Raw genomic sequence first — 53,062 nt, 5'->3', positions numbered from 1 at the left:
CACACCGGTGGTTTCCCCAGGGCCCGCACTACGACACCGACGGAACGCTGCTGCTGGCGCGGCAAGAGGTTCTGACGATGTTCGGCGTCCCCGGCAAGCGCTCGACGGCCGCCGTCAGTTACCGGTGGATGGTGCAAGGCATACGAGGCTTCCCAACCGATCCTGACCGGCACCTCATGACTCGCCCTCTGTGGCGCGTGGACAGGCTCACCGCGTGGGCCGACGCGCAGGGCATCGACTACGACCTACCCGCCGACCCTCAAAGGTGACAGCGTGAACCTACTTGGGGTAGAGTAAAACCCAGAACGGGCGCCCACCACCGCCCGCAAAAAAGGAAGACCGGCCCCCACGTGGAAGGCCGGCCATCCGTACCGAAAGAACCCTGAGAGAAACGGTCACCCGAGCCATGACAACTCATGCCACTCGATCCACCACAGAAGAGCAGCCGACCGAGACTCCCGAAAGGAACTCCACGACCCAGCCTACCGGGCCTACGCCCCGAGGATTGAACGCCCTGCAACGGGACTACCTCCTACGCCCACTCGACGCCCGCCGCGTACGGCAAGACGCGAAGGGGTTCAATCACCTCGAAGCCTGGGACATCAGGCGCACACTTCTGCGCTATTTCGGGTTCGGCGGCTGGTCGTACACGAATGACACGCAGCTCGTCCGCGAGATCGAGCACCCGGCGGCCACCACCGACGGCCGCTCGCGCTGGACGGTCATCTACCGCACGAAGCTGCGCCTGGAGATCTTCGATCCGCACGGCAACCGGCTCGCGTTCTTCGAGGAGTACGCGGCCGGGGACGCGGCCAATCAGAAGTCGCTCGGCGACGCGCATGATCAGGCGATCAAGACGTCGGAGTCACAAGCCCTTAAAAGGGCCGCGACGAACCTCGGTGATGGTCTGGGGCTGTCCCTGTACGACGGCGGCGGGCGCCTCCTCGACAACGGGACCGTTCAGCCGGTCGTTCAGGCCACACTGGACGTGCACGGCACCGCTCCGAACGTGCGCGATGAGCCGGTCCGAGGCGAGCAGCAGCAGGAGGCCGCGTGAGCTTCACCGAGGACGCCGCCGCCGCAACCGCGGCGGCGGCCGACCGTGCCGCCGAGGACCGCGAGCAACAGCCCGCGTGGATTCCCGTGAAGTCGGCCGAACTGTCGGCGTTGCTGCGGTCGTTGTCGGCGCAGGCGGATGTGATCGCGGAGCAAGGGCGGAAGCTGGACCGGATCGCGGAGCACCTCGGGGTGGAGGAGTAGGGCCGGGGCCGTGCGGCGGGCCACACCCCCCAAAGGTGACAGCGTGAACCTAATGGTGTAGAGTTCTACTCAGAACGAACGGGGCGCCCACCACCGCCCCGCACGCCGAAAGGAACCCCCGATGTACGACTACGACTACCGCGACGGAATCCGCCGAGGCGACCGCGCCGCAATGTCCTTCAATTACGACCCCCGCCCCATCCTGCGAGGCGAACACGGCGCCGGGACGATGTATACCGACGCCGAGCTGGACGCCATGCGGTGCACCTGCCCGGACGACCTCGCGCCGTTCTGCCTGATCGGCCGCCCCTGCGAGGCGTGAGCCAGGCCCCACCCACGGCGGGGCGCAGTGCACCGACCGGCTCCCGCACCAGGGCAAGCCGCCGCACTGCGCCGCGCACGCGGCCCCGCCGCCCGGTATCGAGGACGGACGGCGGGGCCCGAGACAGGACAACGGAACCGCCGCCGGGTGTGCACCCGCATCGCCACGGCGTTCGCTCGCCTGCCTGTACGACGTACAACCCGGCCCGCGCGAAACGGATGCGCCGGGCCCACATGACCACCCATCCGGGCGGGCGTCCACGCTTCGTTGACGCACAAGACCCCCAGGTCTCAGCGACGGACACACCGTCAAGTCATGCGCCTGTCAAGTATCGAAGTTGACCGAAGGGACCTTCGACCACCCCATTCGGGGCGTTCGCCCCTGACCAACTAAGCCCGCACACACTTACGTTGGGCTTACCGAAAAACCCCTCCACCACCACACCGCAAGGAACCCCCACCATGAACGCCACCACCACCCGCCGCCGCACCCGCATCACCCTCGCCGCGGCCGGCCTCGCCACCGCCGCTCTCGCCCTCACCGCCTGCAACGGCAGCACGGACAGCAGCAGCGCCCCGAAGAAGTCCGCGTCCGAGGAGGTCGCCCCGGCGGCCAAGGCCGCGCCCGCCGAGGAGAAGACCGAGGCCAAGCCCGTCACCCTCTCCGGGCACGGCACGAACAAGACGAAGAAGGTCGACCTCAACGGCGACTACAAGGTCAAGATCACATGGTCCGGGAACACGCTCGGCGGGACCGAGTCGAACATGATCCTCACCCTCCAGGGCGACGACTTCGACATGAACCAGCTGGTCAACAACATCAGCGCCTCGGGCAGCACGACCACGCACGCCTACGACCTCGACGGCGCCTACTACATCGACGCCATGGCCGATGGCGACTGGACCGCCACCTTCACCCCCGCCTAAGCCCCGCCCTCCCCCACCCGAAGGACCCCCCCCGCCATGCCGGTCATGCACGCCAGGGGCGCAGACTGCACCCTCACCTTCGACGGCGCATACGTCGAGATCACCCGCACACGCAGCTTCACTCGCGGACAAGGCGACAAGCGCATCCCCGTAAGCCAGATCACTGCCGTGCGGTGGAAGGACGCGGGCCGCATCATGGGCGGGTTCATCGGCTTCACCATCGCCGGACACGTCGCATCCCGCGCCGAACACCACCGCCTCGGCCTTGCCACCTACGACGCCGTCAACGACGAAAACGCCGTCGTGTTCCCGAAGAAGGAAACCGCCGCGTTCGAGGCGATCCGCAAGGCCGTGGACGACGCCATCGCCGCACACCAGACCCCCACCGCCCCCGCCGCCGCGTCGGGAGCCGGTGAACTCGCGAAGTACGCCGAGCTGCACACAGCCGGTGTCCTGTCCGACGAGGAGTTCGCCACCGCCAAGGCACGCATCCTCGCCACCCTCTAACCCCGCCTGATCAACCCTCCCCGCACAGCGAGGCACGCCACCATGACGATCACGACGGCCCAGACCTGGGGCCCCGCCCGCGAGACCCGCACCGTCTTCGACGGCTTCGGAGAACCGGCAAGCCCGGAGCGGATCGAGCAGGAGATAGAACGGTTCATCGGCCAGCAGGCCGCGCACGGCTGGACCGTGGTCCACCGGCAGACCGGCGCCGCCCTGATTCAGTCCCAGACCGAGAAGAGTGACACCACGGGGAACATGGCCAAGGCCGGAGGCGTAGCTGTGGGCGGGATCGGCGTCCTGTCGATGATCGGCGGCGTGTTCCTCATGCTCCTCGGGGTCCTGCTGTGCCTCACGATCATCGGTGCCGTCTTCGGCATCCCGATGATCATGGCCGCTGTGGCGATGTTCGGCGGCGGCGCCGCAGCCGGTGGGCTGGGAGCCGCGTCCGGAGCGGCCGGGATGGCTTCCGGCGGCCCGAGCACCATCTACCGGCGTGTGTCCGTCTGGGCGGACGAGACCGGACGCCTGTACGCGAAGGACGTCGGCTAGCCCACCCGGTAGCGTGGTACTGCCGTGGTACCATCTCGGTATGGCTCTGAACCTCCGACTCCCCGAGAAGACCGACCGCACGCTTGCCGACCGGGCCGAGCGCGAGGGCCGCAGCAAGCACGACCTCATCCTGGAAGCCATCGACGAGGCCAACGAGCGCGCCGAAATGAGCATCCACACGCTCCTCGACGAACTCATGTTCACGCAGGCCGAGACCCTGGACCGCCTCCAGTGACCGTGCGCTACCTCAAGCTCTACGAGGTACAGGCGGTCGCCGCACGCATCACGGGCAGCGACCACGCCGTCCGTGACGTCGGCCTCCTCGTCTCCGCCATCGAGCGCCCCAAGACCGACGTATTCGGCACCGAGGCCTACCCCACGCTCCACGAGAAGGCCGCCGCGCTCCTGCACTCCCTCGCGCGCAATCACGCGCTCGTCGACGGCAACAAGCGCACCGCGTGGCTGTGCTGCATCGCCTTCCTGCGCTTCAACGGAGCCCCCGCGACGCGCCCCGGCTACCCGGACGCCGACGCCGCCGAGCCGTTCGTTATCGACGTCGCCCAGGGCGGCCTAGAAGTGCCCACGATCGCCAAACAGCTCGCCGTCTGGTTCCCGGCCGCATAACTGCCGCCTCCTCGCTCATCCGCCCTCGCCCCGTCCGCCGGACGAGGGCGATCTGCGTTCAGCGGCGGGTGTTGTCGACGACGAGCCGCAACGCAGGCCGGCCGCGGGCCTCGGCGTCGGTGGCGGGCCGCTCGGGCACGCGCGGAGCGCGTACCGGCTCGTCGTTGAAGATCTCGCCCGTGCACATGGTGCACCCGCATCCCGTCGCCGGATTCACCGCCACCGCGGCCCCCTCTTTGATCGTCTCTGGGCGCCCACTGTAAACGGTCCGAAACCGTGCACCGCCCCCACCTGCGGATGAGGGTTATCTACCCGCTTCGTGGGCTTCGTCGCAGGTCAGAGGCTGGTTAGGCTTCGTGGATCACCACCACGGAGGGGCACCGCGTGATCATCGCCGTCATCAACTACAAAGCCGGGACCGGGAAAACCACCACCGCCGGTTGGCTCGCCAAGGCATTCGCCGAACGCGGCCTCCCGACCGTCGGCGTCGACGCGGACCCCGCGCAGCACTGGCGCGAGTGGGCCGACGACATCGACGGGTTCGGGTTCCCGATCCTGCCCATGGCGTCGACGCAGGCTCACACCGACATTCCCGCCCTCGCCGGGAGCGCGGAGCGGGTGGTGGTCGACTGCCCGCAGCACAAGGACCACCCCGGCTTCACCGGGCCCGTGCTGAAAATCGCCGACGTCGCCCTCGTCCCCCTCATGCCCTCGACGAGCGAGATCCGCCGCACGATGCGCATGGGGGCCGCCCTCGACGCCGTCGACGCCGTGCGCGCCACCCCGCTTCAGCGTCTCGTCCTGCTGAATCGCACGAAGCCGTATGCGAAGTCGACGCGCTATGCCCGCGATGGGTTCCGCGAGCGGGGGTGGCCGGTTGCGAAGGTGACGGTGCCCGATTGGGAGGACTACCGGCTTTCGATCGGTGACGAGATCAGCGCGTCCGGCTCGCACTTCAACGAGCTGATCACCGAGCAGGGGTGGGGCTGATGGCACGCCGAGATCTCTCGAACGCGTTCGGCGACACATCGCCCGAGACCCACCCCGTCGGCACTGGGGCGGAACTCGCCGTCATCGATGCGCAAGTTGTCGAGGGCGAGATCGTCGAGGGTGAGATCGTCGAGCCGCGAGCCGCCCGCCTCGCCACCCTCACCCGCACGATCAACTCGGCCGCAGCTACGAACGACTCCACGGTCCGGGCCGCTAACGAACAGCTCGTCAGGCAGGCCGGCCCCGCCATCAAGGAAGCCCACGACGATGAACTCTGGCGCGAGGGCCCGTGGGAGTCGTTCAAGGAATGGATCAGCGACGAGTTCGGCTACTCCCGCCCGTACGCCTACCAGTTGATGAACTCCGCGACCGTGATTCAAGCGCTCGCCGTGTACGTCAACACGGGCCAGTCGAAAGCCCTCTACCCGGTCCTGCGCAAGCACGGTCCGGATGCCGCCCGACAGCAGTGGGAGACGGCGCAGACGCAGTACGGGGAGGCAACCGAGGCCGCGCTGAAAGATGTCGCCGTGCAGCTCGGTTACCGGAAGCCGCCGAAGCCGAAGGTGTCTGCAATTGCAGACACCACGACGAGCCCGGAAGCGCGGCTGTTGAAGATCATGCGGAGGACGTACAGCGAGATCGCCCCGATCGTTGAGGGGATCCGCGCAGCGGGCGGCGTCAGCGAGGACGGCGAGGCCCAATTGGGGCACGCCGTACGCGTCTCGGACCTGACCGGAACCACGATGCGGCAGGTACTCCCGGCCGCACGGGACCTAGGCTGATCGAGGGGGAGCCGTCCGGTGCCGGTGGGGATCGCGCCGGGCGGCGCTCCCAGCGCTTCCCGGCACCGCTTCCCGGCCGGCTGTTCCGTAAAGTGTGGGCGCCCTGGTCCCCACCAAAAGGAACCCCTCATGCCCACACAGCGAACCCTCGACATCTTGTCCCTGACGGCCCGCCAACTGTCCGGGGCGGCTGACGCGTCGGGGCTCCTCGACAATGCCCTTCGGGGGACGGGCGATCACCCCATGGGCTATGAGCACGCCGCGGAGGTGTGTGAGGCGCGGGTCGTTGACGGCGAGGTTGAGCTGTCGCCGATCCTGGTCGTCGGGTCAACGGCGGTGCAGATCACGGCGGCCCGGATCCGGCGCGCGTACGACGAGCGGATAGGTGAGCCGGTGCCGATGGCTCGTATCCGGGTGTACTCGCGCACCTGAGACTGACTGTTAGCGTGAAGTGGCGCCCCCGGTACCCGATTACCGGGGGCGTCCTCATGCGGCTTTCATGGCGGCGACTTCGCGAGCCCGGTCGGCGAGGTCGCGCACCGGGCGCGCGGTCGCGTAGGGGCGCAGATCGCGGCGCATCGTCGCCATGTGCTCATCGCCGCGCGCCGAGGAGACGTGTTCGTAGTCGTCGAGGAACCTTGACCACGACGAGCAGGCAGCGTCGAGGTGGCCGTGTTCAAGCTGCCGGTTGGCGAGGGTGGCGTACGCGTGGACGCGACCTTGGCGTTCGTGGGCGGGCTGGATCTTGATGGAGTCCTGCATGGCCTTGATGCTGCCGGGCAGGTCCCTCTCCTCATAGAGGACTTTCGACAGGTGGAACAGCCATGCGGTGCGGTCGTATCCGCCGATCGCGTCCCGGCGGTTGTCGGCCTTGCCGAGTGCCGTCTCGGCCTCACGGATCCGGTTGTGGGCCTGGTGGCGGGCGCCGGTCATCGCGGCGGCGGCGGCCTGCTGTCCGCGCAGGAAGGCAACGAGGCGTGGCCCGCTGCTCGGGGCGGCTTCGGCCGCGGAGTCGGCGAGCTGCAAGCCCTTGGTGCCGTGCCCGAGGCTCGTGTATTGGAGGCTCATGCCGCGCAGGACACGGCAGTACGTGACGTGGTCGCCGGCCTCACCGGCGAGCCGCAGCGCGCGCACGTAGCGCGCTTGCGCTTGGGCGTGGTCGTTCTCGTACATCGCCATCCACCCGACGAGGTAGACGAGGTCGGAGGCGGCGGCCCGCATGTCGCGGGCGACTTGTTCGGAGGCGTTGGCGCGCATCCACGGGCCGACGGTGTTGACGAGGTAGGCGCCTGCCATGGGGCGGGCGTGTCCTGCTCCGTCCTCGTCGAGGATGTCGGCGATCCGCTCCGTCATCCTGCGCACCGAGCCCACTTGGGATTCCCCGATGCGGGTGGTGGCCTTGCCGGGGGTGACGGGGACGTCGGCGTGGGCGACGTCGGTGAAGGTGGGGATGGTGAGGGCCGCTGAGAAGACGGCGGTTGCGGCCAACAGGCCGCGCCGGGTGGGGTCCATGTCCTGCCTTGCCAGGTCGATCAATTCCTCGACAGTGTCGACCTGTTCAGCGCTCTGTTCGTCCACCGGCCGCTCTAGGCCGGCCTCGGCGTGCGTGACGGGCCGCCCGAGCTTCATCGACAGTGCTTCGACGATGAGAGGGGTGACCTGGGGTTTCGGTGGTGTTCCGGCGATCCACTGGGACACGGCTTGCCCGGAGTAGGACAGGCGTACGCCGAGCTGTTCGCCGAGGCGGTTTACGTGGCGGGCGAGTTGGACGCGTGTCCATCCCGCTTGTGCGAGTAGTGCTTTGAGCTGCACGTTCGGCGTGCGTGTCGTGCGTGCCATGTTCAACTCCCGATAGTTGAAGCGGCGTTGGAGCGGTGGGCCGTTTACGGCGTTTACGTTTGCCCCTTCCCCCGACGGTACCGGGCCACCCGCTGGGCGGGTTGGCTATCCGCAGAGCACAACGACCAAGCCATGTGGGAGGCGCGGGGTGACCGTCATGAACAAGTCAGCGCAGGGACGCGAAGCGGACGAGGACGTGAGCCCGTACATGCGGCAGTACGTGACGTACGTGCCTGCGGGCGAACAGTGCGTCAGATGCGGGCAGTCGATCGCGACGCTGGAACGGGTCTGGCGCGTCTCCGTCGCCCGCCCCTCCGGACCGCCCGCCATGGGCGGATACCAGCACTACAACCCGTGCACACGGCCCCGCTGATGCGGACCGCCCCTATGCCCCCGGAGTGCGAGGAGAAGCGTCCCCCGCGCGGCAGTCCTTAGCGCTCCGGGTTCTACCGGTGAGCGCCCCCGAAGCGGCGGGCCGGCCATCGCAGCCCCCCGAGTAGGCTCCAGGCGGCGCTGTACCTCCCCGCGCTCCGTGTCATCGTCCGCACCACTCGGCACGGCGTGCCCGCCCCCGACACCGATACGGGGGCGGGTCGAAGAGGGTGAGCTGCACGGTGGGGTGTTCGGGCAGCGGCAGGTCGACGACCCTCCGCAGCCGGTCCGCCACGTAGATCCACGCGGCTGCCCGGCGCCTGCGGCGTCGCCTCACGGGAGGTCGTCCTCGGCGATGAGGCCGGAGGCGGTCAGGCTGTCCAGGAGTTCACTGGCCGCGGCAGCCGTCGTCGCCTGCACGCACCAGGCTTGGACCATGGCGCTGTTGATGAGGGGGTATTGGGTTCCGGTGTCCCTCGATACTTGTGCGGTGAGAGTGATCGCGCTGGTGCCGGTGGAGATCGCCATGCCTCGTGTGACGGCGCCGTAGCGGCGGTTTCCGTTGTAGTCGTAGCCCGAGTAGGCGCTGCCGGAGTTCATCCCGTCGAGCTGGCAGTAGAGGGTGCCGGAGCTGGCGTAGCCGTTCGCGTTGATCTGCCCGATGACGAACCAGATACCGGGTTGCCGTAGCACGAGCTTGTTCGCGGACACCGTGGCGTTCTTGGAGGCGAGGAGGGTGATCGGGACCGTTGCCCATGCGGCGGCCATCGTCTGGGGGGCGGTGAGGTTGCAGAACGCGAACGCGTCGCCGGTCAGGTCCTCTTGGGTCACGACCGTCTGTTCCACCCCCGCGGAGTCCGTGTACTGGAGGCGCTTGCCGTTGTCGTAGATGATCATCGAAGGGGGTCTCCTAGTCCAGCCAGTAGATGGTGTCGAGGCCGATCCAGGTCGTGATGCCGCGCTGGTCAATCACGATGATCGAGCCGTCGGTGATGTTGATGTCGAAACGGACCGTGGCGCCGGACACGGTTCCCGCGCCGCCCTTGGCCGACCCGCCGACCACACCGTCTTTCCACGTGCTCTGTGCGGGCATGATCTCGTCGGGCAGCGTGATCGGATGAGAGTTGTTGACGACCACCCCCGCTTTGGGCATGAGGCTGAAACGGACCGCTGCCTGCCTGTCTCCGATGAGCCGGTACTGCGGTTTCACCGAGGCGATCGTCCAGTTCGCGGTGTCGTACGGCAGATCCGTCCACGGGCCGATCTGAGCCGACTCGCCGCCGGAGTCCGAGTCAGGGACGTAGAGGCCGCCGTCGCTGCCGTAGACGAGAACGTTGCCGTTGTCTGCGGAAAGGTGAGTGGACAGAACGTAGGGGTCGTCGGTGGTGCCCGTGCCGACCTCGGTCAAGCCGTCGCCGACGACGAGGGTGTTGTCACCGATGTTGGTCGGCGCGGCCACGTACAGGCCGCCGTCGTCGTTCAGGAGGAGTTGGTTTCCGGCCGCGGAAGAGATATCGGCCGACACGGTGACGTCGGTCCCGTCCTGCGTCGTCGTCACACCGTGCGTACCGGTCACGGAGGTGATGTCGCCGAGGCTTTCAGCCGTGACGGTGATGACGTACGGGTCGTCGGTGGTGCCCCTGCCGGACACCTCCACGCCGGGGCCGGCCGTCACGGATGTTTCGGAGCCGTCCGCCCGCCGCGAGTAGAGGCCGCCGTCCACGCCGAGTTCAAGATTGTTGCCCTCGTCCGTGGACAGGGACAGCCCGATCACGTACGGGTCGCCTTGTGTCCCGGTGCCGTCGCTGGTGATCGGGTCGCGTACGCGCAACTGTGTGGATCCGGGCGGCCCCGCGTCGCCCTTGTCACCCTTGGGGCCGCGGATGACGACGGTGCCGCAGCAGTCCTGTTCAGCCACGATCGGCACCCCTTTCAGTTACCTCGTCGGAGCACGGTTGGGGCATGAGGGTGGAGATGTCGACGGCGGACGCCGCTTTGGTGGCGGTGTCGGAGGCGGTTGTCGCGGCGTCGGTGCAGGGGATGCGGTCGGGGCCGTCGAGGGGCAGAGCATGTGCGTCGGCGTCGACGACGGTGATGTGCGATGCGCCCGATTCGTTGAAGGTGTGGGGGATGGTGTCGTCCCGGTCGAACACCTCGCGTTCACTGCCATCGCCCCAGTCGACGGTGACGGGGAATGTCGCGGTCACCGGCACCACGAGCCGCACGCTGTAGCCGTCGTCGAGGCACTCGACGGCGGCCGACGGTTCCGGGTCGCGGCCGGTGCAGTCGAGGCGGATGTCGTACTCCTCGATGCAGTCCGAACACTGCAACCGCTCTGTCACGTGGTAGCAGAACCCGGAGGGCGAGAGGTCGTCTTGTTCCGTGCACGGGAGCTGGACGAGGAGACGGCCGAGGTTGTCGAGTTCGGCGGTGATCGAGCCGGACAGGATCACGTGCCCGTAGTTGTCCCGCACCAGGCACGGCGGCGTGAACGTCACCGTGCCTTCGCACGGATCGCCGTCCAGGTCCACGTACCGTCCGGCCAACGTCACCATGTCAATCGCCATAGGGGCCCCCGCCGCTGAGCACGTCAGACAGGTCGAGCTTGCAGATCGGCGTGATGGACACAGAGTCGACGAGCTGGAACCCGCCGGAGCACTGGTAGAGCAGGAACATCAACGGCCGCATGAACGCTGTTGACTCGTGCATTGCGCCGGGCAAGTCCGGGTCCGGGTGCGGGATAAGCCCGTCGTTGCTGTTCGTGGAATGCCCGGTCACGTAGCCGGTGAACGTCGTGTACTGGGCGGAGGGGGTGAGGTCTGAGCGTCGCGCCGCGAGGTAGTGCTGGTTGGTCAGCGAGTCGACGCCGAACGTATTGACCCGGGTCGCACCGTCCGCGGCGATGCCGGTGAGTCCGAGGTAGACGTACGGGACGCCGGCCGTCGGCGCCCGGTCGGTGCGTACCCGGTAGGTCACTTTGTAGAGCAGGTCGGGGTCGTAGGGAATGTTCCGGCCGTACTCGATGGTGCGGTATCCGTTGGCGGCCAGGGCCGCCTGGTCGGATGCGGACGGGTCCGTGTATGGGCCGATGTTGCCTACGGCGGCCGGATCGTAGGTGACGTCGTTCCATGCGTCGATGGACGTCATGTGGTCCACCAGCGACTCAGTCCCGCACGCGGTACTGATCGTGTAGGAGCGGGCGCAGCCGTAGCAGGACGTTTCCTCGGTCACGAAGTAGCAGAAGTCGTAAGGGGCGACGGCGTCTTGGTGTGAGGAGACCAGGCTGGTGGTGAATTCCCCGTTCTGGTCCAGCGTCACCGTCTTGCCGCCCGCGATGATCGTGCCGTCGTCGGCGATGAGGCGGCACACGGACGGCGTGAAGGTGACCGCGCCGACGCACGGGCGGCCGTCCCACTGCGTGTACCGCCCGGACACCGTGGTCGTCGCAACACTCACAGGCAGTGCCATGTCAGAAGTCCGTTTCCGGCGACGGCACCGGCGCAGGAGCGGGTACCAACCCGTCGTCTGCGGGCGGCGCGTCGCCGTCCATGCCGGAGGCGCCGCCGTAGGCCGGGCCCATGCGCTGGATCACGAACTCTGCCCAGTTCAAACGTGCGGTGACGATGTACGTCGACTTGGAGACAGACAGCTTGACGACGGTCGGCGACGTCACGTTGACGGTGGCGTTGATGGCATAGCCGAGGGAGTAGGCGGTGCGGCCGTCCGGGGACACCGGCACGCTCATGCCGCCCCACGACTGGGCGGCGCCCGCCGCGTTCTCGATGTACGCATACACCGCCCCGTATGCGCGGGCCGACGCCTGGAATCGCGGGGTGACGGCGATGACGTAGTAGCCGGGCCGGTTGATCGTCAGGGTGCCGTTGCCGTTGTCCGTGACGTCGCCGTTCGCCAGGACGTTGGTTGTCGCCTTGAGGCCGAGGGGTATAGCGATGCGCCCCATCACGGTCATTTCGACGACGCTCATGTTCTGCGCGACGCCGTAGCTCGCTCCCTCGCCCTGCGACGAGATCACATAGGGGTCGCTCGTGACGCCGCTACCGCTGATGGTGACACCCGGCCCCGCCTCAAGTGCGGTGTCACCGACTTCCGGCGCCGTGTTGATGACATAGGGGTCCTCCGGCGTGCCGTGCCCGGTGACGGTGGTCGCGGTTCCGGCGGTGACCACGCTCGGCGGTGTGTAGACCCCGCCGTCGGACCCGTACTCGGTGAGGTTCCCGGTGTCCGAGGAGATGTCGACATAGATCTCACGACTCCCGTCGTCGAAGGTGAGGCCACCGCCGAGGTTGGAGCCGACACATTGCATGACCTGCGCGCACGATGAGTCGTCACCGCTGCCGAGGTTCAACATCACGACGTATGGCGAGGTCGCTCCGCCGTTTCCGGTGACCGCGATCCCGTCGGCCCCCAGGACCGAGCAAGCACACGACGTATTCCCACACCCGCACCTGGCCAAGTCTATTCACGTCCCTTCTGGTCCAACGGGGCCTCGCCCCTGGTCAGTTCGGATCCGAGTCGGCGGGTGCCGGTCACGGGGTCCTCCCACCATTCATTTCCGGGCTCGTCGTCATCGGTGTTCACGGTCCACTCGGTGCCCGCGTACTCGATGACGACCTCGTCGACCACGACCGGGTCGGTCGGCCGGCGCACGCGGGCGGCGTGGCGCAGGACAGCGCCGAGGCGCCGGATTGGGTCGCCGGTGAGGGCGAGGTGGGGTGGGGTCCCCTGGGGTTCACGCAGCATCAGATGTCGCCGCCTCTTCATTGCCGGTGATGGAAAGTGAGCTGAACGCGGCGGTGATCTTCTCCGTGCCGCTGGTCCACTCCCCGGCGACTTCCGTGAGCCGGAACGTCTGCTGTACGGGGATGCAGAAGTCATCCATGGCGATGTCGAACGTCTCGCCGCACACGAGTTGCTCGACGGTCACCGGGGCCGTCGGCGCGAGTTGCGAGTTCTGCCCGGTGTCGATGACCGTCGGGGCCGGGTAGCGCGAGCCCTTCACGGCCAGAGCTGCGGCCTTGAGTTGCGCGTTCGTCGCGTTCTCGTCGGTGAGGTTCGCGATGCCGTCCAGGCGCCCGTACGGGGTGCCCAGGGTGGAGGCGACGTAGGCTTTGCCGGACCAGACGCTGGTGTCGGGGTTTTGCTGCTGGTTCGTCGCGACACCGTTCGTGCGGGCCCCGAGCCCGTTACGGGTGACGGTGAGTTCGCCGAGGAAGTCCGGGCTGGTCAACCGGGCCTGTGTACGCGCTGCCTGGGTCTTGATGTCGCGCAGGTACAGGGTGCGGCCCACGGTCGTGTACTGGAACCCGTAGGCGCACAAGTCCTCGACGATGTCCAGGACATAGGCGATCCACGTTCCCTTCTTGTAATTCGGCTTCGACCCGCAGTCTTCCCGGACGAGGTACGAGAGCATCGCCGGGTAGTCGGGTGGCGTGGACAGCGCGGCCTGCAAGTTCCGGCTGATGATGTTCCACGCGACATAGGTCGCGTCGTAGCCGGTGTAGTTGATGTTGACGTAGTTCGCGAGCAACGCGAGCCAAGCCGTCACATCGTTCGCGGTGATGGTGATGGTCGTGCGGGTCTCCGCGACTGTCACCACCGGGCCCTGCCACACACACTCATCGCCGCGCCACACCCACAACTCGTGCGCCCACTCGCGGACGTTGGCGAGCTGCCCGCAGCAGTCCGCAGACATGCCTTGCTTCACGATCACCACGGACGCTTCCGAGGTGTCGTTGAGTGAGCGCTGCCACTTCACGCTGGACACCTGGGACAGTTCGGGGAGCATGAACACCTGCCCGAACTGTTCCCCGGCTGTTCCCGACCAGCGGATTTCCGCCCGGTACTCCTGCGCGCACCCCAGCACACCGGTCATGCGGCATCACTGCGGTGAGCCATGAACATCCGTACCTGCGTGGACGGGGTGACGGTGTTGTCGGCGGCGAGGATCTCGATGCACAGGCCCGTTGGGCATTCGAAGACCGGCCACGCGAACGCGGCTCCGCCGGGCCCGTACAGCTGGGGGGAGGCGGCTCCGGTGCGTGTCGCGGTGGAGCAGTCGACGGACGCGAACCGTGTGCGCCCGTCGAGGGTGAACGTCGAGCGGGAGGGCAGGTAGGCGACGTTGACCGACGTACAGGCCGAGCACGGGTCGGCCCCGGCTTGTGAGCAGTCGAGGCCGGCCGGGTTCGGATAGAACCGGATGGTCAACCGGCGCAGGTCTTTCTCGCCGGAGTAGACCTCGATGACGGGCACCATTTCCGCCCACTGCGGCATCAGCGTGGGGTGCACGGTGATCCATGTGCGGCGGAACGTTGCTTTTCCGGTGGGCCAGCATGGGTTGTTCGGCACGGCAACGGACGGCGGCAGCGGAGGCAGGGTGCAGTCCGGGTCGGACGCGCACGAGGCGACCTGCGGGCAATCCGCTGCGATCTGTTCCGGGTCGTAGCCGGTGAGGACGTTGCCGTTTGCGATGCTGGTCCATCGGCCGTCGTCCACGGGCAGCGGTTCGCGGTAGATGTGCGGCATGCCCGCGCTGAGCGTGAACGTCGCCTTCGCGTACTGCGGGGCCGGGTCCTGGTCGCAGCCCTCGCAGCAGCCTTGCGCGGCGTCGCACATGCCGCCACGGGACAGATAGCGGTGTTCCGACTCGGTGAGTCCGTCAGTGAGGCCGACGTCGTACAGGTGCCGCAGACGGAGCATGCCTTCCGGGCGGGTGGTGGGGCAGGACGTCATGACGCACATGTCCGCGCCGCCGCACGTTCCGGCGCAGTCGATGCCGCGCAGGACGGCGGCGAGCCACTCGTAGCCGTAACTCATGGCCTGGTCGTCCAGGGCCAAAAGCATCACCTCGTACACCATGTCGCGTTGTGCACGACGCAGGGCGCCCAACGATGCGCCGTCGCCGATCAGTTCCGTGACGGTGCGGGACACGGGTGAGGCGGAGTAGCCGGTGGCTGACAGGCCGATGACGCCGAGGAACCGCGCCGACTCCGGGCGCGTCTTGTCGAACCACGGCGCCTGGTCGATCTGCGGGTTGCCGGTGTACGGGGGTTCGTCGAGACCGGCCGCCATGCCGTCGCACGGCTCGCACTTCACGGGCAGTCCGTGCGCCATTGCCGCCGCCCATGCGCGCGCATCGTTCACGACCTCATTGCCTGCAAGTTCGAGCCATCCCGCGTACATGAACCCGCTCCTCCTAGATTCCGGCTCGGGCCGCGATGAGGGTGGCCGCACGTCGGGCCACGGCCTCCTCGCTACGGGCGTTCGACGTGACGGTGATGTTCTCGATGACGACCGCGTTGCCGCCGCCGTCGCTCGCACTCGACAGGGCGGCGGGGCCGGACTGGTTGCCGCGCGCCCGCTCGCGGTAGTGGTTGGCGAGAATGAGCCGGTCAAGGCCGGACTTGCTGGCCAGCTCAAGAGCCCGCCTCGGGCGGGTCAGCGGGATGACAGCCTCGGGCCCGGCCTCGCCGATCTGGGCGAGCATCGGGCCCGAGACGATCGCGCCGTCGGCGAGGCCGGGGATGAACTTCCGCAGCGGGCCGGGGATGGATCCCCGGATGGCGCTCATGATCCTTGAGCCGATGTTGCCCATCGCGCGGACGATCGCCCCGCCGAGGCCGGAGAACATTCCGGCGATGCTGCTGATCATGCCGCTCACCACGCCCCGGACGGCGCCGACCGCGTTCCGGAACACTCCGGCGATCCGGGAGCCGATATTCCCGATGGCGCCGATGATCCGGCTCCCCATCGCACGGAAGAACCCGACGATGGAACTCACCGCGCTCGACACGGTGCTGCGGACGCTGCTCATCGCGGACGAGATGGTGGAGCGCACGGCGTTGAAGGCGGACGAGGCGACCGAGCGGACCCGGTTGAACGCGGAACTCACCGCGGACCATACGGCGTTGACGGCGCTTGAGATCGTCGAGCGGATGGCGTTCCACACCGACGAGACGACCGCGCGGATCCCGTTCCACACCGACGACATGAACGCGGCGACGGCCGCGAACGCGGTGCGGATGATCGTGGAGACGAACGTGACGGCGGTGGACACGGCGGTGCGGATGCCGGTCCACACGGTGGTGATGATGATCAGCCAGCCGCGCACGACCGCGGACAGGAACGCCCCGATCACGGAGAAGATCGTTTGGATGATCATCCACACGAAGTTCACGGCGGTCGTGACGGCCGTGACGATCGCGTTCCACACCGTGGTGAAGATGATCACCCAGCCTTGAATGATCGTCATCAGGAACGTACTGACCGCGGTGAAAATCGTCTGGATGAGTGTCCAGATGAAGTTGACCGCGACTGATGTCGCGGTCTTGATCGCGTTCCAGACGGTGTCCCAGTTCTGCCACAGGAGGACGATCGCCGCGATCATGGCGGTGATCGGCGCAAACATGATCGCCAGGACCACGATGATGGCCTTGATCGCGACTTCGACGACCGTCTTGATCGTGTTCCACACGGTGGTGAAGACTGCGACGACGCCGTTCCACACGCCGGTGAAGAACGCGCCGATCGCCCCGAACACCGTCTGGATCACGCCCCACACGGCAGACACCGCGCCAGAGACGGCGGCGTAGATCGCATTCCACGCCGTCACTGCGGTACTGGAGATCCATTCCCATGCGGCGACGACGGCCGCCGACACGGTGTCCCAGTTCTGCCACAGCAGGATCGCCGCGGCGACGATCGCCATGATGACCAGCACCACCGGGTTCGACAGCGCAGCCATCCCCATCGCCCTGAGAGCGATGTTCACCAGCGCGATCGCCTTGGCCACCCCGATCAGAGCCACGATCAGCGGCGCCATTGGCGCAAGGAACGACACCAGCGACGCGGCCAGCGGCAGGATCGCGGCGGCCAGGCCGACGATATCCGCGATGAACGGGGCGAACGCGGACACCAGATCGCCCACCGCCGCGGCGACCTCGGGCAGCGCATCGAGCAGCTTCTGGAAGGCGGGAACGATCTGGTCCAGCGCGCCCGTCAGCGAGGGGCCGAGCGCGTTGACGATCCCGCCGATCGCCGTCACGACCGACGGGATGACCGGCGCGAGCGCCTTGAACACGTTGTTGAGCTGCGTGAACACCGAGACCAGCGCGTCTTGCCCGGCCGCGGAGTTGAGGACCTTGTTCAGCTCGCCGGCCATCTTGCCCAGGACGCCGAGGGAGTCGCCCCCGGCCGTCGACATGGCGGTGAACACGCCCTTGATGACGCCGCCGACGTTCTTGACGAGGTCGCCGAGCGTCTTGAACACCTTCACCGCGTTCTCGACCCATTTGACGGCGTCGCCGCCCTTGATCGCCGCGGCAAGCCACTCGTTGAACTTCTTGAGGAGGCCGCCCAGGGAGTTGCCGAGCTTCGCACCGAACGCGGTCGAGATGACGGCGCCGAGGTTCACCATGTTCTGAACGAGCGGCTTGACCTGCCCACTCATGCCGGAGAACGCGGCCTTGGCGCCGTTGATGATGGTCTTGATCTGGGACATGCCCTTGGTCGAGCCGACCCAGGACACCGTGGCGGCCGCGGTCTTCGACATCTCCTGCGCGAGCCCGTTCAAGGCGGTTTTGACCGGCCCCATGTTCTGTGCCATGTCCGCGAACGGCTTCGACAGGGCCGACGCCCAGGTCCCGGAGATCGTCTTTTTCAGCGACTCGAACTCGGCGGTGACCGGGGTTGCGGCCTTCTTGATGCCGTCCATGCCGAGCTTGACCGCGGCGAACATCGCGATCGCGCCGCCGAGCGCGGCGGGCAGCGCGGCCAGGATCCCCACGGCCGGGGCGAGCGCGGCGACGAACGCACCGGCCTGCACGGTGGCGCCGCCGAGCGCCATACCGAGCGTCGCGAATACGGCGCTCTTGCCGATCGTGGCGAACAGTTTGCCGAGCGTGCCCGACAGCTTGGCGAGTGTCTTGTTGTCGGCGCGTACGGGGACGTTGACGGGGTTGTTGTCCTGGCGGGTCCGCCACCGGGTGAGCTGCGTCGTGGCGGCCGTGGTGTCGACGTCGACGGGTATCTCGACACGCGTCGACCGGGCGATGCGCTGCATGGCCGCCAATTGGCGGCGCAGCGTCGTCTGGTCGATGGACACGCGGATCTGGAAGTTGGCGCGCGCGACGCGGCGTTGCAGGGCCAGGAGCTGGCGGGAGAACGGCTGGGTGTTCGCCTCGATGTCGACATAGGCGTCGGCCAGTGCCATCAGCCGCCACCGCCCTTGAGCGCGGGTACGCCCTGCTGCATGGCGGCGATCTCCTCGGCGGACATCGTGAATGCCTTGCGGCGCTCGCCGTGGGTGATGCCGGGCATCCCGTTCGGGTCGTCGAGGCGCCGGATCAGGGCGTCGGCCTCGGCTTCTTTTTCGCACTGGCCGAGCAACATCGCGTACGCGGCGGCGAGGGTGCGGCGCGGGGGCGCGGTGAGGAGGTCGAGGCCGTGGGCGTTCGTCACGGCCCACGCCTCGAAGGTCGGCCATGCGGCGCCGACCGTGGCGGCCAGGCGTACGGCGCGCGGCCACCCCATGCCCGTCACCAGTTCGGTGATGGCGATGGCGAGGCGGGCCGCGTCGTCGAGGTCGAACCGGTCATCGCGGTCGAGCAATCGTTTCTGCAAGATCGGTACGGCGCCGGTGGCGAGGTCGAGCCAGTCGGCGACGGCGAGACGGCGCACCCACCACTCGGCGGTCGTGTGCTCGCACACGACCGTTTCCCCGTCGACCTCGAAGGCCACGGGGGGATCGCGGGGGATGCGCAGCTCGGCCATGGGCTACTGCTTCACCTCGTCCTGGCGGGCCGGAGCACCGGTCGGCCTGCGTGCCGGTTGCCGCTTCGCGGTGCGCTTGGCGGGGGTGCGGCGTGCGGCTTGTCGGCGGGTGGCCCGGTTCTCGCCGGTGAGTTCGGCGAACTCCTCGCCCAGGTACGGCTCCCACTCCTCGACGAGGGCGTTGACGACGCCAAGGAGGTCGTCAACGTCGAGGTCGTCGTCCCGGTTGCGCAAGCGCTGTTCGAGATACATCTGGTCGGCGGGATCGAGGCACGCGTCGAGGAACGTCAGGACGGCGTGGATGCCCTGCCCGGACGCGTTCGTCGCCCCGTGGACGAGGGAAGCCCAGGCGGCCTTTTTCGGGCCGTGTGCGAGGTAGTCGCGGTCGTCGAGGGTGAACTCGATGTCGGGGACGGTGGAGGTCTTCGGTGCGGTGGTGAAGACGAGAGCGTCGGACATGGCAGGTACTCCTGGCGGGGTGAGGGTGTTAGAGGGATCCGCTACCGGCGCGAACCTGGTAGCCGCTTTGAGCGGCCATGACGGCGAGGGCGCGCGTCAGGTACCGCTTGGGCGGGGTGCCGCGCACCTGGCGGGCGAACACGGGACGCGAGGCGCCCTTCGGGGTGAACACGAGATAGCGGCCCCGCTTGGGGCGGATCGGTGTGCCTCGGGGGCCGTAGATGCCGGTGCCGAGTTCCTGGTAGATCGCGTACGGCAGGCGGGACTCGACGCGGCCTGTCACGTTCCTGCGGGCCGGGTTCGCGGTGACGTCGGCGGTGATCGAAGCCCTAAGAGGGCCGTTGTCGACGGGGGCGTACTGCTTCGCGTATGCCTGTACGCGCCGGGTGTCGGCGGTGACCTTGCGGACGACGGGGCCACCGGCGCCGTACAGCAGCCGGTTCACTTCGGCGGTGTTGATGTCGAGGTGGGACATCAGTCCACTTCCTTGAAGAACCCGGCGCGGATGAGGGTGTCCAGGCGGTGGGTGCGGGTGACCTCGATGACGTCGCCGCGTGAGGGTGAGCCGACGAACTCGCGGACGACCTCAACGCGGACGGTGGCAGGCGCGGCGGTCTTCTTCGTAGTGCGGCGCTTCGTGGTCACGGTGTGGCCTCCGTCGGGGTCTTGGGGAAAGTGATCAAGCCGTACGCGTCGACGGTGATGACGCCGCCCGCGCACCCGCCCGAAGGGCCGTGCGGCTCCCACTGGCCGGGAGTGAGCTGCCACTTGCCGGGGATGCGCTTGAGGTCGGGGCAGCACGAGACGGCGGCGCGCATGGCCTGCTCGTCGAGGAGGAACCCCAGCGCTTCGGCGGTCGCCACGTCGCAGTCGGGTTCGTCGGTGGCGTCGGGTATCTCGATGCAGCGGAACACCCCGACCTGCAATGTCACTTGGACCATGGCGGTCTGGCAGTTGCCCGTGGTGTCGAGGGACGACGAAGCCGGGCCGATCGTCACGACGCGGCCCGTCACTCGGCCGGCCGCCTCGTCGTCGTCGTCGCAGTCGCAGGTGCAGCCGTCCATTTCTAGGACCGAACTGCTGTGCTTGAGGCAGCAGTCACAAGCGGGGCGGCCGACGTCGCGCAACTTGGCGCACACGCAGGCCGTGACGGTCGCGAGGAGGGTGCCGATGGGTGAGTCGATGGCCGGGAAGGTCACGGCGTCACCTCGCCGGGCTGGCGCCGCACGTAGCCGTCACGGCGCACGGTCTGCGGGGTGTAGACCCCGAAGGGCCGCGGGATGTGCTTCGGGTTCACCGAGGCCAACCAGATATCCACGGCAGGGATGGACGTCTTGCCCTCCGCATAGAACGACGTGGGATCGAGGTCGTAAGAAACTCCGTCCCGAGTCACCGCGACGACGTTCGCGGGGATCCGGCACCGCTTGTCCCCGGCGCACAGTCGTGCGAAGTCGCAGGCGAGTTGGGCTACTGCGCGCTTGCCGCCCTCGGGGACCGGGACACCGCGCGTGTAGTCGACGCCCCACGTGCCCTCTTCGGTGAGGTCCTTATCGAGGGACTGACAGCCGGGCCACTGCTCGCCGTCGGTGCGGACGAGCATGTCCGCGTTGTAGAGCGCCCAGTCGGTGAACACCGTGCCGTCAACGTAGACGGCGTTGACCTTCGCGACGGGGCCGGGGAGTGCGAGGACGTCGAGGCCGGTGCCGCACTGGCAGCGGTCGCCGCACGTCCCGCACGTGGCATTGAACCAGCGGCCGTTGTCCATGTAGGGGGCCCACGGCGCGTACCAGTTGGCCCCGTACAGGTCGCCGGGCCAGCCGCACGTGTCGCACGGCGACCCGCAGTGCTGTTTGCACGGCCGCAGGATCGTCGAGCAGCCGTCGGTGTAGCCGAGCGCCTCCAGCTCCGCGATCTCCTCGGGCGTGAACGCGGACGAAAGCGGCTCCCCGGTGAAGACCCTCCCGGACAGTGCCCACAGGATGTCCGACGCCGTGATGAGTGCAGAGGCGCGCACCTCAACCGGGTAACTGCTCCATTCCTCGCAGCAGGACATGTCCGCAGGCCAGATGCACGTCACGGGCCCACCTCCACGGCTTTGGCCGCGCCGGACCGGACCGGCGACACGTGGTCGCCGGTCCGGCCAGTGAGCGGGGCGGGGCGGGTCACTCGGCGTCCGCTGCGCCGTCGATGGTGATGGCCTGCGTGTTGGTGGACTGTGACGTCTCCGGGGCAATGGCCCTGATGGTGTATTCGCCGTTGATCGCGTAGGTGTGCGTGGCGGTGGCGGTTTGATTGGTGACGTCGGCGCCCTCCACCGGGCTGCCGTCGGCCCAGTCGATCGCGATGGTTGCGTTGGGTCCGGCGATCTTGGTGACGGTGACGGTGACTGTGGGGTCGTTGCTGGCGTCGCCGGTGACGGCCATGTCCGGGTAGGAGACGGTGACCTTTGCGGTGAGGACGGCGCCGGTCTGGTCCCCTGTGGCCGTGACCGTGTACGGGTTCCCGGTGGCGTCGGCGTAGGTGTGCGCCGTGGCCGGCGAGGCGCCGTCTGTCAGGGGGATGTCGTTGTGGGATGCCCCGTCGCCCCAGGCGATGCTGGCGGTGGTGTCGTCGGACAGGCCTTCGATGACGGCGGACACGTCGAGGTCGGCGACCTGGGTGACGGTCAGTGTGCCGGTGTAGTCGGGGATCTCCACGACGGCCGTTGCGATGTCATTCCCGCACTTGGCTGAGATCGTGAACGAGGTGGGCATGTCACGCCCCCGTCGTGGTGGTGACGGTGGCGGTGTCCGTCTCGCCCTCACTGGACGCGGTCACCGTCTCGTCGCCCGCGGCGTCGTACACGTGGGTGCCGGTGGCCGTGTAGTACGGGTCGACGTCGAGGTTCTCGGCGGAGGTGCCGTCGCCCCAGTCGATCGTGACGGTGTCGCCCTTGGCGTTCGTGACGGTCGCGGTGACGGTGAGGCCGTCGGCGCCGACGGTGGCGTCCAGTGCGAGAGCCTCCGTCGGGAAGTCCGGCGTCGGCACGGGCTGGCATCCGCAGTGCGCCTCGGGCGGGGCCACGTTGGTGATCTGGAACCAGTACGGCGCATTGCTGTTGACGCCGCCGTTGAGGAGCGGGCCGGGCTCGCCTGCCTCGTCGAGGACGACGTCGTAGGGGCCCTCGGCCCACCGGTTGCCGTCCTTGGTGTTGGCGGTGATCGTGAACGTCACCGCATCGTTTTGGATCTCCAGGTCGCCGAGCATGCCGCCGGTGACGTACGGCAGCAGGAAGTACGCCCACGCGCCTTGTGCGTCGGGGTTGTCGCAGACGTCGGAGCCGATGACGTCCGACCAGATCTCCAGCGCGAACCCGGCGCCGTCGGGCACCTGCGTGGAGCCCTGGAAACCGACCGTGTTGCCCTGCGCGTCGAGGACGGGGAGGTAGTTCTCGTTGATGAGGGCCATAAGGTCGGGGTCGACCTGGCAGAACTCGATCTCCGCCGTCACGTACTTGAGGTAGTCGGGCTTCTTGTCGGAGATGCAGGTGTTGCCTGCGGCGTTCTGCAGGCTGATTTCGGAGCCGTCTTCGGTCTCCATCGTCAGCGTGGCGGTCACGAATCCGTCGGTGGTGACCTGCGAGCAGTCACCTTCGACGACGCGTCCGCACGCGTCGAGCTTGGTGACGCGGAGCATCGTGCCCCGGACGACCTTGGCGCATTGGGTGGCCACGACGGGTCACCGTCCCTTCTTCTTCGAGGACTTGGGCGCCGTCGTGGCGCGCTTCGTGCGAGTTCGGGCCGTCGGCGGCCTGCTGGTCGAGTAGTCGTGGGCGATGGCGCCGGTTCCGGTCGCCTTGTCGACCGGAACGGAACTGGCCGACCCGTCGCCCCACGTCATGTCGACCGCGTCACACGCCGCCGCGCCGGTGAAAGTGGCCTTCACGTTGCGCGGATCGCTGGCGTCGACGTGCATCTCGAACGGCACCCTGGGCGGTGTCGGCCACACCGTGTCCGGACGGCCGGGCGCGGTTGCGGCGGCGGCGAGGATGGGGCAGTCGGCCGTGATGAGGTAGGGGCGTTCGGCGATGTGCCAGACCTCGTTGGTCTTCTGGTCGAAGCCGCCCGCGTCGCCGCCGTAGACCTGCACGACGCCGCGGCGCACGGTGACGGGGCCGGTCGCATAGATCCACAGCACGTCATCGGTGTCGGCGTCGTCGGGGCCGGTGTAGCCGTAGCCGCCTCCGGCGACGATCGGTGTCCCGAGCAGCGTGCGCAGGGTGCTGCCGTCGCGGACGATCGCGCATGCGTCGAGCTGCGATATGGCGTAGCGCGGTATGTGGATGACACCGGCGGCGCCGGTGGTGGCGGCGAGTTGGGCTTCAAGTGCGCCGATGGCGTCGGTGACGGACGCGAACGGTGTCCCGGCGTCGGTGAGGATCGCGTCGTCGGTGTCGGCGGCCTCGTCGCCGAGCTGCGCCCAGAAGTGCCGTTCGGCTTGCCCCTGTTCGGACAGGGTGAGCCGGGATTCTGCTACCGGGCCGAGATCTGGTTCGCCGACGCGCAGGCACGTGACGCCGTCGTAGACGACGAACGGGGACGCTTGCATCCACTGGTCGGGCAGAACGGACTTGGGGTCCTGTGTCTCGTACGGGGACTGCCAGCAGTAATCCCACTCCGCGCCCGGCGTGCAGCCCTGGACGCGCCACGTGTAATCGCCGCCGCGCGGGTCAAAGCTCGCGTCGTCGTAGACGGTCGCGGCCGAGAACAGGCCGTACCGGTAAGGCTGGCTAGGTGGATTGGTGACGATGTCCAAAGCGACCGCCATCACTCACTCCCTCGGGGTGGGGCCCCGCAGGGGTGTGCGGCGGGGTGCGGGGTGCAGCTCCCGTGAGCGGCCCGCACCCGCCACAGCACCCCTGCGGGGAGCTGTGGCGGTCGGTCAGACGGTCGGGCACACGACATCGACGGGGGCGCTGGTGGCGCCGTCCGGGCAGATGTCGATGGTGATGAACAGCGACTCGTAGCAGCGCTGGATCACGCAGATCGCTTCTTCGGCGAACAGGCCGGTGAACTTGTTGTTCTTGAGGTTCGTCGAGTCGTAGACCCCGGACAGTTCGATGACGTCCTGGCGGGCGGCCACCCATGTACCGGCCGGGTACATCAGCGCGCTGATGCTCGTCGGGTACGTGGTCGGCGCGGACGCGGTCGCGATGTCGTCGAAGTCGTACAGGTACTGGATCTTGAGGTGGCGGTCCGCGAAGTAGCTGTCCACGCGTGCGTCGTTGACGGACACGAGGTCGACGCCGGTGCGCTTGGCGAGGTCGGCGCGGATGAACGGGCGCGTCCACGGCGGCAGCACGACCTCAAGAGTCTGCGTGAAGCTCATGCGGTTCTTCGTGCGCAGGTACACGGCCTGAAGTTCGAGGATGTCCAGGATGGACGTCGTGCCGCCCGGTGCCTGGTAGGAGCCGGTGCCCTCGCCCGCGGTGAACGCGACCGGCGTGGACCCGGCGATCATCTTGGCGATGATGTTTTTGTTGACGAGGTGCTGCTGTGCGATCAGGAGCCGGTTCGTCCAGTCCTGCACGAGTTCCGGCCACGCGTGGTTGGTCAGGATGTCCGTCTGGATGCACAGGCCGTACGGGGTGAGGCGGCATTCGTCGAAGTCCGGGCAGGGCAGCGTCAGGCACGGCTTGGCCTCGTTGGTGTCCGAGTCGGGGTCCCACTCCCACACGCCGTCCTGGAGTTGCGTGTAGACCTCGGAGTAGTCCGGGGACTGCGGGTAGCGGATGCCGCCGCGCGCGACCGTGATCGACGGAAGGTCGATGAGGCCCTCGGTGGTTTCGAGCGGGTCGCACAGGTCGTAGACCGTCTCTGACGGTGCACACCAGACTCCGGCCGCCGTCAGGCTCCCGCCCGTGAGGCGGCGTTCGTTCGCTGCGGCGTCGACGAGCGCACGCTCGGACTGGTCCGAGCCCCCGGACGCAATGAGGGCGTCATCGCGGGTGAGGGACAGTGTCGCGATCGGCAGTGACGTCTTGACGTTGTTGCCGAGGCGCATCATGGGCGACAGGCGCCGCATTGCGGCCTCGGCGAGCGAGCCGAGCCCGTCGAGGGGGGCCCCGGCCGCAATGCCGTTGATGTCGGCGGCGGCGGTGATCGACCAGTTGGTGTCCCGGCCGGCCTCGTCTGCGAGGCGGGCAAGGTCCCCGCCCGTACGGCGGCGGGCCGGGAGTCGGTTGGTGGCGGAGGCGGCCACGGGCTCGGCCGCGCCTTCGGTGGCCGCCTCCGCCTCGGCCGCACCCTCGGGGGCGGCCTGGCCGCCGTCGCCGTCGCCACCCTCAGGCGAAGCGTCGGCGGGGCTCTCGGTACGGGCAGCGAGGTCGCGCGCCTGCGCGGAACGCTGGTCGGCTTCCGTCTGCCGGGTCTGGCGGACGTCACGGACGTGGGTGAGGACTTCGGAGGCGGACTGGAGGTGTGCGAGGTCGTCCTCGCTGTAGTTCTGTTCGCCGTCGCCGTACACCTCGTTGAAGGCGTCGAGGGCGGCGTCCTCGACGGCCTGGAGGTCGGTGTCGGGGTTGTCGCCGAGGTAGTCCGCGACGAGCTGTGCAGCGCTGTCGGGGGTCTCGCGGATCTGTGCGAGCAGGGCGGAGAGATCGAGCTGAGACATAGCGTGCTCCCACGCATGACCGCCACCCCTACGGGTGGGCGGATGTCCCGGCTCTCAGCTCAGCAGACAGATCGGATATTCGGCTTGTGCTACACACTGTAGTGCCGGGGTCCCTTTTCCGTTGCTGGCTGCGGGGGCCCCGGCGTGTTGCTGCTAGTCCAAGGGGCGGCGTCCGATGTGCTCGATGTGCAGCGTCTCGGCTTCCGCGTCGATGCGGTACAGGACGCGCCACGCGGCGATGCGCAGTCGGCGGTGGCTGGTGCCCCACGCGGTGGAGCCTGCCGGACGCGGGTTCTCGGCGAGTGCGTCGGTTGCCCTGATGAGCTGAGCCATGGTCTGGGGGTCGTTCTTGAGGAAACCCGCCGCTTCATCTATGGCGGTGGGTTCCCACTGGACGTGCCAGGTCAACGAACGTCATCCTCCGTGAGCCCTGCGGCCTTCATGAGGATCTTGCGCGCCTCGGCCTGCGGGACTGCGGGCCGGTCGAGGCCCAGTGCGCGGTCTCGTTCGAGGCGGGTGACGGCGAGGGAGTCTTCGAGGTCTTCGAGTTCGGCCGGGGAGACGATGACGGCGGTGGGGACGCCCCGGTCGGTGAGAACGATGTGTTCGTGCTGGGCGGCGCGGCGGGCGAGTTCGCCGAGCTGGCCGCGTGCTTCCGCGATCGGATACGTAGACATAATCCCAGTGTACGGAACATTACAGCAGGAGTACACAAGGGGGCGTCGCGCACGAGAGGGCTCCACCCGCCACAGGCCAACGGGTGGGGCCCTCGGCCATGAGGGCGCACTAGTCGACGGTGAAGGCGAGTTGCCCCTCGACCGGCGACGGCGGGGCCGGAGCCGGGGCGTGCTCTGTGGGGACGTCGAGCCGCGGGGAGCACCTCCCGCACGGCTTGTACGAGGGCCGCCGGTCCGTCTTCGGGTACGGCAGGGCGAGCGCGGCGACCCGTCGTCGCATCCGGCGGTCGAGGCCGAGCACGTAGCGGTGTTTGGGCTCGTGAACGACGGGCTGTGCGTCGGGGTCGACGTTCTCCCGCAGCCACAGCGTGTTGTTCTTCCACCCCTTCTTCCGCACTGCGCGGGGATGGTAGAGACGCCCGCGCACCACGTGCGCGGGCTCGTAGCCGCCCTGCGACGTCGCCGTACCCGTGTACGTCCACCCGGCCGCCTGATAGACGCCGCCGTGATGCCCCTCGGCCGGGTCCGCATAGGACACGATCACGCGCAAGCCAGGATTGTGGCGGCGCAGCAGCCGCACCGAGCGGGACAGAATCGCCGTGAGCGGCACCGTGTGCCGCTCCAGGCAGATCCGCGTCAGCTCGGCAGCCTCATGCACGGTGACACCGAAGGGGCGCGCCATATTGCGGTTGGAGCCGTGCCCGTACATCAACACACCGCGCCACACCTCGGCCTCCCACACCCCGTGCACGACCGCGACGCCGCGCGAGGTCGTCGCCGAGTAGTGCCAGCGGGTGCACGCCTCATCGGCCGCCTCCGGGCTGATCTCGCCGACGGTCAACGTGGACGTGCGCGAGCGTTCGCCCCGCACGCCCGTCATGCCGCCTTGGCGGACGAGTTGGCGCGGGCGCTCGTGTACGTCCCACTCCCCTTACAGACCGCGAGGGCAGCCCTGGCCTCTAGCTCGGTCGCGTAGTTCTTCGGGGCCTGTCCGGTGCACGTGACGCGCCACACCGTGGCCTGGCTCTTGGAGCGCTTTCCGCAGCCGCATCCCACTTGTCCGGTCTCCTTCTTTTGAGGGTGGTTGGTCGGTTCAGGTCGCGCGGGCTTGGGCCTTGGCCCGCTCCCAGTCGGCGACGGCGGCGCACGCCTTAGCCCTCGTGTCCGGCTTCACGTTCCCGCCGCCGCCTCGGCACCACCGCTTGACGGTGTTGACGGCGGACGCGATGGCGTGCGACTGAGTCATACCTTTGGCCCGGAGATGCTTCGCTATACGACGGATGTACGGATTTAGGCCGCCGGTCTTCTCAACCCAGTTCGCGAATCCGACATCTTGGACATCGTCACGGGCGGGAGCATGCGCGGCGAGTAGCCCGTCATCACCGTCGGTGTCCTCATCGTCGGCGGCGAGGATCGCCAGAACCTCGGCGGCCTCGTCCTCGGTCAGCTCGACGGCCTGCACGTCAGTGGCGTCGAGGCCGAGGACGTCGGCGATGAACGCGACGTCGTCCTCCGATAGCTCCACTCCCCCAGCGGTGTCAGTGGCCGGGGAGGACTCCTTGCCGTCGTCGGCGCCGACCCCGGCGACCTTCGCGAAGTGGGCCGCTCGGGCGCGCCGTGCGCGCACGACGGGCTTCGCGAACTGCTGTGCGCGCTGCTGGCGGGCGAGGCGCACGGAGGCGTGGACGGTGTCGGCGAGGGAGAGTGCGGCCTGGTGGCGGGCGCGTGTGGCTTCGCGCTCGTCGAGGCGGCGGACGACCTCGGCGGCGACGGACGCCGTGGTGATCGTGTCGTCGTCGTGGATGAGGGCTCCGGCCGCGGTGAGGGATGCGGTGCGGGCGTACTCGTCGACGCGGGCGCGCGGCACCGGGAACCCAGGGCTGTTGACGGCGAGCGCGGCCACCAGTTCGAGGTTGCCGCCGATCGAGCGCCAGTCGCCGGATAGGGGGGCGCGGCGCAGGGTGGCTATCTGCTCGTCGCTCACGTGCGGCAGGACGCTGCCGGAGACCCAGATGCCGTGGGCGTCCTCGCCCGCGCGGACGGCGGCGACGGCGGCCCCGGTGTGGGCGTAGTGCGCTCCGGCGGTGCGGTAGTCCGCGGACATCGACGCGTGGTCGGTGTCGACGATGAGGTTGCCGACGGCCATGTCTCGCCCGTCGTCGGTACGCACGGCCCCGACATGAAAATAGGCGTAGTCGTACGAACTGTGCGGCACGGTGGTGCAGGTGCCGGGGCGCGAGCCGGTGTGGCAGGTGTCGGCGCCGTTGGTCTTCCACGCTGCGAGGTGCCCGTACACGCGGCCGTCGTCGGTGATCGTGATCGGCGCCGCCGCGTCGAGCTGCGGGTTTTCGAACCAGTCTGCCGGGGGCGCGAGAGGGCCGGCCGCCGCCGCAATGGGGTGGTCGTAGCGGCCGGTGCGGTGCAGGCGGGTCCGCACGGCAGGGCGGCGGACGGCGGCGTGCGCGGCGGTCTTGGGCGGGAACGGGTTGACGCCCTTCTGCGGGGCCTTCCCCTCACCGTCGGCCTTCGCGTCGTCGTCCTTGGGCTTGTCGTCGGCGGCGGTCTTGACGGTGCCGCTGACCTCGGTCTCGGTGCCGTCGTCGGCGCTGATCAGCAGCCCGTCCACGGTGCCCTCGGCGAGGTCGATGTCCGCCTCAACCCCACTTCCGTCCCCGTTCGTCCAGCCGACGGTGAACTCATCGGCGGTTTCGCCCGGCTTGGCGGTGTCCAGGGGCACCTTTGCGCCGTCCACGGTGACGGCGTCCTTGGTGAACTCGGCGTCGTAGGTCTGGTCGCCGAGCTTGATGACGAGGTGCTTGCCGGACCAGGGGGCAGCGGCCTCCTGGTCCGGCTTGTCCCCGGACCCAGTCGGGGACGACTTCGGGGCCTCGCCCGTGCTGTCTGCCTTGGGCGGGAACGGGTTGTCGGCGTAGGTGGTCTGGGACGGGCTGCACGAGCAGTCAGCGGTAACAGGCACGGCGTCCTCCTCGGAAGCCTCGGGGCTGGTGGTGTGGATCTTCGCGCCGTCGGCAAAGGCGGGATGGGCGACGAGGGTGGCGCCCATGAGGCGCCAGTCGGCGGCCGAGTCGTACGGCTCCCCCGCCTCGTCGTAGGCGAGTTCGTAGGTGGCGTCGTCCAGGTCGACCGACACCCAGCCGAGAAAGCCCTCGTCGACGCGGCGCGCGACGTCGGCGGCCTCGGGGTTCGCGGTGTCGAACCGGCCGGTCCCCCACAGTTGTCCGTCTCGCACGTCGACGGTGTCGATAACGCCGACGCACAGCGCCCCTCGGTGCTCGTCCTCCAGGCTGGGCTGGAACAGCAGCGGCAACGGCATAGGGCGGGTGCGCGCCTCGTCGGCCGGGGCAGCGAGTAGACGCCGGTCGGCGGTCATAGTGTCGAGTGGCGCGAGCGGCCCTTCCCAGTGCATGTGCCGGTCCATGGACGGGCCTCCTGAAGCGGTTACGGGCAGATCGGCATGCATTACAGCGAGTGAGCATCGGCAACGGATCGTGTTCGCCGGGCTTCCCAGGACGTCTCCCGGATAGCGGAGGGGCTCGCCGCCGACGATGAACGGCTGACCGGCCTTCACCCGCTGGCCATGAGCTACCCGGTGCGGAATGCGCGTGCGCTCGTCCGTGAGCGTCGCCAACCAGACGAGGGTGGGCATGACGCCGCCGCCTGCCTGCCCCTCGGCAATCGCCGCCGCATAGGTGCCGGCCGAGTAGGCGCCGTGCAGCTCACTAACTGCGACGCGCTCGATCCACGACCGGTGAACGTCGCCGTCGGGGTCCAGTACGGGCGCGATGGCGTCAACGGTTTCGTCGAGGGTCCAGCCCTGTTCGACGGACTGCATGAGCAGAGTGCGGATGTCGTCAAAGACGCCGGGCGCCCACTGCGACGTGGACAGTCGGTCGTGGACGGATGCCAGGTACACCTGGCGTTCTTGGGCTTCGGTGCCGCCGTACACGTCGCGCACGCCCGGCGGGCCCCCTGCCGTGCTGGGCGTGCCGGTGCCGGGGTCGTAGGGGGTGGTGTCGGTGTCGGTGGTGGCGCCGAGGTCGTCGAGGGCGTCCCAGAATCCGTCGGAGAACACGTCGCCGAGGGCGGGTTCGAGGTCGGTGAACAGTTCGTCGGTGAAGTCGTCTTGGGTGGGCATGCCGGTGGTGAGGTCGTAGGGGCGGCTCTCGGTGGCCGCTCGGGCGGCGTCGCGGGCGCGGCCCGCGGACCGGCCGAGGAACCAGGCGACGGCCTTGCGGACGGCCTGTGTGACGCGGGGCAGCCATTCCCGCTCGATCTGCTCGGACGCCATCAGGCCGCCGTCCTGCGGGTCGTGAGGGCCGTGCCGAGGCGGTAGGTGGTGTGCGGGGTGCCGGTGGCTATGAGGCCGCGCGTGTAGGTGTCGAGGGTGGCCACGACCTGGTCCGGGGCGCCGAGTTCGCGGACGGTGTCCCAGGCCCCGGACATGATGCGGTCGAGGTCTTTCACGTCCGCACGCAACTGGGTGTGGAGCGCCCACGGCTTCACGTTGCGGCACTGCCCCCGCACCGGCGCCGTCAGGAGCCGTTTCCCGGCGAGTTCGAGGGCGCGCATGACGGCCATCTCGCAGCGTCCGATGTCCCACGACGCCGCCGCCACGGTGGTCAGCTCGGGACGGCCGGCCGTCGGCTCGATCTCGCCCTGGGCTGGTTCGGCGTCGACCTCCTCGGCCGCGGGCGTGGTGGTCGTGGTGGTGCTGTCGGTGGCTTGGACGGGCAGGCCGAGGTACGCGGCGACCATGGAGGCGCCCTGCGGGGTCTCGGCGAGCTTGACCATCAACTGGTGGCGTAGCTCGTCCTCGGTCGGCGCGTCCGAGTCCGTGAACCCCGTTGCCCGTAGCAGTGCTTCGTTGCTGATGGCGTCGATCTTGAACAGTTCGAGTGCCGTCTCGGAGCGGTCGGGTTCCTGTGTGAGGTCGGAGACGTCGGCCCACACGACAAGGTCATCGGTGTAGGTGAGTCCGGCGGCTTCCATGGCGTACGGGAGCCACTCGGAGGTAAGCGCGGAGGTGATGGTCTGCAAGTTCGGCTGTATGTGCACGCGGATCGATTGGCTGTCGACGGCTTCGGCGTTCCAGTGATTCGTCTCGCCGATGCCGAGGACAATTTCCGGCGGGGCATCCAAAGCCAGGGCGATGTTCTTCCTTGCCGTCTCGATGAGGTCGGGGATCATCGCGTCGAACGGGGTGTCGGTGGTGATGTGCTTGATGCCGTTCACCGACTCGTCCGGCACGCGGATCACGACCGGGACGACCGCGGCGGCCGACGAGCGGTCTTCGAGCGGCGTCATGAACGCTTCCACCAGGGCGTTCATGTCGGCGTCTTCGAGGACCTGCTGCCTGTCGCCCTGCGTCGGCGAGGCGATCGTCGCGGACTCGGGGAACGTGAGGATCCCCGCCCCGGCGAGACGGGAGTCGGCGGTGGCGAGGATGTGGGCGTTGAGGGCGCGGAGCTGCCTGCACTCGTCGAGGATGCTGAACACCGTGGACGTGGGCAGCCACGCCTGGACCTCGTCGGGGTTCCAGATGCGTGTGACGCCGTCTTCGGTGAGCGGCACCCTGGTTTTCTCGTCGAGGATGAGGCGGACGTCGTTGCCCTTGCGCTCGACCTCGGAGGCGGTCGCCGCGACCTCGCGCGTCTTGCCGGTGTCGGGGTCTTCGATGCGGACGAGGAACGTCTGGCCGACCACCTGAAGGTGGATGATCATGCGTTCGATGAGCTGCGACTGACCCTGCTGGCCGCCCGCGAATCCGTTGATGACGGCCTGTATTCGGGCGTCGTCGACGGGCTCGGGGTCGCCGGAGCCGTCGGGGTCGATGCGGCCGATGAACAGGCGGGCGCGGGAACAGGCGGCGGCGAGCCATCCCACCCCGAACCGCACCAGGCCCAGGCGGTAGTACTTCCATGCTTCGGCGGCCTCGGGGCGGTCCTTGAACGCCACCCGGTACTGGTCCCGCTTGATCCGGGCGGCTGACGAAACGATCGTGCGCGTCGGCGCCAAGGAGGTGGCTTGGGGCGTGCGGTGTGCGAATCGTCCGCGCGCCATCGGCTACTCGCCTCCGTCGTCTTCTTCGAGATCGGCGAGCAGCCCCACGAAGTAGGAGGTGCCGAAGGCGAGGCCGACGGCGCCGAGTCCGAACTGCGCGTCGAGGATCGGGAAGCTGTTGACCAGCCACGCTATGTAGGTGACGGCGAGGGATACCCAGAATCCGCAGCACCACGGGCAGACGAGGAAGTCAGCGGCTCTTGTGGACTTTGTCCAAACGGTGAGCTTGGCCCGCAGAGGGGCGGTGATCTTGTCCGCTCCCAGAATGCGGGTGATGCGGGCTGACGCGCCGAACACAATCACGGCGGTGAGCAGCAACTGAAGAAAGAGCGGCATACGGGCAGTATGCCGTCCATGCACGCTGAGTTGTGATGATTGGCGTTGGTCGGGCTTGTCGGAACCCCACAACCCGGCTTACGGTCATAGAGCTTGCATCGCTCAGTGGTGCCCTGGTGGTCGTGCCCAGGGGGTGTGTCCACACAGGCGGAAGGGCCCCGGCGAATCCCACGGCAGCCGGGGCCCTTTCGTGTCCACAGGAAGGGGCAGGGGAAGCGGTGAGCAGAGGTATCCCGAAGCCGTACAAGGCCTGCTCGTGCCGGGTTCCCGGCACGAAGCGCCTCATGGGGAAGCGATGCCCGCGACTGCCCGAGGACGGCCACGGCGGTTGGTACGCGCGATACGAGTCCCTGCGCCTGCCCGACGGCCGCCGCCGACAGCCGCGCACCGGCCCTTACGAATCGGCGGAGGCGTGCGCGCAGGCCCTCGCCCACATGCTCCTCGCCGGGCCACTCGTGAACGAGATCCTGGACAACTACCTGATGTCGCTGGCCTGCGCCCCGCGGACACGGGAGAACTACCGCCGGTCCCTCCTGCCGGTGCGTGAACTCATCGGCGACAGCCCCGCGCGGCGCCTCACCGAGGACGACGTCCAAGACGTGACCGACTACCTGTCCACGTGTGGAGGCCAGCAAGGGAACGGCCTGTCGAAACGCACGGTCAACTCGGTGGTCTGCCTGCTGCGGGCCGCCTACGAACAAGAGATCTTCCAGACCCGGTTGAAACGGCGCGTTCTCCCCGTCGCGGCGAACCCCGGAGTCATCCCCCTGTAAAGGGCTACCAGTTCATGTGGCGGGGCATGCGGCACTTCCCGGCAGCGTCCATCGAGGGGCACGTGTCGTCGCCGGTCGCGATGACGAGGGCCACGCACAGCGCAAGCACGACCAGGCCGAGGACGAGGCCGGTACGGGTGAGCAGGAACCGGCTGAGATGGGTGCCGGTGCGGCCGAGGTGCCGGTCACGCTGCACTGTGGCCCGGCGCAGGTTCCAGACGCCGCAGACGGCGACGGTGACCACGCCGAAGGCCGCGGACACCCAGCCTTCGTGGAACAGACCCTGGGCGACGTAGGCGACCATGCCACCGAAGACCAGTGCGTACATGGCCCGGACCAGGACGTTATGGGCGGTCACTTGCGCGGCCAGAGGGCCCAGACGCAGACAGCGGCCATCAGGACGAGCAGCGGTATCCCCACCCAGTTCGAGACCGGCTCGCCGCCGCTGTACCTAAAGCCGTATGCCAGGTGGGTCACTGTCTTGCTCCCGCTTGATAAGCCCCCCGGCTGTTGATGTGTCCGGGGGACGTTAGGCGGCTGGCAGGGCGCGGCGGAAATTGATCAAGAGGGTTCGTTGCGTGTCTCACACACAGGGGCCCGGCCGCTCCCACCGGCCGAGCCCCTTTTGGATCGGGTCGTGGGTGTCTGGACAACGGCGACCGGGGGCGCGAGTCTAGTCGTCCTCGATGAGTGCGGCTGTCTCCGCGCGCAGCCGCAGCTCGGTTACGGCGGTATCCACCAGGCTGGCATTCAGCGTGAGGTCACGGATCGCGGCTTGGGCCTCGTCTGTGACGATCGTGCCTTCGGTGTTGTGCTTGCGCAGCTCGGCGACGCGGTCGACGACGAGCTGTAACAGCCCCGCGACGGTGCCCCGGTAGTAGGCGTTCGAACTGTCCAAATTCTTGGGCGAGTTGTCATCCATGACCGGGGAGTCTTCCGGTGCGCGGCAGGCGCACGGTAGGGCGCATTCGGCCACGGGGCCGGGGCACACGCGGCTAGTAGGGGCGGCGGGGCTGCTGGGTTCCGGCGGGGAACTGGTCGCGGCTCACACCGGCCGCGGTCTGCATGCCGCGGCGGGCGGCTCCGGGCGGGGGCATCAGTTCCTTGACGAGGTAGACGGACGCGTCGATGCGGCCCGGCGACATGTGGGCGTCTGCGGTCCACTGGCACCACTCCGCTACCAACTCCGGTAGCTGCGCGCCTAGTCGGACGTTGTCCTCGCGGATGGCCTGGGCGATGGGTTCTCCGCGGAGGAGCTTGCCCTTTCGTGCGTGGACGCCGTGGAGGTACGGGCGCATGCGGTCTTTCTCAATGGCGCCCTCTTGCTGAAGGGCGTCCCATGCGGCCTTAATGGCGATCTTCACTAGATCGCCGCCGAAGTTGGTTTCGTAACAGATCCGGTCGGCGTCGACCTCGATCGCCAACAGGCACGCTTTGCGGGCCCACTTGTCGGACGACATGAAGCCGGTGCGGTCGTGGGTGAGGTACACCTTGCCGTCGTCCGCGAGGTGGCCGGCCACGATTCCGGCAGTGTCGCCGTGCCCGCCGCCGGAAGGGTCGATGGCGACCGCGGACCGGGTCGCCGGGGGCGGGGCGAGGTGGGTTCGCTGACGCATCAGCTCGGCGTCGACCAGGCCGCCCTCGGCGGGGGTCGGCCTGCCCATATACAAGGCGGCCCAGTCGCGTGGGGTGGAGGTGCGGCGCTTGTCTTCCCAGTGCGCGAGGAGGGCTTCGCGGTCGTCGTCGTCGATCTCGGGGTGTGTGAGGGGGGCGCCGGGGGCGCGGCCGAGGGGGTCGGGGTGGAGGCCGGAGGCGATGGCTTCGAGGTCGAGGACGCGCCACCGGCCGCCCTCGTCGGCGCGGCCTTCGTGGTGCAGGACGCGGGCGGCGAGGTCGTCTTCACTCCAACGCGTCAAAATCATCACTATTGGGGCGCCGGGCTTGAGGCGGGACAGGAAGACGGACGACCACCAGTCCCACACCTTCTGGCGCATGAGGGGGGAGTCGGCTTCGGCGCGGTCCTTATGCGGATCGTCGACGATGCCGAGGTGGGATGAATGCCCGGTAAGTCCCCCTCCGATTCCGACACTTCGAACACCACCGTCCGTGGTGAGGGACCAGTCGTAGACCTCTTGGGCGCCCGCCTGGAGGTGAAGACCGAAGGCGGCGCCGCTCGCGCCCGCCAGCTGCCGCACGGCGCGCCCCTTCTTCACGGCGAGACTGGCCGCGTACGAGGCGATGGAGACGCGGTGGCGCGGGTGGTGGGCCAGCCACCAAAGCGGCAGCAACTCGGACACAAGGGTCGATTTGCCAATTTGCGGGGGCGTTGTAATCAGCAGCCGGTCCCCGGAGTCCGTCGTCAGCCGCGACAGCTCGTCGTCTATGACCTTCGTGTGAGCGCGGATGTGGAATGGCCGGCCGATGACGTAGCGGCCCATCTTCGCGGGCGAGGTCATGGCGGCGTGCGCGGCGTACTGGCGGCGCATGGCCCGGAGTTCGGCTTCCTCAATCGTCGTCATCGAGCAGCTCCGCGGGGTCAAGTTCGCCGATCGGGGTGGCTATCGCGTGTTCCAGGGACGTGCGCAGTTCCTCGAACTGAAGGGCTCGTGCGGCGGGGTCCGCCGAGACGGCGGTCACGGTGATGGGGGCGGCGCCCGGCGTGCCGGAGACGGCGACCCGGTCGGGCTCGCCGAGGGCCTGTCGCTGGATCTGGGTGAGAACCTGCGCCCACCGGGAGAGGTCGCCGGGGGTGAGTTCGTCGGGGTTGAGATCCTTGAGCCGGGCGGCGACCTTGACGAGCATGCTCCGCGACAGCTTCAGCTGTTCGTCGACGATGCGTTTTCGCTCGTCGGCGAGCTTGTCGAGGAACAGGCGGTCCTGTTCGCGGTCCCATGCCTTGGCGCGTTCGCGCCACCGGTAGCGGTGGGCGATGTTGTGCAGGTACGAGGCGGACATGCCGATTTCCTCGGCGACCGCGCGCACGGACCGGGCGCCACCGAGGAGCTGGTACCGGGTGTACCTGCGGTACTGGGCGTCGGACTCGCCGGTCTGCTGGTCCCACAGTTCCCGGCCGTCGTCGGTGAAGGTGATCGGCGTGTCCCCCGTGGTCATGCCGCCGCCTCGCGCATCGCTTTGAGGAGTCGTGCGGTGTCGAGGAGGAGACACAGGACGGAGTCGGTGAACTCCTCGGCGGAGGCTTGGAGGGCGGCCCGGTACAGGGCGGGCGGGAGGTCGGGGTCGTTGTTGGCGTAGGCGACGATGAACCGCATCGCGAACAGCGAGGCCGGTTCGAGGTCCCTGTCCTCACGGGGTATTGCCTGCCACATGTCCCCGGCGTCCGTGTCCGGGGCGGCGCCGTACAGCTTGACCATGGACTGGCGGGCGATCTCGGCGAACCCGCAGCACGCCGCGTACATGGTGTACGGGTCTTCGGTGGCGGCGATGGTGTCGAGGGCCTCGCCGACGCCCTCGTCGTTGCCGTCGAGGGCGGCGACGATGGCGTTCATCGTGTGCTGCGCGAGGTCGTCGTCATCCACGGTCAGGTTCCGATCTGTAGGGCGTCGGCGGCTTCGGCGGCCCGTTCAGTCAGGGCGGCCTCGGCGCACGTCTTGTGGGCGGGGGCGCGGCGGGAGTCGCGGAGCTGTGTGGACTCGCCGCAGTACCGGCACGGTTTCTCGGTCCGGGCCCAGTGGGTGTGGTCGGTCCAGTCGAGGAGGTTGCCGGGTATGTAGGCGTCCTGACCGGTGCGGCGCTCGCGGCGGGCCACGGCTACTCGCCGACGCGTTCGGGCCAGTGCCACGAGCCGGGCCGGTGATCGCCGTCCGGGGCCTCGTCCTGAAGGCAGACGTCTTCGATGGTCCAGCCGTTGGGGTGGAACACGGTGAGGGCGACGTTCCAGGGGCCGGTGTCGTCGAGGGTGATCGGGTCCGTGGCGCGGCCGTGGACTTCGGTGATGACGGCGGCGCGGCAGCGCGACGTGCCCTTGAGGCTCCCGTAGGCCACAAAGTGGACGGCGCGGCACACGGTGGGTTTCATGTGTCCTCCCCCACCGGCTCGGGCTCGGGTGCGGGCTCGGGGTTGTCGGTGTGGGTGCGGTCCTCGGCGGCCTCGTAGACGGTGAGGCAGAGACCGGTGGCGGCGAGGAGGATCAGCACGATCATTGCGGCCTGGGCGACGTGGACGGCTGGCCAGTTGAAGACCGAGGTGCACAGTGCGTAGGTGCCGACTGCTGCGGCGAACACGGCGGCGGCGAGGGTGATCCGGGCGGTGTGCGTGTCGGGCCACTTCATCTGAGTATTGTCGCGATCACTGTCGGTTTTCGACAAAGGAACGCGTAAATTCGCCGCGCCCTGGGGCAAATCCTTGTAGAAACCCACCTAGCGTGAGGGTGCGCGCACGCAACGCACAAACGTTTCTGCACGCGCCACCCCCACAACCGGCCCCGCCCTACGCGCTCCGCACGAGCCGCGGCCCCCTGCACCGCCGGTAGAGGCGTTCGACAGCGGCCGGCCTCGGCTCGTCGGGCGTGCGGTCGACGAGCACCAAGCGGTACTCGACGTCACGGAACCGGCCGTTGACGTACCGGCGCCGGTCGACCTTCACGCCGTACCGGCGAGCCAGACCCGCCGCCGTGATGGCCTGCGCCGTCTCGGTGCACGCCTGCCACGCTTTCGCCTTGGTGTGCTTGCCGTGCCACCGGTTCAAGACGATCTGCTCTGATTCCACAACAACAACCCCCAGTGCGTATGCGGTGGTTACTCGGACGTGCGCAGTGCGAACGCCACGTCGGCGTAAGCGGGTATCTGGTCGACGCACGCCGAAGCGACGTCGGTCACGGCAACGTCCCGGACCGGGGTAGCCGACCACTCACGCGGCCCGGTGCGGACGATGGTGCAGTCGACGCGCTCGCCGTCGTGGAGCGTCACCCACGCCTGGCGCGGGGCGTCGACGAGGTCAACAGGCATACGGTCGTTCATGAGTCGGTCCCTTCTGCTGCGGCGGGCCAGGTAGGCGCGATGGTCACTGCGCCAGACGAACGGCTGGATAGCGACCGCCAGTCCGCTCGCCGCCATGCCCAGCGGGTTGCCGACGTTGACGACAATCGCCGTCAACGCCATCGAGGTGCAGAACACGGGCACGTAGGGCCGCCACGGCTTCACCGGACGGCCTCGGGGCAGTCGGCGTAGTGCCCGGCCGGAACGAAACAGTCCCCCGCCGCGCCGCACGTGCATGCCTGCCCGTCGGCCTCGGCAATGACGGTGTGCGTCTCGACGACCCCTACGACGCGGGCAGCGCGGCCCCAGCGGCCTTGATGCCCGCGCATCGTGGCCGTGGCCTTGTCCAGGTCGGTGGTGCGGGAGTTGCTGATCACCCACTCCTCGGCGACGTCGTCGTACACCTCGACCACGTAGTTCACGTTCGGCGGCCGGGCCTGGTCCTGGGCGGCCTGGTCGGCCTGGCGGCGTAGGTAGGCGGCGGCGTACCGGACCTCCACGTCGATGCCGGGGCCGGTGTACTCGGCGTCGATGGCGTCGGCAGCAGCCCGCCACTGGGCAGGGTCGACGCTGGTCATTTCGGCTCCGGGAAGGGCTCGGGGGCGGCTCCGCCGGAGCGGAAGGACAGGGCAGTGACGGTCTGGCCGAGCCGGTAGGCGTTCCACGCTTTGATGGTGAGCGCGAGGTAGTGGTAGGTCGGGTAGCGGGCGGTCCCCCGGTGCATCTGCTGGGCACGGCTGCGCAGTTGGTAGACGGGGTCGGTGTCGTCGATGTTGGCGCCGCTTTGCAGGCGCGCCATGAACTCGGACGTGTCCGGGCCGTCGAGACGGTCAAAGAGCCAGTACGCGACACCGACGGCCGAGGCAGGGATGAAGCACGACCGGGCAATCGTCTTGCCGTGCTTGGTGTACGACCGCAGTTCGGGGTGCCTGTTCAGGAAGTCCAGGCACTCGGCGGCGGTGAACGTGTCGCGGCGGGTGAAGCCGTGCATGCGGTCGCCTGAGTAGTGCGTGTAGGTCAGTGCGCGCCTGACGACGGCTGCCAGCGTGTGGACGTCGATCTCGCCGCGCAACTGCAACACGTCGGACAGGGTGCGGCGGATACCGGAGTCCATGGTCTCCTGCGCCTCGGGCGGCAGGCCGGTGACGACGAACATGGGTATCGCCTTGTCGGCCTCGACGATCGCTGCCAGGCGGTGCTGTCCGTCGAGCAGTACGCCGTTCTCGTCGAACCGGAGGGCGTCGCCGTTCTCCAGCCATGTCTTGGCGAGGATGTCGCGTGCGTACGCCTCGACGCGGTCCGGACGTGTGCCGCGGTTGTGGCTGTTGGCCTCGGCCAGCCACTTTGCGGCCATAGCCGGAGTGATCTCGGTGCGCTCAAAGGCGATTGCCATGGGTGGGGCCTTCCTGGTCAAGACTGGCGAGGAGACTGCGGAGGTAGTCGGCGGGGCGTTCCAGCAGGTCACAGACGTGCCGGTCGGTGACGGGTGTGGTGCTGCCGTCGGCGTGCACGGCGTGGAAGCGGTGGTCGGCGCCCAGGGCGAACTGGGCATCGGGGATAACTTCCTGCGCTGTACCGTGCCCGCTGGTGGGACGGGTGGGGATCTTGGCTGAAACCTGCACCCTGACGCCGGTGGCGGTGATCCATGTCGCGGTGCCGACGCCGCCCCGTGTGGGGGTGGAGTCGACGAGCCGCGCCACGACCACGACCGTTCACCGCCCGGTGGTCAGGGCCGAGGTGTAGGTGCCGTCGACGACCGGCCCGGTCGGGGTGGTGGCGTCGAGGAGAGGCCCGAGCAGCGCGCGCAGGGTGTCGGCGGCTATCGGGCGGCGGTGGATGGTGGTATCGGGTCTGCGCCACTGCTCGGCGTACGAGGGGTGGCCGGCCTCGTCGGTGTGGTGCTCGATGATGCGGACGAGTTTGCCGCGGTAGATGCCTGATTCCAGGAGCGTGCGCACTGCGGAGGCTTCGGCGACGGCCTGGGGGCCGGTGAGGACCGTGACGACGGTGCCGCCGTCGTCGTCGAGCAGCCACGTACGGGCCGGGGACCACACGAGGGTGCCGTGCCGGTCGAGGTAGCCGAGCGGGCCGGTGTCGATGAGGGCGGCGGTGTTCATCCGGTGACCTGGGCGCGGGCGAACGCGTCGGTGAGCCGCGGGAAGCGGACCTCGGACGCTTCGATGACGGCGCCGACGGAGTCGACGAGGAGACCGTCCATCGAGCGGAAGCGGCGTTCGTCGGTGGTGTCGTCGACGTTGACGGCGCGCGACGCCCAGCCTTGGGCTTGTTCGGCGATGGCGAGGGCGAGCCACGTCGTGCGCGCCAAGTCGGCTTCGCTGACGGCTCGTTGAAGCTCGGCGATGCCTTCGGACAGTTCGGCGATCAGCGTCTCGGGGCCCTGCATGCCGGGCGGCGGGATGTCGGTCACGGGCGGGTTCTCTTCCGGTGAGGGCGGTGGGGGTGCCTGTCTGCGGTCGGCGTGCGGGCAGGCACCAAGAGGGGCGGCGGGTTAGTAGGACATGCGCACCGACCACGTGTCGGCGGGGCCGTCCGGGGCGGCGAGGGTGTTGAAACTGGGCAGGGAATCGACGATGGGTGCGGCGTCGTCGGAGACGAGGACGTACGCGGTCGTCTGTTTCGGCGACGCGTGCCTCATGAGGCGCTGCGTCATCAGCAGGTCCCGGGTTGTCTTGTAGAGGATCGTCCCGAACCGGTGCCGGTTCTGGTGGAACCCGAGGTTGAGGCCGAGGGACTGCGAGTAGAGACGGAACTGCTGGGACACGTACACGGGGTTGACGTCCCACAGCCGTTCGCTGGTGCCGATGAACGGGCGGATCGTGTCGGCGACGTGGCGGGCTATGGGCAGTGACGCGGTTTTGTCGCCCTTGCCCTGCACGTAGAGGGTGATGCTCGTGCCCTGGTCGTAGAACTGTGAGCCCCGCAGGTTGGCGACCTCGGAGGCGCGTAGCCCGGTGTAGGCGCCGAGCTTGATCCAGGCGGCCATGCGGGGGTTCGCGGATGCCAGCAGGACATCGAGCTGCGGTTCGGTGACCGGGCGGGGGACGAATTCGGGGGTGCGGGGCCTTCGTATCCGGGCCGTGGGGTCGTCGATGCCGAAAAACTGGCCCCATTTCCGCAGGGCGCGGAGGTAGGCGAGGACGGTGTTCGGCATGTAGTCGCCGTCGTCGATGAAGTCGCGGACGTGGGCCTCTTTGAGGCGGCCGTCCGGGACGTTCTGATCGGTGCAGATCTTGAGGAGGACTCCGGAGCGGAGCTTGATCGTCTTCTCGGAGTACGAGTCGGTGCGCATCTGACTGCGCCATGCGCTGATCGCCACGTTCAGCGGGTCGCGCAGGGCAACGAATCCCGATCGGTGACCAATGGCAGCGGTGGATGCGGGTACGTGGTCGTTGGCAGGAAATGTCATAGGTCCCACGGTCGCGTGTTGATTTGCCTTGGTTGAGAGGCGAAAGATTCAAGCCACCGGGAACAGTCCTCGAATAAGTCAGACATAAGTCCCTGGCCAGCAGCGTTGAGAACCCGTCCTCGTGACACGCCGTGACGCCCCTATCCCGCGGCGGCGAACTGACCTGCGTATGCTGCATACGTGTCCGTAGCCATCGACTCGTCCGACGCCGCCATCCCGACCGGCGACGACGTTCCCGCGGAGCCCGTGCCCGCGCCGGCCGTCGCCCCTGACGCCGGCCCCGCCGCGCCCGCGAACGAGGAGACGGCCGAGCCCTGGGACACCACGAACATGTGGACCCCGCCGACCACCGATACCCCGGACGCCGCCGCCCCGGCCCCCGAAAGCGCGCCCGACAGCCCGTCCGGCGACTTTTGGACGCCGCCCACCGAGGTCCCCTTCGCGGAGAGCTCCGAGGTCGACGCCGAGGCGGCGGCCGAGGACGACCCCGCCCCCGGCGACGTACCGGAGGCCATCACCCGCGACGCCCACGAGTTCGGCGTCTACGCCCGCACCGGCGGCTGGGCCTTCGCCCTGAAGGTGGCCCGCAGCGTGCGGCCCGGCGGGCAGTCCGCCGGGGAGTCCGTCAAGGTCTCGGCCCGGAAGTTCGCCGAACTCGCGGGCTGCTCCCCCGACCGCGTCATGCGCTTCTACAAGGCGTGGGACAGCGCGGCGGACGACGGTCTGGTCCCCCAGTTCGAGGGCCTCGAGCCCGGCGCCGACATCGAACTCCCGGACGCCGACGTCTGGTTGTCGTACTACGTGTCCCGCAACAGCGCGACCTCGATGCGTGGCCAGGCGATCACCGCGGCCGCCGAGTCCGAGGGCATCCGCCCGACGAAGGCCCTGGAGGTCGCGGAGAACCCGACCGCGCTGCGGGCCGCGATCCTCGCCGACCCCGGCACCGCCGAGGCCGCCCGCAAGGCGCTGATGGACCGCCTCGACGAGGACCCGGTGCTGCGTACGGGCATGGCGCGCGACGTCGTGCGCACGGACGACCTGAAGAAGGCCGTCGCCGAGGAGACCAAGACCGGCGGCCAGCTCGAGTACGTGCGCAGGATCGCGGAGGAGGGGCAGGTCAAGACCCCCGCGGGCCAGAAGATCGAGGCCTCCCCCGAGCTGCGCCAGGAGGCCGAGCGCCACTTGTCCCTCATCGACGAGCTGGACGAGGACGAGGAGGCGGGCGAGTGGGCCCGCGAGGCGTACGACACCGTGCGCACGCTCGTCGCCGAGACCGTCGAGAAGGACCCCGAGCTGCGGGTGCAGGAGCGGCGCGCGAAGTTCTACAGCAGCCTCCAGAAGGCCACGAAGGCGTTCGAGGAGCTGACCTTCGACGACGTCGCCGCCGAGGAGATCGACGACATCGTCGAGGACGACATGTTGCAGCGCCTCGAGGAGCTGCAGTCGGCGATCGCGATGTGCATCACGGCGCTGCAGTCGGCGCAGAAGAAGGACTGACCCGGCCGGTCCCGACCCCACCGATGCCACCGCGGGCGATCCGCGGTGGCATCGTGGGTTCATGGCACACACTCCGCACACCCCCCGGTCCACGGGCCGCCCGGCCCGCCAGAACGTGACGTTCGACAGCCAGGGCAGCACGGCCCACGGCTATCTGGCGCTGCCTGCCTCGGGGAGCGGCCCCGGCGTCATCGTCATCCAGGAGTGGTGGGGCCTGACCGACCACATCGCCGACGTCGCCGACCGCCTCGCCGCCGAGGGCTTCGTGGCACTCGCCCCCGACCTGTACGGCGGGAACGTGGCGCACGACTCCCAGGAAGCGTTCCGCATGATGCGGGACCTGCCGGTGAGCCGGGGCGTCGAACTGCTCTCCGGCGCGGTGGACCTGCTACTCGCGCTGCCCGCGGTCACGTCCGACACGGTCGGCGCGGTCGGCTTCTGCATGGGCGGCGGCTTCGTCCTGTACCTGGCCGCCGAGGACCAGCGGGTCAGCGCGGCCGTCCCGTTCTACGGCGTGATCCAGGGCGAGGTCCCGGACTTCTCCCGCCTCACGGCGCAGATCCAGGGCCACTACGGCGACCACGACGAGGCCATCCCCCAGGCCACCCTGACGGGCCTCCGCACGGCGATCACATCCCAGTCGGGCGTCGACCCCGACTTCCGCATGTACCCGGCGGACCACGCCTTCTTCAACGACGGCCGCCCAGAGGTCTACGACGCGTCGGCGTCCCACGAGGCATGGGCATCGACACTGACCTTCCTCAACTCCCAGCTCCGCTGATCAACCCCCAGCGGCGGGTGGGCATTTCAAGCCCCTGCGGCGATTGAGCAGCGGGGTCCGGGGCAGCGCCCCGAGACGTAGGACCGGACGGCCTCAACCATCCGGCCCCGCCCAACACCGTCTCACCAAATGCGCACCCGATCCCCCGGCTCCACCCACAACCCGTCCCCGACCACCGTCGAAAACGCCTCATGGAACTCATCCAGATTCCGCACAATGTTCGCCCGGAACTCCGGCGGCGAATGCGGATCAATCGTCAGATACTGCTGCTCCTGCTCCTGCCGCCGCTTCGTACGCCAGCAGTACGCCCAGTTCATGAACAGCCGCTGAGAACCGCTGAGTTCACCGTCCGTCGGCACAGGCGCACCATCAAGCGCGATCTTGTACGCGGTGTGCCCGATCGTCAGCCCACCCAGGTCACCGATGTTCTCCCCCACGGTCAGTGACCCGTTGACGAACTCCCCCGGAAGGTTCCGCGGCGAGAACCCGTCGTACTGCTTGACGAGCGCCTTGGACTTCGCCTCGAAGGCGGTCTTGTCGGCGGCGGTCCACCAGTCGTTCAGGTTGCCCTGCCCGTCGTACTGCGCACCCTGGTCGTCGAACCCGTGCCCGATCTCGTGCCCGATGACCGCGCCGATGCCGCCGTAGTTCTCCGCTGCGTCGGCGTCCGGCGAGAAGAACGGCTTCTGGAGGATGCCCGCCGGGAAGCAGATCTCGTTCGTGCCCGGGTTGTAGTACGCGTTCACGGTCTGCGGCAGCATGAACCACTCGTCGCGGTCGACCGGCGCGCCGATCTTCGCCATCTGCCGGTCGTGCTCGAAGGCATCGGCGGCGTACGCGTTGGCGAGCAGGTCGTCGGAGACCACGGAGAGCCCCGAGTAGTCCCGGAACTCGTCCGGGTACCCGATCTTCGGCCGGAACGTGGCGAGCTTCTCGTACGCCCGCTCCTTCGTTTCGTCCGTCATCCAGTCGAGGCGGGAGATGGACTGGCGGTACGCCTCCAGGAGGTTGGCGACCAGCTCGTCCATGAGCGCCTTGGAGCGCGGCGGGAAGTGCCGGGCCACGTACTCCTTGCCGACGGACTCGCCGATGGAGCCCTCGACGAAGGCGACCCCGCGCTTCCAGCGGGCGCGCAGCTCCGGCGTGCCGTTCAGCGTGCGTCCGTAGAACTCGAAGTTGACGCGCACGAACGGCGTCGACAGATACGGCGCGGCGGAGCGCAGCACGCGCGCGAGCAGCCAGTCTCGCCACTGCTCGATCGGCACCTCGGTGAGGACCGCGGAGAGGTGGGTGAGGTAGGAGGGCTGGCGCACGCACGACTCGGCGAGCGTCTCTTCCTTGCCTCCGAGCCCCGTGACGTAGCCCCGCCAGTCGAACGCCGGGGCGAGCGCGGTGAGTTCGTCGAAGGTGGTGAGGTTGTACGTCTTCTGTACGTCGCGGGTCTCGGCGCGCTCCCAGTGGCCCTCGGCGAGCCGGGTCTCCAGGGCGAGGACGGTGCGGGCGGCGCCGGCGGGGTCGGTGTGCTCGCCGAGCGTGAACAGCTCGATGAGGTACGCCTCGTACTTCTCGCGGATCTCGGCGAACTTCTCTTCGCGGTAGTACGACTCGTCGGGCAGGCCGAGGCCGCCCTGGAGGATGTTGAAGAGGTAGCGGTCGGAGTTCCGGTCGTCGCTGTCGATGTAGGCGCCGAAGAGGCCGGAGCCGCCCTTGCGCTCGAAGCGGCCGAGGAAGCCGGCGAGCTCGCTCACCTCGCCGAGGCCCGCCACCTCGTCGATCAGCGGTCGCAGCGGGTCGAGCCCGCGGGCCTCCACGGCGTCCTCGTCCATGAATGACGCGTACAGGTCGGCGATCTTGCGCGCCGCGTCCGCGTCCAGGCTCGTGGGACCGCCGGCCGCGATCTCCTGAATGATCTCCTTGACCCGCTGCTCGGCCACGTCCACGAGCTCCACGAAGGGGCCCCAGCTGGAGCGGTCGTCGGGGATGGGTTCGGTCGCCAGCCACTGGCCGTTGACATGCCCGAAGAGATCGTCCTGCGGTCGGATCGCCGGGTCCATGCCCGGGCGTGCGTCATCCAGAGTGCTCATCGCTGCACCTTACCCAGGTCAGGGCGTAGGAAGAGCGTCAAATACGGCGCCTTCCGCGCAGCGTGAACAACACCGCAAACGGCTCCGCCCCGGACGGCACGGCCGACCGGGGCGGAGCTGTTGGCGAACGGGATCAGGCGAGCGACGCCAGCGCCTCGTTCAGGGTCTGCGACGGGCGCATGACCTTGTCGGCCTTGGCCGAGTCGGGCTGGAAGTAGCCGCCGATGTCGGCCGGGGAGCCCTGCACGGCGATCAGCTCGTCGACGATCTTCTGCTCGTTCGCGGCGAGCTTCTCCGCGAGCGGGCCGAAGGCCTTGGCGAGCTCCGCGTCCTCGGTCTGCTTGGCCAGCTCCTGGGCCCAGTACAGGGCGACGTAGAAGTGGCTGCCGCGGTTGTCGATGCCGCCGAGGCGACGGGTCGGCGACTTGTCCTCGTTGAGGAAGGTGCCGGTGGCGCGGTCCAGCGTCTCGCCGAGGACCTTCGCACGGGCGTTGTCCGTCGTGGTGGCGAGGTGCTCGAAGGAGACGGCCAGCGCGAGGAACTCACCGAGGGAGTCCCAGCGCAGGTAGTTCTCCTTGACGAGCTGCTGGACGTGCTTCGGGGCGGAGCCGCCGGCGCCCGTCTCGAAGAGGCCGCCGCCGTTCATCAGCGGGACGACCGAGAGCATCTTGGCGCTGGTGCCCAGCTCCAGGATCGGGAAGAGGTCGGTCAGGTAGTCGCGCAGCACGTTGCCGGTGACCGAGATGGTGTTCAGGCCCTGGCGGATGCGCTCGACGGAGAGCTTGGTGGCGTCCTCCGGGTTGAGGATCCGGATGTCCAGGCCCTCGGGGCCGAACTCCGGCAGGTACTGCTCGACCTTCTTGATCAGCTGGGCGTCGTGGGCACGGCCCTCGTCCAGCCAGAACACGGCCGGGTCACCGGTGGCGCGGGCGCGCGTGACGGCGAGCTTGACCCAGTCCTTGATCGGGGCGTCCTTGGTCTGGCAGGCGCGGAAGATGTCGCCCTCGGAGACGGCCTGCTCCAGGACGACGTCGCCGGCCTGGTTGACCAGGCGGACGGTGCCGGTGGTGGGGATCTCGAAGGTCTTGTCGTGGGAGCCGTACTCCTCGGCCTTCTGCGCCATGAGGCCGACGTTCGGGACGGTGCCCATGGTCGACGGGTCGAAGGCGCCGTTGGCACGGCAGTCGTCGATGACGGCCTGGTAGACACCGGCGTACGAGGAGTCGGGGATCACCGCGAGGGTGTCCTGCTCCTGGTCGTCCTTGTTCCACATGTGGCCGGACGTGCGGATCATCGCCGGCATGGAGGCGTCGATGATGACGTCGGACGGGACGTGCAGGTTGGTGATGCCGCGGTTCGAGTCGACCATGGCCAGGTCGGGGCCCGCGGCCAGTTCGGCGTCGAAGGAGGCCTTGATCTCGGCGCCGTTGGCGAGGGTCTCGAGGCCCTTGTAGATGCCGCCGAGACCGTCGTTCGGGGAGAGGCCCGCGGCGGCCAGGTCGGCGCCGAAGCGGGCGAAGGTCTCCGGGAAGAAGGCGCGCACGACGTGACCGAAGATGATCGGGTCGGAGACCTTCATCATGGTGGCCTTCAGGTGCGCGGAGAACAGCACACCCTCTTCCTTCGCGCGGGCGATCTGCGCGGTGAGGAACTCGCGCAGCGGCGCGACGTGCAGCACGGAGGCGTCGACTACCTCGCCGGCGAGGACCGGTACGGACTCGCGCAGCACGGTGGTGGTGCCGTTGTCCGCGACGAGTTCGATCTTCAGCTTGTCGGCGGCCGGGAGGACGGTGGACTTCTCGGTCGAGCGGAAGTCGTTCTCACCCATGGTCGAGACGTTCGTCTTGGACTCGGCGGTCCAGGCGCCCATGCGGTGCGGGTGGGCCTTGGCGTAGTTCTTCACCGAGGCGGGGGCGCGGCGGTCGGAGTTGCCCTCGCGCAGCACCGGGTTGACGGCGGAGCCCTTGACCTTGTCGTAGCGGGCGCCGACCTCGCGCTCCTCGTCGGTCTTCGGCTCGTCCGGGTAGTCCGGCAGCGCGTAGCCGTGCTCGCGCAGCTCGGCGACGGCGGCCTTGAGCTGCGAGACGGAGGCCGAGATGTTCGGCAGCTTGATGATGTTGGCCTGCGGCGTCTTCGCCAGGTCGCCGAGCTCGGCGAGGGCGTCCGGGACGCGCTGCTCCTCGGTCAGGTACTCCGGGAACTGGGCGAGGATGCGCCCGGCCAGGGAGATGTCACGGGTCTCGACGCCGACACCGGCGGTGGACGCGTAGGCCTCGATGACCGGCAGGAAGGAGTACGTCGCGAGGGCCGGGGCCTCGTCTGTGTGCGTGTAAATAATGGTCGAGTCAGTCACCGGGTGCTCCGCTTCCACGTCTTCCACGTCATCTGCAGTCTTGGATCGGATTGCTCGACATCAAGATATCTCCTCCCCGGCCAGGATTCGAAAGGGGTCCACCCGCCAAGATCTTCCCGGCCAGGCGATGAGACGGGGCCGGACCGGGTCCGACCTGCGTACCAGTGGCTCACGTCGGGACGTGGACCGTGAGCCACTCCGCGTTCCGGGGGCGGTAGCTGTGGCACTCGCGCAGTCCGGCCACGATCGCCGGGACGTGCCCGGCGCCGTAGACGACGGCCACCCGCAGCGGTTCGGCGTGGATGCCGTCGAGCGCGTCGAGCAGCCGCAGGTCGCGGTGGTCGGACATGGCGTGCCCGATCGGGCGGTCGGCCAGCATCTCGGCCCGCGCCGTCGTGGGCAGGTCGTCGACCTCCAGGTCCCCGTCGAGGAAGGCGCGCGGCCCGCGCAGCGCGAAGACCGGGCCCATCACGGGGGCCGCGAGCAGCATCAGCAGGTAGGTCCACCGCGGCAACGTCTTCAGGTCCGCGACCGCCTCCGCCGCGGTCACGTCCGGGTACAGGACCGGCACGGACGCGGGGAGCAGCGCCTCTCTGGTCTGCTGCTGCAAACCGTTACGGCTGCGGCGCGGGGCGAACCGGTAGGCGAGCGTGAGCGTGCTGACGACGGCCGACTTCCCGCGGATGCCCTCCATGACGACCAGGTCGCACTCCCGCAACCGGCGCTTGACCTGCGCGTAAAACGTCGGCGACGCGACGTGCAGCATCGGAAAGACCACGAACTCCAGCGACGCCCCGCGCCGCCGCAGGGTGATCACCGCGGAACGCACGCCGTATCCAGTCACCTCAATGATCTGCACGCCCCCCGTGATGCCAATCACGAGGCCACCCGGGCGCCCGGTTCCGCCCGATCAAGCCCCTGCGCCGATCGAGCAGGCTCTTCAAGCCCGTGCGCCGATTGAGCAGGCATTCAAGCCCCTGCGGCGATTGAGCAGCGGGGTCCGGGGCAGCCCCGATCTTTCCCCCGCTGCCGCACACCCTTTAAGCAGGCCTCGAGTCACCACCGGTCCAGGCAAGCAACCTCTCCACCGCCCACGTGGTAACGACCCGCTCCACCGGAACCCCACACTCCTCAGCACGCGCACAGCCGATTCGCTGCCAATCGAGCTGCCCCGGCGCATGCGCATCCGTATCGACAGCGAACAACGTCCCCGCCGCCACGGCCTTACGCAGCAGCCGCCGAGGCGGATCGAGCCGCTCGGGCCGACTGTTGATCTCGACCGCGGTGCCGCTGTCCGCACACGCCGCGAACACCTCGTCGGCGTCGAACTGCGACTCGGGACGCCCCTTGCCGGTGACCAGCCGGCCGGTGCAGTGGCCCAGGACATCGGCATGCGGATTGCCGACCGCGGCGACCAGCCGCCGTGTCATCGCGGCGGCGTCCATCCTCAGCTTGGAATGCACCGACACGACGACCACGTCCAAACGGTCGAGCAGCTCGGGTTCCTGGTCGAGCGACCCGTCGTCGAGGATGTCGCACTCGATGCCGGTGAGCAGGCGGAACGGCGCCCAGGTCGCATTGAGTTCGGCCACCACCTCCAGTTGCTCCCGCAGCCGCTCCGGCGACAGCCCACGGGCCACCGTCAGCCGCGGCGAGTGATCCGTGAGCACCGCCCACTCGTGACCGACGTCCTGCGCGGCACGGCCCATCTCCTCGATCGGGCTGCCGCCGTCCGACCAGTCGGAGTGCAGATGGCAGTCGCCACGCAGCAGGGACCGCAACCCGACGCCCGCGTCACCCTCCAAGGGCACCGTGCGGGCCAGCTCGTCCTCCAGGTGCGTGAGGTAGTCGGGGATCTGCCCCGCGGCCGCCTCCCGGATCACCGCGGCGGTCTTGGGCCCGATGCCCTTGAGTGACTCCAGGGACCCGGCCTCGACATGCCGCGCGACCTCGGCGTCCGCCAGGCCGGCGATCACCCCCGCGGCGGTACGGAACGCGCGCACCCGATACGTGGGCGCACCCTCCCGCTCCAGAAGGAACGCGATCCGCTCCAGCGCCCGCACGGGCTCCATCGCCACCTCCGGCCACGCACCTACGCGTACGTCTCCAGCGTGCCGTACGACCTGGCGACCGGCATCCGTGAACGCCACGCGCGTGTCCGGGCGAAGCGGGGCACCCGGCGCACCGCGTCCTACGGACGCCGACCCGCGCGGCGCCCCACGGCATACGAAGCGGCGCCGACGGCGGTGACCCCGGCCCCGACGCCCATGGCCAGCATCTTCCGGTGGGCCACAGCGGTCCAGGCCGTACGGGCCACGGTGGTGACCTGCCCGGTCGCCGCGACGGCCGCCTGCCGCCCGGCCTCGACGTTCCGCGCCGCGCTGCCCACGGCTCCGGCCGCGCCCTCGGTCGCCCGCTCTGCGCCCTGCTGCGCGATCGAGGCCGCCTCGTCGGCCTTGGCCTCGGTCTTCTTGGCGGCGTCGCTCACGGGAGCGGTGGCCTTGTCGGCGCTGTCACGCGCCCGGGAAGCGGCATCCCGCTTCGTCGTCTTGTTCTGCTGATCAGTTCCCTTGTTCGGTTCACTCATGGGATCCCGGTTAGCCCTCCACGGTCATCACAAACCCGAACAGCTCCCCCAACTCGTAGCCGTCGGACAACTCGTAGCCGTCGGACCGGCCTCAGGCGCAGTGATGGAGGAGGCCTTGATTTCCTGGTTTGCCGTCGGGGTCGGGCAGGAGCCGAGCGGCGACCTGACTGGCGAAGTCGGCGCCGGGCAGCGGGATCTCGAAGTCGTGGCGCAGGTAGCCGACACCGACCGCGGTGGACAGGTAGTTCATCAGCTGGGAGACGACAGGACCTCGGTGGCGGGGGTGAGCCGCCAGGCAGCGCAGGAGACGGAGCATGGTGGTGATGGGTGCGCCGAGGAGCAAGTGGTTGGCCGATGCCCGCTCTTCTTCGTCGTCCGTCCGCGCCGGGGAGACATCGGTCATCACCGGGGCGGCGATGTCGTTGGTCTGGCGGAGCCACCACTGGGCGAGTTCGTCCTCGCCGGAGGCCAGGTGGTGGAGGTACAGGCAGTAGGCGGCGGCGCCCTGCCCCGCGCCCGCGGCGTACTGCCACCAGAACCGGGCGCCGTCGTCGGTGTCGGTGAGCTGCAGGACACAGGCCAGCGCGAGCGCGCCACGGGGCCCGGGCAAGTCGTCGGTGACGAAGTCGACTTCGGCGGGGGTGATCTGGGACAGGACGGTCTCGCACATGTCCCTCGGGTACCCGCCGGTCTCGTCCGCCTGTTCAGGGCCCGTGCCCGGTGCGCCAAGGACCAGCCGTGCGGCGGCGCGGAGCGTGCGCGGGGGGACGATGTCGGCCGGCACCCTGCGGTCGCGGGCCAACAGGGCGCGGGACAGGATCGCTTGGATGGTGGTCTTGTGGCTGGTCACGTGGGGTTCCCTTCCGAGGGGTGCGGCGGGCAGCACAGGATGCTGGCGAGGACCTGGATCGCGTAGCGCTCGTCGGAGCGGACGCCGGCCAGCGGAACGCCCAGCAGGCTGCTGACGGCTTCCTCGCTCAGGCCTCCCAGCGCGCGCAGCACCATCACGTCGAGCTGGGAGTCGGGCAGCCGGCTCATGGCGCGGAACAGGTCCTGGGTTTCGCCGAGTTGGTCCACGGCCTGCCGCGCGTGGTCCGGTCCGTTCAGCTCCCGCAGGGCGAGGGTGTCGAAGGCGGAGTGCTCGAAGCGGGGGCGCCCGTCGAAGTGGGGGGTGCGCCGCATCACGGTGGTGCGCAGCACGCTCCAGGCGTACCGCCGAATGTCGGCGCTGGACAGCGCCTTCGTCCAGGTCAGCCACAGCTGGTCATAGGTGTCGCGGATCGCGGCCCGGCGCTCGACGTCCGACAGGAAGACAGGAAGACACCTGCGTAGAAGTCGTATTGCGTCTCGGTCAGGTCGCGGAAGGCCGAGTGGTCCAACGGAGGCAGCGGCTGCGTATC

General features: G+C 68.8%; 68 protein-coding genes (2 of these 68 only partly in view). 16 read left to right on the top strand and 52 right to left on the bottom strand.

What is annotated here, in order from left to right; genetic code table 11:
• The 9 genes from ACWD2L_RS00590 to ACWD2L_RS00550 form a co-directional block, all read left to right on the top strand.
• A protein-coding gene (locus tag ACWD2L_RS00590) for a hypothetical protein (RefSeq protein ID WP_451186986.1) crosses the window boundary here: on the top strand, window positions 1-269 show its 3' portion. It extends 235 nt beyond the left edge of the window; 269 of the gene's 504 nt are visible here — the last part of the coding sequence; its start codon lies off the left edge, out of view; it ends in the stop codon at window positions 267-269.
• A 236-nt stretch (window positions 270-505) separates the two neighbouring features.
• Window positions 506-1,057, top strand: a complete 552-nt coding sequence (locus ACWD2L_RS00585) for a Rad52/Rad22 family DNA repair protein (protein ID WP_451186984.1) — start codon at window positions 506-508, stop codon at window positions 1,055-1,057.
• Window positions 1,054-1,260: a hypothetical protein gene (locus ACWD2L_RS00580; protein ID WP_451186982.1), complete on the top strand. Its 207-nt coding sequence runs from the start codon at window positions 1,054-1,056 to the stop codon at window positions 1,258-1,260. Before ACWD2L_RS00585 ends, ACWD2L_RS00580 begins: the two co-directional genes overlap by 4 nt.
• Window positions 1,261-1,381: 121 nt before the next feature.
• Window positions 1,382-1,582 (top strand): hypothetical protein, encoded by a 201-nt coding sequence (locus tag ACWD2L_RS00575; protein ID WP_451186981.1) that lies wholly within the window; start codon window positions 1,382-1,384, stop codon window positions 1,580-1,582.
• Window positions 1,583-2,043: 461 nt separating this feature from the next.
• Entirely contained in the window at window positions 2,044-2,508 is a 465-nt protein-coding gene (locus tag ACWD2L_RS00570) for a hypothetical protein (RefSeq protein WP_451186979.1), read from the top strand.
• A 36-nt stretch (window positions 2,509-2,544) separates the two neighbouring features.
• On the top strand, window positions 2,545-3,015 hold the full coding sequence (locus ACWD2L_RS00565; RefSeq protein ID WP_451186977.1) for a DUF4429 domain-containing protein: 471 nt from the start codon (window positions 2,545-2,547) through the stop codon (window positions 3,013-3,015).
• 42 nt (window positions 3,016-3,057) lie between these two features.
• On the top strand, window positions 3,058-3,564 hold the full coding sequence (locus ACWD2L_RS00560) for a DUF5362 family protein (protein ID WP_451186975.1): 507 nt from the start codon (window positions 3,058-3,060) through the stop codon (window positions 3,562-3,564).
• Window positions 3,565-3,604: 40 nt separating this feature from the next.
• The gene (locus ACWD2L_RS00555; RefSeq protein ID WP_451186973.1) at window positions 3,605-3,799 is read left to right on the top strand and encodes a ribbon-helix-helix protein, CopG family; all 195 of its coding nucleotides are present in this window, start codon (window positions 3,605-3,607) and stop codon (window positions 3,797-3,799) included.
• Window positions 3,800-3,801: 2 nt separating this feature from the next.
• Window positions 3,802-4,188, top strand: coding sequence for a type II toxin-antitoxin system death-on-curing family toxin (locus ACWD2L_RS00550; RefSeq protein WP_451187696.1), 387 nt, complete (start codon window positions 3,802-3,804; stop codon window positions 4,186-4,188).
• A gap of 58 nt (window positions 4,189-4,246) precedes the next feature.
• Here ACWD2L_RS00550 and ACWD2L_RS00545 read toward each other — a convergent pair whose 3' ends face one another.
• Window positions 4,247-4,411: a hypothetical protein gene (locus ACWD2L_RS00545; RefSeq protein WP_451186971.1), complete on the bottom strand. Its 165-nt coding sequence runs from the start codon at window positions 4,409-4,411 to the stop codon at window positions 4,247-4,249.
• Window positions 4,412-4,572: 161 nt separating this feature from the next.
• Between ACWD2L_RS00545 and ACWD2L_RS00540 the strand changes: the two genes are divergently transcribed.
• The 3 genes from ACWD2L_RS00540 to ACWD2L_RS00530 all read left to right on the top strand — a co-directional run bounded on the left by ACWD2L_RS00540 (window position 4,573) and on the right by ACWD2L_RS00530 (window position 6,392).
• Entirely contained in the window at window positions 4,573-5,178 is a 606-nt protein-coding gene (locus ACWD2L_RS00540; protein ID WP_451186969.1) for a nucleotide-binding protein, read from the top strand.
• Window positions 5,178-5,960, top strand: a complete 783-nt coding sequence (locus ACWD2L_RS00535) for a hypothetical protein (RefSeq protein WP_451186967.1) — start codon at window positions 5,178-5,180, stop codon at window positions 5,958-5,960. Before ACWD2L_RS00540 ends, ACWD2L_RS00535 begins: the two co-directional genes overlap by 1 nt.
• Before the next feature lie 129 nt (window positions 5,961-6,089).
• Entirely contained in the window at window positions 6,090-6,392 is a 303-nt protein-coding gene (locus ACWD2L_RS00530; protein ID WP_451186966.1) for a hypothetical protein, read from the top strand.
• A 54-nt stretch (window positions 6,393-6,446) separates the two neighbouring features.
• Here ACWD2L_RS00530 and ACWD2L_RS00525 read toward each other — a convergent pair whose 3' ends face one another.
• Window positions 6,447-7,799 carry a hypothetical protein gene (locus ACWD2L_RS00525; protein ID WP_451186965.1) on the bottom strand — a complete coding sequence of 451 codons (1,353 nt, stop codon included), beginning with the start codon at window positions 7,797-7,799 and terminating at the stop codon, window positions 6,447-6,449.
• 157 nt (window positions 7,800-7,956) lie between these two features.
• Here ACWD2L_RS00525 and ACWD2L_RS00520 point away from each other — a divergent pair, with 157 nt between their 5' ends.
• Window positions 7,957-8,172: a hypothetical protein gene (locus ACWD2L_RS00520; RefSeq protein WP_451186964.1), complete on the top strand. Its 216-nt coding sequence runs from the start codon at window positions 7,957-7,959 to the stop codon at window positions 8,170-8,172.
• A gap of 162 nt (window positions 8,173-8,334) precedes the next feature.
• Here the strand turns inward: ACWD2L_RS00520 and ACWD2L_RS00515 are convergent, their stop codons facing one another.
• The 26 genes from ACWD2L_RS00515 to ACWD2L_RS00390 form a co-directional block, all read right to left on the bottom strand.
• Complete coding sequence (locus ACWD2L_RS00515; RefSeq protein ID WP_451186962.1) at window positions 8,335-8,508, bottom strand: hypothetical protein; 174 nt, start codon at window positions 8,506-8,508, stop codon at window positions 8,335-8,337.
• Window positions 8,505-9,068 carry a hypothetical protein gene (locus ACWD2L_RS00510; protein WP_451186960.1) on the bottom strand — a complete coding sequence of 188 codons (564 nt, stop codon included), beginning with the start codon at window positions 9,066-9,068 and terminating at the stop codon, window positions 8,505-8,507. Before ACWD2L_RS00510 ends, ACWD2L_RS00515 begins: the two co-directional genes overlap by 4 nt.
• 13 nt (window positions 9,069-9,081) lie before the next feature.
• Window positions 9,082-10,089 (bottom strand): hypothetical protein, encoded by a 1,008-nt coding sequence (locus tag ACWD2L_RS00505; protein WP_451186958.1) that lies wholly within the window; start codon window positions 10,087-10,089, stop codon window positions 9,082-9,084.
• Window positions 10,082-10,738 (bottom strand): hypothetical protein, encoded by a 657-nt coding sequence (locus tag ACWD2L_RS00500; protein ID WP_451186957.1) that lies wholly within the window; start codon window positions 10,736-10,738, stop codon window positions 10,082-10,084. Before ACWD2L_RS00500 ends, ACWD2L_RS00505 begins: the two co-directional genes overlap by 8 nt.
• Window positions 10,728-11,639 carry a hypothetical protein gene (locus tag ACWD2L_RS00495; RefSeq protein WP_451186955.1) on the bottom strand — a complete coding sequence of 304 codons (912 nt, stop codon included), beginning with the start codon at window positions 11,637-11,639 and terminating at the stop codon, window positions 10,728-10,730. Before ACWD2L_RS00495 ends, ACWD2L_RS00500 begins: the two co-directional genes overlap by 11 nt.
• Window position 11,640: 1 nt before the next feature.
• Window positions 11,641-12,543, bottom strand: coding sequence for a hypothetical protein (locus tag ACWD2L_RS00490; RefSeq protein WP_451186953.1), 903 nt, complete (start codon window positions 12,541-12,543; stop codon window positions 11,641-11,643).
• Between the two features lie 104 nt (window positions 12,544-12,647).
• Window positions 12,648-12,932, bottom strand: a complete 285-nt coding sequence (locus ACWD2L_RS00485) for a hypothetical protein (RefSeq protein ID WP_451186951.1) — start codon at window positions 12,930-12,932, stop codon at window positions 12,648-12,650.
• The gene (locus tag ACWD2L_RS00480) at window positions 12,922-14,064 is read right to left on the bottom strand and encodes a hypothetical protein (RefSeq protein ID WP_451186949.1); all 1,143 of its coding nucleotides are present in this window, start codon (window positions 14,062-14,064) and stop codon (window positions 12,922-12,924) included. Before ACWD2L_RS00480 ends, ACWD2L_RS00485 begins: the two co-directional genes overlap by 11 nt.
• On the bottom strand, window positions 14,061-15,374 hold the full coding sequence (locus tag ACWD2L_RS00475; RefSeq protein ID WP_451186947.1) for a hypothetical protein: 1,314 nt from the start codon (window positions 15,372-15,374) through the stop codon (window positions 14,061-14,063). Before ACWD2L_RS00475 ends, ACWD2L_RS00480 begins: the two co-directional genes overlap by 4 nt.
• A gap of 13 nt (window positions 15,375-15,387) precedes the next feature.
• Window positions 15,388-18,402, bottom strand: coding sequence for a phage tail protein (locus ACWD2L_RS00470; protein ID WP_451186946.1), 3,015 nt, complete (start codon window positions 18,400-18,402; stop codon window positions 15,388-15,390).
• Entirely contained in the window at window positions 18,402-18,962 is a 561-nt protein-coding gene (locus ACWD2L_RS00465) for a hypothetical protein (RefSeq protein ID WP_451186944.1), read from the bottom strand. Before ACWD2L_RS00465 ends, ACWD2L_RS00470 begins: the two co-directional genes overlap by 1 nt.
• Window positions 18,963-18,965: 3 nt before the next feature.
• Window positions 18,966-19,421 (bottom strand): hypothetical protein, encoded by a 456-nt coding sequence (locus ACWD2L_RS00460; RefSeq protein ID WP_451186942.1) that lies wholly within the window; start codon window positions 19,419-19,421, stop codon window positions 18,966-18,968.
• Between the two features lie 28 nt (window positions 19,422-19,449).
• Window positions 19,450-19,896 carry an HK97 gp10 family phage protein gene (locus ACWD2L_RS00455; RefSeq protein WP_451186940.1) on the bottom strand — a complete coding sequence of 149 codons (447 nt, stop codon included), beginning with the start codon at window positions 19,894-19,896 and terminating at the stop codon, window positions 19,450-19,452.
• A complete protein-coding gene (locus tag ACWD2L_RS00450) occupies window positions 19,896-20,066 on the bottom strand; it encodes a hypothetical protein (RefSeq protein ID WP_451186939.1) in 171 nt (56 codons plus the stop codon). Before ACWD2L_RS00450 ends, ACWD2L_RS00455 begins: the two co-directional genes overlap by 1 nt.
• A complete protein-coding gene (locus ACWD2L_RS00445; protein ID WP_451186937.1) occupies window positions 20,063-20,620 on the bottom strand; it encodes a hypothetical protein in 558 nt (185 codons plus the stop codon). The genes ACWD2L_RS00450 and ACWD2L_RS00445 overlap by 4 nt, the downstream gene beginning before the upstream one ends.
• A complete protein-coding gene (locus ACWD2L_RS00440) occupies window positions 20,617-21,498 on the bottom strand; it encodes a hypothetical protein (RefSeq protein ID WP_451186935.1) in 882 nt (293 codons plus the stop codon). The genes ACWD2L_RS00445 and ACWD2L_RS00440 overlap by 4 nt, the downstream gene beginning before the upstream one ends.
• A gap of 85 nt (window positions 21,499-21,583) precedes the next feature.
• On the bottom strand, window positions 21,584-22,174 hold the full coding sequence (locus ACWD2L_RS00435) for a hypothetical protein (protein WP_451186933.1): 591 nt from the start codon (window positions 22,172-22,174) through the stop codon (window positions 21,584-21,586).
• Between the two features lies 1 nt (window position 22,175).
• Window positions 22,176-23,132 carry a hypothetical protein gene (locus ACWD2L_RS00430; RefSeq protein WP_451186932.1) on the bottom strand — a complete coding sequence of 319 codons (957 nt, stop codon included), beginning with the start codon at window positions 23,130-23,132 and terminating at the stop codon, window positions 22,176-22,178.
• A gap of 6 nt (window positions 23,133-23,138) precedes the next feature.
• Window positions 23,139-24,227 carry a hypothetical protein gene (locus tag ACWD2L_RS00425; protein WP_451186931.1) on the bottom strand — a complete coding sequence of 363 codons (1,089 nt, stop codon included), beginning with the start codon at window positions 24,225-24,227 and terminating at the stop codon, window positions 23,139-23,141.
• 114 nt (window positions 24,228-24,341) lie between these two features.
• Complete coding sequence (locus ACWD2L_RS00420; protein ID WP_451186930.1) at window positions 24,342-26,072, bottom strand: major capsid protein; 1,731 nt, start codon at window positions 26,070-26,072, stop codon at window positions 24,342-24,344.
• Window positions 26,073-26,225: 153 nt separating this feature from the next.
• Window positions 26,226-26,480, bottom strand: coding sequence for a type II toxin-antitoxin system RelE family toxin (locus tag ACWD2L_RS00415; protein ID WP_451186928.1), 255 nt, complete (start codon window positions 26,478-26,480; stop codon window positions 26,226-26,228).
• On the bottom strand, window positions 26,477-26,749 hold the full coding sequence (locus ACWD2L_RS00410) for a type II toxin-antitoxin system Phd/YefM family antitoxin (RefSeq protein ID WP_451186926.1): 273 nt from the start codon (window positions 26,747-26,749) through the stop codon (window positions 26,477-26,479). Before ACWD2L_RS00410 ends, ACWD2L_RS00415 begins: the two co-directional genes overlap by 4 nt.
• A 109-nt stretch (window positions 26,750-26,858) precedes the next feature.
• The gene (locus tag ACWD2L_RS00405; RefSeq protein ID WP_451186924.1) at window positions 26,859-27,629 is read right to left on the bottom strand and encodes a Mom family adenine methylcarbamoylation protein; all 771 of its coding nucleotides are present in this window, start codon (window positions 27,627-27,629) and stop codon (window positions 26,859-26,861) included.
• Between the two features lie 213 nt (window positions 27,630-27,842).
• Window positions 27,843-31,058 (bottom strand): phage minor head protein, encoded by a 3,216-nt coding sequence (locus ACWD2L_RS00400; protein WP_451186922.1) that lies wholly within the window; start codon window positions 31,056-31,058, stop codon window positions 27,843-27,845.
• Window positions 31,058-32,830 carry a hypothetical protein gene (locus ACWD2L_RS00395; RefSeq protein WP_451186921.1) on the bottom strand — a complete coding sequence of 591 codons (1,773 nt, stop codon included), beginning with the start codon at window positions 32,828-32,830 and terminating at the stop codon, window positions 31,058-31,060. Before ACWD2L_RS00395 ends, ACWD2L_RS00400 begins: the two co-directional genes overlap by 1 nt.
• Window positions 32,831-32,833: 3 nt before the next feature.
• Window positions 32,834-33,166 carry a hypothetical protein gene (locus ACWD2L_RS00390; RefSeq protein ID WP_451186919.1) on the bottom strand — a complete coding sequence of 111 codons (333 nt, stop codon included), beginning with the start codon at window positions 33,164-33,166 and terminating at the stop codon, window positions 32,834-32,836.
• 218 nt (window positions 33,167-33,384) lie between these two features.
• Here ACWD2L_RS00390 and ACWD2L_RS00385 point away from each other — a divergent pair, with 218 nt between their 5' ends.
• A complete protein-coding gene (locus ACWD2L_RS00385) occupies window positions 33,385-33,939 on the top strand; it encodes a hypothetical protein (RefSeq protein ID WP_451186917.1) in 555 nt (184 codons plus the stop codon).
• A gap of 4 nt (window positions 33,940-33,943) precedes the next feature.
• Here the strand turns inward: ACWD2L_RS00385 and ACWD2L_RS00380 are convergent, their stop codons facing one another.
• From ACWD2L_RS00380 to ACWD2L_RS00305, 16 genes are all read right to left on the bottom strand, one after another.
• Complete coding sequence (locus tag ACWD2L_RS00380) at window positions 33,944-34,297, bottom strand: hypothetical protein (protein ID WP_451186915.1); 354 nt, start codon at window positions 34,295-34,297, stop codon at window positions 33,944-33,946.
• Between the two features lie 315 nt (window positions 34,298-34,612).
• Window positions 34,613-34,861, bottom strand: coding sequence for a hypothetical protein (locus ACWD2L_RS00375; RefSeq protein ID WP_451186913.1), 249 nt, complete (start codon window positions 34,859-34,861; stop codon window positions 34,613-34,615).
• Between the two features lie 73 nt (window positions 34,862-34,934).
• Entirely contained in the window at window positions 34,935-36,458 is a 1,524-nt protein-coding gene (locus ACWD2L_RS00370) for a terminase large subunit domain-containing protein (protein WP_451186912.1), read from the bottom strand.
• The gene (locus tag ACWD2L_RS00365; protein WP_451186910.1) at window positions 36,445-37,050 is read right to left on the bottom strand and encodes a hypothetical protein; all 606 of its coding nucleotides are present in this window, start codon (window positions 37,048-37,050) and stop codon (window positions 36,445-36,447) included. The genes ACWD2L_RS00370 and ACWD2L_RS00365 overlap by 14 nt, the downstream gene beginning before the upstream one ends.
• Window positions 37,047-37,475 (bottom strand): hypothetical protein, encoded by a 429-nt coding sequence (locus ACWD2L_RS00360; RefSeq protein ID WP_451186908.1) that lies wholly within the window; start codon window positions 37,473-37,475, stop codon window positions 37,047-37,049. Before ACWD2L_RS00360 ends, ACWD2L_RS00365 begins: the two co-directional genes overlap by 4 nt.
• 2 nt (window positions 37,476-37,477) lie before the next feature.
• Window positions 37,478-37,705 carry a hypothetical protein gene (locus tag ACWD2L_RS00355; protein ID WP_451186907.1) on the bottom strand — a complete coding sequence of 76 codons (228 nt, stop codon included), beginning with the start codon at window positions 37,703-37,705 and terminating at the stop codon, window positions 37,478-37,480.
• A 2-nt stretch (window positions 37,706-37,707) separates the two neighbouring features.
• Complete coding sequence (locus ACWD2L_RS00350) at window positions 37,708-37,974, bottom strand: hypothetical protein (RefSeq protein ID WP_451186905.1); 267 nt, start codon at window positions 37,972-37,974, stop codon at window positions 37,708-37,710.
• Complete coding sequence (locus tag ACWD2L_RS00345) at window positions 37,971-38,228, bottom strand: hypothetical protein (RefSeq protein WP_451186904.1); 258 nt, start codon at window positions 38,226-38,228, stop codon at window positions 37,971-37,973. The genes ACWD2L_RS00350 and ACWD2L_RS00345 overlap by 4 nt, the downstream gene beginning before the upstream one ends.
• A gap of 157 nt (window positions 38,229-38,385) precedes the next feature.
• Window positions 38,386-38,643 carry a hypothetical protein gene (locus ACWD2L_RS00340; RefSeq protein ID WP_451186902.1) on the bottom strand — a complete coding sequence of 86 codons (258 nt, stop codon included), beginning with the start codon at window positions 38,641-38,643 and terminating at the stop codon, window positions 38,386-38,388.
• Between the two features lie 50 nt (window positions 38,644-38,693).
• Window positions 38,694-39,098, bottom strand: coding sequence for a hypothetical protein (locus ACWD2L_RS00335; RefSeq protein ID WP_451186900.1), 405 nt, complete (start codon window positions 39,096-39,098; stop codon window positions 38,694-38,696).
• Entirely contained in the window at window positions 39,095-39,511 is a 417-nt protein-coding gene (locus ACWD2L_RS00330; protein WP_451186898.1) for a hypothetical protein, read from the bottom strand. Before ACWD2L_RS00330 ends, ACWD2L_RS00335 begins: the two co-directional genes overlap by 4 nt.
• A complete protein-coding gene (locus ACWD2L_RS00325; RefSeq protein ID WP_451186897.1) occupies window positions 39,508-40,326 on the bottom strand; it encodes a hypothetical protein in 819 nt (272 codons plus the stop codon). The genes ACWD2L_RS00330 and ACWD2L_RS00325 overlap by 4 nt, the downstream gene beginning before the upstream one ends.
• A complete protein-coding gene (locus ACWD2L_RS00320; RefSeq protein WP_451186895.1) occupies window positions 40,310-40,633 on the bottom strand; it encodes a hypothetical protein in 324 nt (107 codons plus the stop codon). Before ACWD2L_RS00320 ends, ACWD2L_RS00325 begins: the two co-directional genes overlap by 17 nt.
• A 12-nt stretch (window positions 40,634-40,645) precedes the next feature.
• Window positions 40,646-41,050 carry a hypothetical protein gene (locus ACWD2L_RS00315; RefSeq protein ID WP_451186894.1) on the bottom strand — a complete coding sequence of 135 codons (405 nt, stop codon included), beginning with the start codon at window positions 41,048-41,050 and terminating at the stop codon, window positions 40,646-40,648.
• On the bottom strand, window positions 41,047-41,361 hold the full coding sequence (locus tag ACWD2L_RS00310; protein ID WP_451186892.1) for a hypothetical protein: 315 nt from the start codon (window positions 41,359-41,361) through the stop codon (window positions 41,047-41,049). Before ACWD2L_RS00310 ends, ACWD2L_RS00315 begins: the two co-directional genes overlap by 4 nt.
• 81 nt (window positions 41,362-41,442) lie before the next feature.
• Window positions 41,443-42,360, bottom strand: a complete 918-nt coding sequence (locus ACWD2L_RS00305) for a tyrosine-type recombinase/integrase (protein ID WP_451186890.1) — start codon at window positions 42,358-42,360, stop codon at window positions 41,443-41,445.
• 180 nt (window positions 42,361-42,540) lie between these two features.
• Here ACWD2L_RS00305 and ACWD2L_RS00300 point away from each other — a divergent pair, with 180 nt between their 5' ends.
• The gene (locus ACWD2L_RS00300; RefSeq protein WP_351330455.1) at window positions 42,541-43,857 is read left to right on the top strand and encodes a hypothetical protein; all 1,317 of its coding nucleotides are present in this window, start codon (window positions 42,541-42,543) and stop codon (window positions 43,855-43,857) included.
• A 61-nt stretch (window positions 43,858-43,918) separates the two neighbouring features.
• Window positions 43,919-44,638 carry a dienelactone hydrolase family protein gene (locus ACWD2L_RS00295; protein ID WP_351330456.1) on the top strand — a complete coding sequence of 240 codons (720 nt, stop codon included), beginning with the start codon at window positions 43,919-43,921 and terminating at the stop codon, window positions 44,636-44,638.
• Window positions 44,639-44,760: 122 nt separating this feature from the next.
• Here ACWD2L_RS00295 and ACWD2L_RS00290 read toward each other — a convergent pair whose 3' ends face one another.
• From ACWD2L_RS00290 to ACWD2L_RS00255, 8 genes are all read right to left on the bottom strand, one after another.
• Entirely contained in the window at window positions 44,761-46,722 is a 1,962-nt protein-coding gene (locus ACWD2L_RS00290) for a M13 family metallopeptidase (protein WP_351330457.1), read from the bottom strand.
• A gap of 133 nt (window positions 46,723-46,855) precedes the next feature.
• On the bottom strand, window positions 46,856-49,075 hold the full coding sequence (locus ACWD2L_RS00285) for an NADP-dependent isocitrate dehydrogenase (RefSeq protein WP_351330459.1): 2,220 nt from the start codon (window positions 49,073-49,075) through the stop codon (window positions 46,856-46,858).
• A gap of 169 nt (window positions 49,076-49,244) precedes the next feature.
• On the bottom strand, window positions 49,245-49,934 hold the full coding sequence (locus ACWD2L_RS00280) for a hypothetical protein (protein WP_351330461.1): 690 nt from the start codon (window positions 49,932-49,934) through the stop codon (window positions 49,245-49,247).
• A 181-nt stretch (window positions 49,935-50,115) separates the two neighbouring features.
• Entirely contained in the window at window positions 50,116-51,147 is a 1,032-nt protein-coding gene (locus ACWD2L_RS00275; RefSeq protein WP_351330641.1) for a PHP domain-containing protein, read from the bottom strand.
• A 119-nt stretch (window positions 51,148-51,266) separates the two neighbouring features.
• Window positions 51,267-51,662: a hypothetical protein gene (locus tag ACWD2L_RS00270; RefSeq protein WP_351330463.1), complete on the bottom strand. Its 396-nt coding sequence runs from the start codon at window positions 51,660-51,662 to the stop codon at window positions 51,267-51,269.
• A gap of 91 nt (window positions 51,663-51,753) precedes the next feature.
• Window positions 51,754-52,512: a hypothetical protein gene (locus ACWD2L_RS00265; RefSeq protein ID WP_351330465.1), complete on the bottom strand. Its 759-nt coding sequence runs from the start codon at window positions 52,510-52,512 to the stop codon at window positions 51,754-51,756.
• Complete coding sequence (locus tag ACWD2L_RS00260; RefSeq protein WP_351330467.1) at window positions 52,509-52,862, bottom strand: sigma-70 family RNA polymerase sigma factor; 354 nt, start codon at window positions 52,860-52,862, stop codon at window positions 52,509-52,511. Before ACWD2L_RS00260 ends, ACWD2L_RS00265 begins: the two co-directional genes overlap by 4 nt.
• Window positions 52,863-52,912: 50 nt before the next feature.
• Window positions 52,913-53,062 carry the 3' portion of a hypothetical protein gene (locus ACWD2L_RS00255; protein ID WP_351330469.1) on the bottom strand. The gene runs 138 nt beyond the window's last position, so the window shows 150 of its 288 coding nt (coding positions 139-288); its start codon lies off the right edge, out of view; its stop codon occupies window positions 52,913-52,915.

It is taken from the genome of Streptomyces sp. NPDC002754, from assembly GCF_053592315.1.
The sequence above is the reverse complement of the archived record's forward strand: the minus strand, read 5'-3'. Positions and strand labels throughout refer to the sequence as shown.

Coding starts and splice junctions, on each gene's coding strand:
- ACWD2L_RS00575 (WP_451186981.1), top strand. CDS start 1,382: ATGTACGACTACGACTACCGCGACGGAATCCGCCGAGGCGACCGCGCC.
- ACWD2L_RS00570 (WP_451186979.1), top strand. CDS start 2,044: ATGAACGCCACCACCACCCGCCGCCGCACCCGCATCACCCTCGCCGCG.
- ACWD2L_RS00565 (WP_451186977.1), top strand. CDS start 2,545: ATGCCGGTCATGCACGCCAGGGGCGCAGACTGCACCCTCACCTTCGAC.
- ACWD2L_RS00560 (WP_451186975.1), top strand. CDS start 3,058: ATGACGATCACGACGGCCCAGACCTGGGGCCCCGCCCGCGAGACCCGC.
- ACWD2L_RS00555 (WP_451186973.1), top strand. CDS start 3,605: ATGGCTCTGAACCTCCGACTCCCCGAGAAGACCGACCGCACGCTTGCC.
- ACWD2L_RS00535 (WP_451186967.1), top strand. CDS start 5,178: ATGGCACGCCGAGATCTCTCGAACGCGTTCGGCGACACATCGCCCGAG.
- ACWD2L_RS00530 (WP_451186966.1), top strand. CDS start 6,090: ATGCCCACACAGCGAACCCTCGACATCTTGTCCCTGACGGCCCGCCAA.
- ACWD2L_RS00525 (WP_451186965.1), bottom strand. CDS start 7,799: ATGGCACGCACGACACGCACGCCGAACGTGCAGCTCAAAGCACTACTC.
- ACWD2L_RS00520 (WP_451186964.1), top strand. CDS start 7,957: ATGAACAAGTCAGCGCAGGGACGCGAAGCGGACGAGGACGTGAGCCCG.
- ACWD2L_RS00510 (WP_451186960.1), bottom strand. CDS start 9,068: ATGATCATCTACGACAACGGCAAGCGCCTCCAGTACACGGACTCCGCG.
- ACWD2L_RS00500 (WP_451186957.1), bottom strand. CDS start 10,738: ATGGCGATTGACATGGTGACGTTGGCCGGACGGTACGTGGACCTGGAC.
- ACWD2L_RS00495 (WP_451186955.1), bottom strand. CDS start 11,639: ATGGCACTGCCTGTGAGTGTTGCGACGACCACGGTGTCCGGGCGGTAC.
- ACWD2L_RS00485 (WP_451186951.1), bottom strand. CDS start 12,932: ATGCTGCGTGAACCCCAGGGGACCCCACCCCACCTCGCCCTCACCGGC.
- ACWD2L_RS00480 (WP_451186949.1), bottom strand. CDS start 14,064: ATGACCGGTGTGCTGGGGTGCGCGCAGGAGTACCGGGCGGAAATCCGC.
- ACWD2L_RS00475 (WP_451186947.1), bottom strand. CDS start 15,374: ATGTACGCGGGATGGCTCGAACTTGCAGGCAATGAGGTCGTGAACGAT.
- ACWD2L_RS00470 (WP_451186946.1), bottom strand. CDS start 18,402: ATGGCACTGGCCGACGCCTATGTCGACATCGAGGCGAACACCCAGCCG.
- ACWD2L_RS00465 (WP_451186944.1), bottom strand. CDS start 18,962: ATGGCCGAGCTGCGCATCCCCCGCGATCCCCCCGTGGCCTTCGAGGTC.
- ACWD2L_RS00460 (WP_451186942.1), bottom strand. CDS start 19,421: ATGTCCGACGCTCTCGTCTTCACCACCGCACCGAAGACCTCCACCGTC.
- ACWD2L_RS00455 (WP_451186940.1), bottom strand. CDS start 19,896: ATGTCCCACCTCGACATCAACACCGCCGAAGTGAACCGGCTGCTGTAC.
- ACWD2L_RS00435 (WP_451186933.1), bottom strand. CDS start 22,174: ATGCCCACCTCGTTCACGATCTCAGCCAAGTGCGGGAATGACATCGCA.
- ACWD2L_RS00425 (WP_451186931.1), bottom strand. CDS start 24,227: ATGGCGGTCGCTTTGGACATCGTCACCAATCCACCTAGCCAGCCTTAC.
- ACWD2L_RS00420 (WP_451186930.1), bottom strand. CDS start 26,072: ATGTCTCAGCTCGATCTCTCCGCCCTGCTCGCACAGATCCGCGAGACC.
- ACWD2L_RS00410 (WP_451186926.1), bottom strand. CDS start 26,749: ATGTCTACGTATCCGATCGCGGAAGCACGCGGCCAGCTCGGCGAACTC.
- ACWD2L_RS00405 (WP_451186924.1), bottom strand. CDS start 27,629: ATGACGGGCGTGCGGGGCGAACGCTCGCGCACGTCCACGTTGACCGTC.
- ACWD2L_RS00400 (WP_451186922.1), bottom strand. CDS start 31,058: ATGGCGTCCGAGCAGATCGAGCGGGAATGGCTGCCCCGCGTCACACAG.
- ACWD2L_RS00395 (WP_451186921.1), bottom strand. CDS start 32,830: ATGGCGCGCGGACGATTCGCACACCGCACGCCCCAAGCCACCTCCTTG.
- ACWD2L_RS00390 (WP_451186919.1), bottom strand. CDS start 33,166: ATGCCGCTCTTTCTTCAGTTGCTGCTCACCGCCGTGATTGTGTTCGGC.
- ACWD2L_RS00375 (WP_451186913.1), bottom strand. CDS start 34,861: ATGGATGACAACTCGCCCAAGAATTTGGACAGTTCGAACGCCTACTAC.
- ACWD2L_RS00370 (WP_451186912.1), bottom strand. CDS start 36,458: ATGACGACGATTGAGGAAGCCGAACTCCGGGCCATGCGCCGCCAGTAC.
- ACWD2L_RS00365 (WP_451186910.1), bottom strand. CDS start 37,050: ATGACCACGGGGGACACGCCGATCACCTTCACCGACGACGGCCGGGAA.
- ACWD2L_RS00350 (WP_451186905.1), bottom strand. CDS start 37,974: ATGAAACCCACCGTGTGCCGCGCCGTCCACTTTGTGGCCTACGGGAGC.
- ACWD2L_RS00345 (WP_451186904.1), bottom strand. CDS start 38,228: ATGAAGTGGCCCGACACGCACACCGCCCGGATCACCCTCGCCGCCGCC.
- ACWD2L_RS00330 (WP_451186898.1), bottom strand. CDS start 39,511: ATGACCAGCGTCGACCCTGCCCAGTGGCGGGCTGCTGCCGACGCCATC.
- ACWD2L_RS00325 (WP_451186897.1), bottom strand. CDS start 40,326: ATGGCAATCGCCTTTGAGCGCACCGAGATCACTCCGGCTATGGCCGCA.
- ACWD2L_RS00315 (WP_451186894.1), bottom strand. CDS start 41,050: ATGAACACCGCCGCCCTCATCGACACCGGCCCGCTCGGCTACCTCGAC.
- ACWD2L_RS00305 (WP_451186890.1), bottom strand. CDS start 42,360: ATGACATTTCCTGCCAACGACCACGTACCCGCATCCACCGCTGCCATT.
- ACWD2L_RS00295 (WP_351330456.1), top strand. CDS start 43,919: ATGGCACACACTCCGCACACCCCCCGGTCCACGGGCCGCCCGGCCCGC.
- ACWD2L_RS00290 (WP_351330457.1), bottom strand. CDS start 46,722: ATGAGCACTCTGGATGACGCACGCCCGGGCATGGACCCGGCGATCCGA.
- ACWD2L_RS00275 (WP_351330641.1), bottom strand. CDS start 51,147: ATGGAGCCCGTGCGGGCGCTGGAGCGGATCGCGTTCCTTCTGGAGCGG.
- ACWD2L_RS00270 (WP_351330463.1), bottom strand. CDS start 51,662: ATGAGTGAACCGAACAAGGGAACTGATCAGCAGAACAAGACGACGAAG.